Origin of the sequence: Paenibacillus sp. UNC499MF, assembly GCF_900107975.1 — a bacterium.
In the GTDB taxonomy this organism is placed as follows: domain Bacteria; phylum Bacillota; class Bacilli; order Paenibacillales; family NBRC-103111; genus Paenibacillus_F.
Genome location: NZ_FNVF01000001.1, coordinates 525,009 through 582,267 on the forward strand (window position 1 = coordinate 525,009; position 57,259 = coordinate 582,267).

Annotated in this window: 58 protein-coding genes (1 of these 58 running past the window's edge); 47 read left to right on the forward strand and 11 right to left on the reverse strand. The window is 54.9% G+C overall.

The genetic code is table 11. The features are described 5' to 3' along the window. Positions 1-153, forward strand: the final stretch of a protein-coding gene (gene rpe, locus C4S74_RS02345) for a ribulose-phosphate 3-epimerase (protein WP_103993752.1). The gene continues 510 nt to the left of window position 1, outside the view; only the last 153 of its 663 coding nucleotides appear in the window; the start codon falls outside the window, past its left edge; its stop codon occupies positions 151-153. Between the two features lie 257 nt (positions 154-410). Then, positions 411-491, forward strand: a complete 81-nt coding sequence (spoVM, locus tag C4S74_RS02350) for a stage V sporulation protein SpoVM (protein WP_036739476.1) — start codon at positions 411-413, stop codon at positions 489-491. Between the two features lie 81 nt (positions 492-572). On the opposite strand, the gene rpmB is transcribed toward spoVM, so the two are convergent. After that, positions 573-761: a 50S ribosomal protein L28 gene (rpmB, locus tag C4S74_RS02355; RefSeq protein WP_009672666.1), complete on the reverse strand. Its 189-nt coding sequence runs from the start codon at positions 759-761 to the stop codon at positions 573-575. Between the two features lie 283 nt (positions 762-1,044). Between rpmB and C4S74_RS02360 the strand changes: the two genes are divergently transcribed. The 5 genes from C4S74_RS02360 to C4S74_RS02380 all read left to right on the forward strand — a co-directional run bounded on the left by C4S74_RS02360 (position 1,045) and on the right by C4S74_RS02380 (position 6,812). Continuing rightward, a complete protein-coding gene (locus tag C4S74_RS02360) occupies positions 1,045-1,404 on the forward strand; it encodes an Asp23/Gls24 family envelope stress response protein (RefSeq protein WP_009672588.1) in 360 nt (119 codons plus the stop codon). An 18-nt stretch (positions 1,405-1,422) separates the two neighbouring features. Then, positions 1,423-3,192, forward strand: a complete 1,770-nt coding sequence (locus C4S74_RS02365) for a DAK2 domain-containing protein (protein ID WP_103993753.1) — start codon at positions 1,423-1,425, stop codon at positions 3,190-3,192. Positions 3,193-3,207: 15 nt separating this feature from the next. Next, positions 3,208-4,062, forward strand: a complete 855-nt coding sequence (locus C4S74_RS02370) for a DegV family protein (protein ID WP_103993754.1) — start codon at positions 3,208-3,210, stop codon at positions 4,060-4,062. A 1-nt stretch (position 4,063) separates the two neighbouring features. After that, a complete protein-coding gene (recG, locus tag C4S74_RS02375) occupies positions 4,064-6,109 on the forward strand; it encodes an ATP-dependent DNA helicase RecG (protein ID WP_103993755.1) in 2,046 nt (681 codons plus the stop codon). 415 nt (positions 6,110-6,524) lie between these two features. Beyond that, entirely contained in the window at positions 6,525-6,812 is a 288-nt protein-coding gene (locus tag C4S74_RS02380; protein WP_042232734.1) for a stage VI sporulation protein F, read from the forward strand. Positions 6,813-7,026: 214 nt separating this feature from the next. On the opposite strand, the gene C4S74_RS02385 is transcribed toward C4S74_RS02380, so the two are convergent. From C4S74_RS02385 to C4S74_RS02395, 3 genes are all read right to left on the reverse strand, one after another. Beyond that, positions 7,027-7,386 (reverse strand): YolD-like family protein, encoded by a 360-nt coding sequence (locus C4S74_RS02385; protein WP_103993756.1) that lies wholly within the window; start codon positions 7,384-7,386, stop codon positions 7,027-7,029. Beyond that, positions 7,383-8,630: a DNA polymerase IV gene (locus C4S74_RS02390; protein ID WP_103993757.1), complete on the reverse strand. Its 1,248-nt coding sequence runs from the start codon at positions 8,628-8,630 to the stop codon at positions 7,383-7,385. The genes C4S74_RS02385 and C4S74_RS02390 overlap by 4 nt, the downstream gene beginning before the upstream one ends. A 97-nt stretch (positions 8,631-8,727) precedes the next feature. Beyond that, on the reverse strand, positions 8,728-9,132 hold the full coding sequence (locus tag C4S74_RS02395; RefSeq protein ID WP_103993758.1) for a hypothetical protein: 405 nt from the start codon (positions 9,130-9,132) through the stop codon (positions 8,728-8,730). Between the two features lie 211 nt (positions 9,133-9,343). Here C4S74_RS02395 and C4S74_RS02400 point away from each other — a divergent pair, with 211 nt between their 5' ends. Together C4S74_RS02400 and C4S74_RS02405 are read left to right on the forward strand one after the other, a co-directional pair. Further along, a complete protein-coding gene (locus C4S74_RS02400) occupies positions 9,344-10,888 on the forward strand; it encodes an HD domain-containing phosphohydrolase (RefSeq protein ID WP_103993759.1) in 1,545 nt (514 codons plus the stop codon). A gap of 265 nt (positions 10,889-11,153) precedes the next feature. Then, positions 11,154-11,864, forward strand: coding sequence for an SOS response-associated peptidase (locus tag C4S74_RS02405; protein WP_103993760.1), 711 nt, complete (start codon positions 11,154-11,156; stop codon positions 11,862-11,864). A gap of 277 nt (positions 11,865-12,141) precedes the next feature. On the opposite strand, the gene C4S74_RS02410 is transcribed toward C4S74_RS02405, so the two are convergent. Continuing rightward, entirely contained in the window at positions 12,142-13,764 is a 1,623-nt protein-coding gene (locus C4S74_RS02410) for an MDR family MFS transporter (RefSeq protein WP_103993761.1), read from the reverse strand. 20 nt (positions 13,765-13,784) lie between these two features. After that, on the reverse strand, positions 13,785-14,249 hold the full coding sequence (locus C4S74_RS02415) for a MarR family winged helix-turn-helix transcriptional regulator (protein ID WP_103993762.1): 465 nt from the start codon (positions 14,247-14,249) through the stop codon (positions 13,785-13,787). Between the two features lie 195 nt (positions 14,250-14,444). On the opposite strand from C4S74_RS02415, the gene C4S74_RS02420 reads away from it, so the two are divergent. Together C4S74_RS02420 and C4S74_RS02425 are read left to right on the forward strand one after the other, a co-directional pair. Continuing rightward, positions 14,445-15,800 (forward strand): cell wall metabolism sensor histidine kinase WalK, encoded by a 1,356-nt coding sequence (locus C4S74_RS02420; RefSeq protein WP_103993763.1) that lies wholly within the window; start codon positions 14,445-14,447, stop codon positions 15,798-15,800. A gap of 51 nt (positions 15,801-15,851) precedes the next feature. Beyond that, the gene (locus C4S74_RS02425) at positions 15,852-16,163 is read left to right on the forward strand and encodes a hypothetical protein (protein WP_103993764.1); all 312 of its coding nucleotides are present in this window, start codon (positions 15,852-15,854) and stop codon (positions 16,161-16,163) included. 153 nt (positions 16,164-16,316) lie between these two features. Here C4S74_RS02425 and C4S74_RS02430 read toward each other — a convergent pair whose 3' ends face one another. Then, complete coding sequence (locus C4S74_RS02430) at positions 16,317-17,477, reverse strand: cation:proton antiporter (protein ID WP_103993765.1); 1,161 nt, start codon at positions 17,475-17,477, stop codon at positions 16,317-16,319. Positions 17,478-17,761: 284 nt separating this feature from the next. Here C4S74_RS02430 and lepB (C4S74_RS02435) point away from each other — a divergent pair, with 284 nt between their 5' ends. Then, positions 17,762-18,316, forward strand: a complete 555-nt coding sequence (gene lepB / locus C4S74_RS02435) for a signal peptidase I (RefSeq protein ID WP_103993766.1) — start codon at positions 17,762-17,764, stop codon at positions 18,314-18,316. Between the two features lie 177 nt (positions 18,317-18,493). On the opposite strand, the gene C4S74_RS02440 is transcribed toward lepB (C4S74_RS02435), so the two are convergent. After that, entirely contained in the window at positions 18,494-18,961 is a 468-nt protein-coding gene (locus C4S74_RS02440; protein WP_103993767.1) for a GNAT family N-acetyltransferase, read from the reverse strand. A gap of 240 nt (positions 18,962-19,201) precedes the next feature. Continuing rightward, the gene (locus tag C4S74_RS02445; protein WP_103993768.1) at positions 19,202-19,663 is read right to left on the reverse strand and encodes an FxLYD domain-containing protein; all 462 of its coding nucleotides are present in this window, start codon (positions 19,661-19,663) and stop codon (positions 19,202-19,204) included. A gap of 455 nt (positions 19,664-20,118) precedes the next feature. Here C4S74_RS02445 and rsmD point away from each other — a divergent pair, with 455 nt between their 5' ends. After that, on the forward strand, positions 20,119-20,685 hold the full coding sequence (gene rsmD, locus C4S74_RS02450) for a 16S rRNA (guanine(966)-N(2))-methyltransferase RsmD (protein WP_181024281.1): 567 nt from the start codon (positions 20,119-20,121) through the stop codon (positions 20,683-20,685). Between the two features lie 29 nt (positions 20,686-20,714). Continuing rightward, positions 20,715-21,230, forward strand: a complete 516-nt coding sequence (gene coaD / locus C4S74_RS02455; protein ID WP_103993769.1) for a pantetheine-phosphate adenylyltransferase — start codon at positions 20,715-20,717, stop codon at positions 21,228-21,230. A 51-nt stretch (positions 21,231-21,281) separates the two neighbouring features. Here the strand turns inward: coaD and C4S74_RS02460 are convergent, their stop codons facing one another. Then, on the reverse strand, positions 21,282-22,736 hold the full coding sequence (locus C4S74_RS02460; RefSeq protein ID WP_103993770.1) for a sporulation protein: 1,455 nt from the start codon (positions 22,734-22,736) through the stop codon (positions 21,282-21,284). Between the two features lie 130 nt (positions 22,737-22,866). Here C4S74_RS02460 and C4S74_RS02465 point away from each other — a divergent pair, with 130 nt between their 5' ends. The 26 genes from C4S74_RS02465 to C4S74_RS02590 all read left to right on the forward strand — a co-directional run bounded on the left by C4S74_RS02465 (position 22,867) and on the right by C4S74_RS02590 (position 46,984). Then, positions 22,867-24,051 carry a SepM family pheromone-processing serine protease gene (locus C4S74_RS02465; protein WP_103993771.1) on the forward strand — a complete coding sequence of 395 codons (1,185 nt, stop codon included), beginning with the start codon at positions 22,867-22,869 and terminating at the stop codon, positions 24,049-24,051. 58 nt (positions 24,052-24,109) lie between these two features. Next, a complete protein-coding gene (locus tag C4S74_RS02470; RefSeq protein WP_103993772.1) occupies positions 24,110-24,625 on the forward strand; it encodes a DUF177 domain-containing protein in 516 nt (171 codons plus the stop codon). A 33-nt stretch (positions 24,626-24,658) separates the two neighbouring features. Continuing rightward, positions 24,659-24,832: a 50S ribosomal protein L32 gene (gene rpmF / locus C4S74_RS02475; RefSeq protein WP_009673368.1), complete on the forward strand. Its 174-nt coding sequence runs from the start codon at positions 24,659-24,661 to the stop codon at positions 24,830-24,832. 198 nt (positions 24,833-25,030) lie between these two features. Continuing rightward, positions 25,031-25,645 (forward strand): transcription factor FapR, encoded by a 615-nt coding sequence (gene fapR / locus C4S74_RS02480; RefSeq protein WP_036739470.1) that lies wholly within the window; start codon positions 25,031-25,033, stop codon positions 25,643-25,645. Continuing rightward, on the forward strand, positions 25,629-26,618 hold the full coding sequence (gene plsX / locus C4S74_RS02485; protein ID WP_103993773.1) for a phosphate acyltransferase PlsX: 990 nt from the start codon (positions 25,629-25,631) through the stop codon (positions 26,616-26,618). Before fapR ends, plsX begins: the two co-directional genes overlap by 17 nt. A gap of 9 nt (positions 26,619-26,627) precedes the next feature. Beyond that, positions 26,628-27,614 carry a beta-ketoacyl-ACP synthase III gene (locus C4S74_RS02490; protein WP_103993774.1) on the forward strand — a complete coding sequence of 329 codons (987 nt, stop codon included), beginning with the start codon at positions 26,628-26,630 and terminating at the stop codon, positions 27,612-27,614. Positions 27,615-27,641: 27 nt separating this feature from the next. Next, positions 27,642-28,568 carry an ACP S-malonyltransferase gene (gene fabD / locus C4S74_RS02495; RefSeq protein WP_103993775.1) on the forward strand — a complete coding sequence of 309 codons (927 nt, stop codon included), beginning with the start codon at positions 27,642-27,644 and terminating at the stop codon, positions 28,566-28,568. A 40-nt stretch (positions 28,569-28,608) separates the two neighbouring features. Beyond that, a complete protein-coding gene (fabG, locus tag C4S74_RS02500) occupies positions 28,609-29,349 on the forward strand; it encodes a 3-oxoacyl-[acyl-carrier-protein] reductase (protein ID WP_103993776.1) in 741 nt (246 codons plus the stop codon). A 103-nt stretch (positions 29,350-29,452) separates the two neighbouring features. Further along, positions 29,453-29,686 carry an acyl carrier protein gene (gene acpP / locus C4S74_RS02505; RefSeq protein WP_042232799.1) on the forward strand — a complete coding sequence of 78 codons (234 nt, stop codon included), beginning with the start codon at positions 29,453-29,455 and terminating at the stop codon, positions 29,684-29,686. A 116-nt stretch (positions 29,687-29,802) separates the two neighbouring features. Beyond that, complete coding sequence (gene fabF / locus C4S74_RS02510; RefSeq protein ID WP_103993777.1) at positions 29,803-31,038, forward strand: beta-ketoacyl-ACP synthase II; 1,236 nt, start codon at positions 29,803-29,805, stop codon at positions 31,036-31,038. Positions 31,039-31,059: 21 nt separating this feature from the next. Beyond that, positions 31,060-31,761, forward strand: a complete 702-nt coding sequence (gene rnc, locus C4S74_RS02515) for a ribonuclease III (RefSeq protein ID WP_009673364.1) — start codon at positions 31,060-31,062, stop codon at positions 31,759-31,761. 593 nt (positions 31,762-32,354) lie between these two features. Continuing rightward, positions 32,355-35,933, forward strand: a complete 3,579-nt coding sequence (gene smc, locus C4S74_RS02520) for a chromosome segregation protein SMC (protein WP_103993778.1) — start codon at positions 32,355-32,357, stop codon at positions 35,931-35,933. A 142-nt stretch (positions 35,934-36,075) separates the two neighbouring features. Next, positions 36,076-37,065, forward strand: coding sequence for a signal recognition particle-docking protein FtsY (ftsY, locus tag C4S74_RS02525; protein ID WP_103993779.1), 990 nt, complete (start codon positions 36,076-36,078; stop codon positions 37,063-37,065). Positions 37,066-37,271: 206 nt separating this feature from the next. Beyond that, on the forward strand, positions 37,272-37,622 hold the full coding sequence (locus C4S74_RS02530; RefSeq protein WP_103993780.1) for a putative DNA-binding protein: 351 nt from the start codon (positions 37,272-37,274) through the stop codon (positions 37,620-37,622). Positions 37,623-37,713: 91 nt separating this feature from the next. Beyond that, positions 37,714-39,075 (forward strand): signal recognition particle protein, encoded by a 1,362-nt coding sequence (ffh, locus tag C4S74_RS02535; protein WP_103993781.1) that lies wholly within the window; start codon positions 37,714-37,716, stop codon positions 39,073-39,075. Between the two features lie 51 nt (positions 39,076-39,126). After that, the gene (gene rpsP / locus C4S74_RS02540; RefSeq protein ID WP_042232810.1) at positions 39,127-39,399 is read left to right on the forward strand and encodes a 30S ribosomal protein S16; all 273 of its coding nucleotides are present in this window, start codon (positions 39,127-39,129) and stop codon (positions 39,397-39,399) included. Positions 39,400-39,426: 27 nt separating this feature from the next. Beyond that, a complete protein-coding gene (locus tag C4S74_RS02545; RefSeq protein WP_103993782.1) occupies positions 39,427-39,657 on the forward strand; it encodes a KH domain-containing protein in 231 nt (76 codons plus the stop codon). A 185-nt stretch (positions 39,658-39,842) separates the two neighbouring features. Further along, positions 39,843-40,364 carry a ribosome maturation factor RimM gene (gene rimM, locus C4S74_RS02550; protein WP_103994254.1) on the forward strand — a complete coding sequence of 174 codons (522 nt, stop codon included), beginning with the start codon at positions 39,843-39,845 and terminating at the stop codon, positions 40,362-40,364. Next, positions 40,361-41,149 (forward strand): tRNA (guanosine(37)-N1)-methyltransferase TrmD, encoded by a 789-nt coding sequence (gene trmD / locus C4S74_RS02555; protein ID WP_103993783.1) that lies wholly within the window; start codon positions 40,361-40,363, stop codon positions 41,147-41,149. Before rimM ends, trmD begins: the two co-directional genes overlap by 4 nt. Positions 41,150-41,364: 215 nt before the next feature. Next, positions 41,365-41,706, forward strand: coding sequence for a 50S ribosomal protein L19 (gene rplS, locus C4S74_RS02560; RefSeq protein ID WP_042232818.1), 342 nt, complete (start codon positions 41,365-41,367; stop codon positions 41,704-41,706). Between the two features lie 82 nt (positions 41,707-41,788). Then, positions 41,789-42,424 (forward strand): signal peptidase I, encoded by a 636-nt coding sequence (gene lepB, locus C4S74_RS02565; protein WP_103993784.1) that lies wholly within the window; start codon positions 41,789-41,791, stop codon positions 42,422-42,424. A 36-nt stretch (positions 42,425-42,460) separates the two neighbouring features. Continuing rightward, the gene (gene ylqF, locus C4S74_RS02570) at positions 42,461-43,333 is read left to right on the forward strand and encodes a ribosome biogenesis GTPase YlqF (protein ID WP_103993785.1); all 873 of its coding nucleotides are present in this window, start codon (positions 42,461-42,463) and stop codon (positions 43,331-43,333) included. 150 nt (positions 43,334-43,483) lie between these two features. Further along, complete coding sequence (locus C4S74_RS02575; protein WP_103993786.1) at positions 43,484-44,092, forward strand: ribonuclease HII; 609 nt, start codon at positions 43,484-43,486, stop codon at positions 44,090-44,092. A gap of 54 nt (positions 44,093-44,146) precedes the next feature. After that, positions 44,147-46,237, forward strand: a complete 2,091-nt coding sequence (locus C4S74_RS02580; RefSeq protein ID WP_146065472.1) for a flagellar hook-length control protein FliK — start codon at positions 44,147-44,149, stop codon at positions 46,235-46,237. Further along, a complete protein-coding gene (locus tag C4S74_RS02585) occupies positions 46,234-46,608 on the forward strand; it encodes an EscU/YscU/HrcU family type III secretion system export apparatus switch protein (RefSeq protein WP_103993788.1) in 375 nt (124 codons plus the stop codon). The genes C4S74_RS02580 and C4S74_RS02585 overlap by 4 nt, the downstream gene beginning before the upstream one ends. Before the next feature lies 1 nt (position 46,609). Continuing rightward, positions 46,610-46,984, forward strand: a complete 375-nt coding sequence (locus tag C4S74_RS02590; RefSeq protein WP_103993789.1) for a YraN family protein — start codon at positions 46,610-46,612, stop codon at positions 46,982-46,984. Between the two features lie 232 nt (positions 46,985-47,216). On the opposite strand, the gene C4S74_RS02595 is transcribed toward C4S74_RS02590, so the two are convergent. Beyond that, complete coding sequence (locus C4S74_RS02595; protein WP_103993790.1) at positions 47,217-48,812, reverse strand: YifB family Mg chelatase-like AAA ATPase; 1,596 nt, start codon at positions 48,810-48,812, stop codon at positions 47,217-47,219. 165 nt (positions 48,813-48,977) lie between these two features. On the opposite strand from C4S74_RS02595, the gene C4S74_RS02600 reads away from it, so the two are divergent. The 7 genes from C4S74_RS02600 (at position 48,978) to hslV (ending at position 57,187) form a co-directional block, all read left to right on the forward strand. Next, entirely contained in the window at positions 48,978-49,238 is a 261-nt protein-coding gene (locus C4S74_RS02600; RefSeq protein ID WP_103993791.1) for a hypothetical protein, read from the forward strand. 314 nt (positions 49,239-49,552) lie between these two features. After that, positions 49,553-50,713 (forward strand): ADP-forming succinate--CoA ligase subunit beta, encoded by a 1,161-nt coding sequence (gene sucC, locus C4S74_RS02605; protein ID WP_103993792.1) that lies wholly within the window; start codon positions 49,553-49,555, stop codon positions 50,711-50,713. A gap of 63 nt (positions 50,714-50,776) precedes the next feature. Further along, on the forward strand, positions 50,777-51,709 hold the full coding sequence (gene sucD, locus C4S74_RS02610; protein ID WP_103993793.1) for a succinate--CoA ligase subunit alpha: 933 nt from the start codon (positions 50,777-50,779) through the stop codon (positions 51,707-51,709). A 123-nt stretch (positions 51,710-51,832) separates the two neighbouring features. Further along, positions 51,833-52,945: a DNA-processing protein DprA gene (gene dprA / locus C4S74_RS02615; protein WP_103993794.1), complete on the forward strand. Its 1,113-nt coding sequence runs from the start codon at positions 51,833-51,835 to the stop codon at positions 52,943-52,945. A gap of 70 nt (positions 52,946-53,015) precedes the next feature. Next, positions 53,016-55,112 (forward strand): type I DNA topoisomerase, encoded by a 2,097-nt coding sequence (gene topA, locus C4S74_RS02620; RefSeq protein WP_103993795.1) that lies wholly within the window; start codon positions 53,016-53,018, stop codon positions 55,110-55,112. A gap of 35 nt (positions 55,113-55,147) precedes the next feature. Beyond that, positions 55,148-56,476, forward strand: coding sequence for an FADH(2)-oxidizing methylenetetrahydrofolate--tRNA-(uracil(54)-C(5))-methyltransferase TrmFO (gene trmFO / locus C4S74_RS02625; protein ID WP_103993796.1), 1,329 nt, complete (start codon positions 55,148-55,150; stop codon positions 56,474-56,476). Positions 56,477-56,635: 159 nt separating this feature from the next. Further along, positions 56,636-57,187, forward strand: coding sequence for an ATP-dependent protease subunit HslV (hslV, locus tag C4S74_RS02630; protein ID WP_103993797.1), 552 nt, complete (start codon positions 56,636-56,638; stop codon positions 57,185-57,187). Positions 57,188-57,259: the final 72 nt, after the last annotated feature.

Here is a 57,259-nt window from a genome sequence, read left to right on the forward strand (position 1 = left end):
GTTGAGATCGAAGTGGACGGCGGAATCAACGATAAGACCGCGCCTCTAGTCGCCGAGGCAGGCGCCACCATGGCGGTTGCCGGCAACGCGGTGTTCGGCCGGCCCGACCGCGCGGAAGCGATCCGTCTAATCCGCGAATCCGCGGGAAATTAAGCCCGGCGTAATTGTTCGGCGCCCGCCGCAGAGCGGACGTGTCATAAATCCCCCGGCGGGGGCATACACTTGGTTACGAGAATTTAAGACATTCTTGTAACCTTTTTTTATGGGATAAAAGGATGTCAGGGATGCCCACGCAGCAGGGGAATGAAAGCCGCGCATTCGTTTTCGGGGCAAGCACATTTTCGGGCCTGTGCGAATATACTGGAATCGATGAGAGCGGTTTGCCGGCAATCATGAAGGAGGGGTAGAGGATGAAATTCTACACAGTCAAGCTGCCGAAATTTTTGGGCGGTTTCGTCAAGGCCGTACTTAACACGTTCAGCAAAAATTAATAGCTGCAGCCGTTGCGCCTGTTAAAAGGCACGAAAAAAAGCACCCGTTACGGTGCTTTTTGTCTTTTCGTTAAGCGGTGATTATACGCGTTCCACTTTGCCGGATTTCAGGGCACGGGTGCTGACGTAAACGCGCTTCGGTTTGCCGTCCACCAGGATGCGTACTTTTTGTACGTTAACGCCCCATGTACGCTTGTTTTTGTTGTTCGCGTGGGAAACATGGTTTCCGGACTTCGGGGATTTGCCAGTAATATAGCATTTGCGAGACATGAATGACACCTCCTTATAAGTATACGAAACTGCCAGCATGGCAAGCCTAAACCTAGCGCACAGCAAGGCAGCTTTTGTTAGCATGTGGCTCGTCGGCCTGTTTAAGTTCAGGGCATCGGTTTGCTTCGTTCTACCGCATTCAATAAACACACTTAAATATAATAGCACAGCGAAAAAGAGATAGTCAACGAATAGGCGCCATTTTTGTCATTTATTTATTCCATAGGTTATAGTACAATGAGGATTAGTCCTATTGACCCTTTTTGAAGGAGTTGGTATTTTCATGCCAATCGAGGTAAGCAACGAACTAGGAAAAATTCATGTTACCGACGAAGTGATCGCCGTACTTGCGGGTTCCGCCGCATTGGATTGTTACGGGCTGGTCGGTATGGCTTCACGCAAACAATTAAAAGATGGTATTGCAGAATTGCTCGGACGGGATAATCTGGGACGGGGCGTGGAAGTTCGCCGCGAACAGGACCGCGTAGAGATTGATCTATACATTATTGTAAGTTACGGAACCAAAATATCCGTAGTGGCGCACAATGTGCAGACAAAAGTGAAGTATGTATTAAATGAAGTAGTCGGTCTGCATGTCGATGAAGTTCACATATTCGTTCAAGGGGTTAGGGTATCCCGGTAATCAGGAAGGAGAATACCATTGAGTAAGCGCTTTAACACAATAAATGGAAATGATTTTATGCAGATGGTGTTTGCTGGAGCTGACAACCTTCGCAGAAATGTGGACCGGGTGAACGGGTTGAACGTTTTCCCCGTCCCTGACGGAGATACCGGAACGAATATGAACCTGACGCTGACGTCGGGTGTAGAAGAACTGAAACGCAAGCCGTCCGCACACATCGGGAAGGCGGCGGAAGCTTTGTCCAAGGGACTGCTCATGGGCGCCCGGGGTAACTCCGGCGTGATTCTGTCCCAGCTTTTCAGAGGCTTCGCCAAGTATACGCACGATATGGAATCGATCGATGTGCAGCAGTTTGCGGCGGCTTTGCAGCAGGGTGTGGACACCGCTTATAAAGCGGTCGTCAAGCCCGTGGAAGGCACCGTGCTGACTGTGTCCAAGGAGGCGGCGAAGCATGCCGTCGCCTCGGCAAGACGCTGTGCGGACGTCACGGAGCTCGTGGAAGAGGTGCTGAAGCAGGCGACCGAAACCTTGTCCAAAACGCCGGACATGCTTCCCGTCCTCAAGCAGGTAGGCGTAGTCGACGCGGGCGGGCAGGGTCTTGTCTGCATTTACGAAGGATTCGTTTCCGCACTGAACGGTGTGCAGCAGGAGGACACGTCCTCCTTTATCGTTGCGGACGCGCCCGTCCTCGGACAGGCGGCCAGGGACAAGGACATTGCAACGCTCCAGCTCGCTCCCGAGGCCCATCACATGGACCGCACGAGCCCCGCGCAGCTTCACATGTCTACGGACGATATCGAATTCGGCTACTGCACCGAGTTTTTGCTGAAAGTCGTTCCCGGCAAGACGAAAGGGATCGAATTCAACGAAATTAATTTCCGCAGCCAACTGGGCAAGCATGGGGATTCGCTGCTTGTCGTTGCGGACGATGAGCTTGTCAAGGTTCATATTCATGCGGAATATCCCGGACAAGTCATGAACCTTGCGATGGAATACGGAGATCTGACCCGGATCAAAATCGAGAACATGCGCGATCAGCATTCGCATATCCTGGAAGAAGCGGCTGAAGTTTATGAGCGTGCCGCCGAAGAGGAAGCGCAGCGCTCCGTTGTGCCGGCCGCCAAAGAACTCAAGCCGTACGGGTTCGTAGCCGTGGCTCTGGGCCAGGGCATCACGGAAATCTTCACAAGCGTTGGCGTGGATGTCGTTTTGTCCGGCGGACAGACGATGAATCCGAGCACGGAAGACGTGGTGAAGGCAATCCGGCAGATCGATGCGGAAACCGTGTTTATTCTGCCCAATAACTCCAATATCATCATGGCCGCGAAGCAGGCGAAAGACCTCGTGGAAGACAAGCGGATTATCGTTATTCCGACGAAATCGATTCCGCAGGGCCTCGCTTCCATTTTGGCATTCCAGGAAAAAGCGGCTCCCGACGTCAACGAACAAACCATGAACGAGGCGATCCAAGGCGTTCGTTCCGGTCAGGTTACCTTTGCGGTGCGCGATACGTCCATCGACGGCATCGAAATCAAAGAGGGTCATTTTATCGGCATTGAGGACGGAAAAATCGTCGTATCCGAGCCGGAGCTTGTCGAAGCGAGCCAGAAGCTTCTGGATCATATGATCCGCGAAGCCGAAATCGTGACGATCCTGACGGGCGAAGATGCCAGCGACGAGCAGACGGAGCAGCTTACCGCCTATATCGAAGCCCGGTATCCGAATGTGGAGATCGAGCTTCATCCCGGCGGACAGCCGCTGTACGCCTATATATTTTCCGTAGAGTAAGAGAGGGGTTTGCATATGAGCCGTGTTCGTATTGTAACGGACAGCACGTCGGATATTCCGGAAGCTACCCGTGAAAAACTCGGTATTGAAATGGTTCCGCTCAAAATCCACCTCGACGGAGAAACTTATCTGGATGCGGTTACCCTGGATGCGGAGCAGTTTTATCATAAGCTGGTCGCCGCTCACAGTATGCCGACAACCTCTCAGCCTTCGCCCGCGGAATTTCTTGCCCTTTACGAGAAACTGCTGGCCGAGGATCCCGAGGTTCAAATTTTATCGATTCATCTGTCGTCGGCCATGAGCGGGACTTACCAGTCCGCCCTGCTGGCCAAATCGATGCTGGATGAGGAAGACCGGGTACAAGTGATCGATTCCAAAACCGCGTGTTACGGAATCGGCGCCCTTGTCGTAGCCGCGGCGGAAGCGGCCCGGGAAGGCAAAAGCCTGGAAGAATGCGTGGAGATCGTGCGGAAAATCCGCGAATCCTTCGTCATCTACTTCCTTGTCGATACGCTCGAATATTTGCAAAAAGGGGGCAGAATCGGCAAAGCGTCCGCTTTGATCGGTTCCCTGCTCAACATTAAGCCGATTCTGTCCGTAGATCCCGAAGGAGAAATCGCTTCGGTGGATAAAGTACGCGGCCAAAAGAAGGCGATGGCCCGGATTATCGAAATGATGCGGCGGGACATTCCCGGCGGGGAAATTCATATCAGCGTGGCGCACGCGAACAACACGGAAGCGGCGGAAGAGCTGTACCGCCTTATCGAGCAGAACTTTACGATCAAGAGCATGCAGTACATTACCATCGGTCCGGTTATCGGAACCCATGCGGGACCGGGGACCGTAGCCGCATTCGTGAGTCCGGCCTGACATGGATCTTAACGAAATTCCGGTTACGGAAGTCCGCGGAATCGGCGGACAGAAAGCCGAAGAACTGCAGGCGCTTGGCATTACCCGTGTTGCTCATCTGCTCGAGTACTACCCGTTCCGCTACGAAGATTACTCCATCCGCGATCTGACCCAGGTCAAGGACGGAGAGAAAATTACCGTGCAGGGCAAGATTATGTCCGAGCCTGTCCTGCAAAGGTACGGCCGCAAAAACAGACTCAGCTGCAAAGTGGTCATTGACCACTTTTTTGTTACCGCCGTCTGGTTTAACCGGCCGTTCCTGAAAGACCAGCTCGTTCCCGGACGGGAAATTGTCCTGACGGGCAAATGGGACCAGCGCCGTCATCAGATGACGGTTTCGGATTCCGAATTTCCCGATAAGGGAACTTCCAAGACCGGCACTTTGCAGCCGGTCTATTCCGTTGGCGGCTCCCTTACCCAGCATTTTATGCGCAAGGCGACGGCTCAGGCGCTTACCCAGTACGGGGCCATGGTAAGGGAGATCGTCCCGGCGGAGCTGCTGCGCAAATACCGCCTGCTGCCCCGCAGAAGGGCGATGGAGATCATTCACCGTCCCCAGGGTACGGAGGACGGTAACGAGGCCCGCCGCCGGATGGTGTACGAGGAGCTGTTCCTGTTCCAGCTCAAAATGCACGCCTTCCGGGCCATCACGCGCAGCCGCGCCGACGGGCTCGCCCAGCAGGTGGACCTGCCGAAGGTGCGCGCCTTCGTGCGCGGCCTGCCGTTCACGCTGACGCCCTCGCAGAAGAAGGTTATCGCGGAGATCCTGCAGGACATGCAGGAGCCTTACACGATGAACCGGCTGCTTCAGGGCGATGTCGGAGCGGGCAAGACCGTCGTCGCCGCGGCGGCGCTCTACGCGACCGTAACGGCCGGCTGTCAGGGCGCTCTCATGGTGCCGACGGAGATCCTCGCCGAACAGCATAACCGCTCGCTGACGGCGATGTTCGAGCCCTACGGGCTGCAGGTCGCCCTGCTTACCGGCAGCACGACCGCCCGCCAGCGGCGGGAGATTCTCGCGTCCCTGCAAATGGGCATGCTCGATATTCTGGTCGGCACCCATGCCCTTATCCAGGAAGACGTCTTCTTCCGCAAGCTGGGCCTTGTCGTCACCGACGAGCAGCACCGGTTCGGGGTGAACCAGCGCAGCATTCTGCGGCGCAAGGGGATGAACCCCGACGTGCTGACGATGACGGCGACACCGATTCCCCGGACGCTGGCGATTACGGCGTTCGGCGATCTTGACGTCTCGACGCTCCGGGAGCTTCCGAAGGGCCGCAAACCCATCAAAACGTACTGGGTGCGGCACGAAATGTTCGACCGGGTGCTCGGCTTTATCCGCCGGGAAGCGGATGCGGGCCGCCAGGCTTACGTGATCTGCCCGCTGATCGAAGAGTCGGAGAAGCTGGACGTGCAGAATGCGATAGACGTGCACGTCCAGCTTCAGCAGGCGTTCCCCGATTTGAAGGTCGGTCTGCTGCACGGGCGGATGGCTGCGGCCGAGAAAGACGAGATCATGCGCCGGTTCAAGGACGGCGAGATCCACACGCTCGTATCCACAACGGTCATCGAGGTCGGTGTGGACGTGCCGAATGCGACACTCATGGTCGTATATGACGCGGACCGCTTCGGCTTGTCACAGCTGCACCAGCTGCGGGGCCGGGTCGGGCGCGGGGAGCACCAGTCGTTCTGCGTCCTGATCGCCGATCCGAAAACCGAGGTCGGCAAGGAACGGATGCAGGCGATGACGGATACGACGGACGGCTTCGAAATCGCCCGGCGTGATCTGGAGCTTCGCGGACCCGGAGATTTCTTCGGCACGAAGCAGAGCGGCCTGCCCGACTTCCGGATCGCCGACATGATGGTCGATTTCGAAACGATGGAGCTGGCCCGGGACGATGCCGCCGAGCTTGTAGCGCGGCAGGAGTTCTGGACGGCTGCGGAATATATCCCGCTTCGTGACTTTCTCCAGCGGGAGCTTATTTTCGACGGGGATATCATGGACTGAGGAATGGCTTAAACAGACAAAAACCGACCGGCGCTGCCGGCCGGTTTTTTTGTGCCATTGCGCGAAACTTTCAGCGTGGTGCTCGGCGTCACATAACGATGGTCAACCACGCGTGATGTTCCCGGCGCGTCAGGGGCTTGGCGTCACATGGGTTGACGCCATTCCTGGGACTCTACCCGGCCACCGCGCGCTTGGGATTCGTACCCTAGTGGAATCGTTCTTCGCTGCGCGAGGCGGCCCGTGTTTGTGGACCGGGGCCGGGAAACCCGGGCGAATCTTCCACCCGGTTGAAACTTGAACGAGAATACGATCCTGCCGCCGAACGGGCCGTAAGCTTGTCCATCCGTAAAATCTAGGCACATCCGGGCACTTGCCGACATATGTTAGCAGGGATGGATAACGGGGAGGTGTTCAAGTGAGCTATCAGCAATATGGAATCGATCCGGCTCTGGTCGAACGCGTGAAATGGAAAATGAAAAACCCTGAAATTAAAGAACGCATCAAAAGGCTGCTGGAAGGGGTCACGAAGTACGATCTGCAGAACCGGCAGAAGGTCGCCGCTTTCGTCGCCCAGTTTTCCAAAGTGCTGGGCGAACCGCTTACCCAAGCCCAGTCGTCGTCTCTGATTGATTTTGTCATCGCCCAAAAAATCGACCCCAACAACACGTTCCATTTATTAAAGCTGTGGGGAATGTTCCGTTAAAAAAGACTGGTGAATCCCGAAGATGACAGGCACGAAAGGTTCCGTTATTTTTCGTGCTCATCTACAAAAAAACCGTCTATTCTTCGATAAAGAAGAGAGACGGTTTTTTGCTTTTTTGGTTTTTGCGGCAGATTTGTCCGGACAGGACTCTGTTTATTCCCGGATATTCGGAGCGGATAGTTCCTATTTTACCAGAGCCCGCCGAAACGGGATTTTAATCGCTGATTCTGAGAATATCGTCAAAAGCGAGCCGGCGCACATCGCCCGGTACTTCAAGATGGATTTCCTGCTTCAGAGCGTCGATGCGGCGGACAATCCCGGTTATTTCCTCGTCCTCGAAAGGGCCGAATACCGTCACGGTCAGCACCCGCCCCGTTGTTTTCGCCCGGGCCAGCAGGCTGCCGATGCGCTGGCGCTCTTCGTCTTCCAGAGACGGGTGAGCCCGGCGGTTCAGTTCCCGCTGGTGCCGCAGGTAGGCTTCCTTATGCTCGGGCAGCATCATCCGGGACGATTCGTACAAGCCGTTTCCTTGAAGCTTCTTGCCTGTTTTGGAACCGGCGGAAGAAGATTTCACTTGTAATGACCTCCGATCTTATGGGATCTGTCCTTGGCCTGGCCGGCCGGTGTGGCGGAAACCGCGCGCATGATGGCGGTGCTTCCGAACCGCTGCCGGATCGTATCCGTCGTCCGTTCCAGAGCGATTTTGCGCTCCTCGTCTCCGAACATGAGCAGCTGATATTGATCATCGGGCACGAGGTCTCCGAGCGTGACCCCGACCTTGCGGACGGGAAGGCCGTCCCAATGCTTGCGGAACAGCAGTTGCGCCGTCTCGTAGACCGTATCGGTGAGCTGCGTCGGGTCCGGGAGTTTCATTTGGCGGTAAAAACCGCTCGGATGATCGTAATCCGCGCCCTGACAGCCGACGGAGACGACTTGGCCCTTACGGCCCTTGGCGCGGCAGCGCTGGCATACCAGCTCGGAGAGCTCAAGCAGCACGACTTTGATTTCTTCGGCCGTCGCATAGTCGCGGGGTAGCGTCATCTGATGGCCGACGGCCTTCTGCCCCTCGTGAGTCTGAGGAGTTACCGGAGAAGGATCGATGCCGTTGGCTACCCGCCAGATGACTTCTCCGTTGATTCCCCAGCGGGCGCGAAGGCGGGCCAGAGGGGTTTTTGCCAGGTCGCCGACGGTAAGGATGCCCATGCGGTTAAGATGCCGGGTCATCCGGGACCCGATCAGATAGGTTTTGCTGACGGGCAGTTCCCAGAGGCTTGCAATTTCGTTTTTGGGCAGCACGAAGATGCCCTCCCGGTTTTTTTTGGCGAAATTGTCGCAGGCCATTTTGGCGAGTACTTTGTTCTCGCTGATGCCGACACGGGTCCATACGCCGGTTTGCTGCAGCACTTTGTGCTGGATGTCTCTGGCGATTTCGACCGGTGTGCCGAAGAGATGCAGGCTGCCCGTTACATCGAGGTACTGTTCATCAATGCTGAACGGCTCCACGAGATCGGTGTACGTTTGGAGAATGGCCGTAATCTGCATGGAGACTTTAATGTACTCTTCCATCCGGGGGCGGATAACGACGGCCTCGGGGCATTTCCGGAGGGCCTCGCCCAGCCTTTCGGCCGTTGTGACGCCATGCGCTTTAGCGAGGGGGCAGGCGGCCAGGATAATGCCCGAACGGCGGGCGGGATCGCCCGCTACGACAACAGGCTTATCGCGGAATTCGGGATGAGCGGCTTTTTCCACGGATGCGTAAAAAGACTGGCAGTCCGCCAGCATGATGATACGTTTGCCTTGCTCGGGGAAGGCGGTCATCGGTAACACCTGCCATTTTGTCGGAATGATAACATGCATTCGGATAAGGGAACTTGTGTTCGTGTCTGTAATTAACCATACACGAACGTTTATTCGGTTAACAACCGGTAATGTTTGCCTGCCCGGTATTTTCGGTGCCGGACCCGGCGGCGGAATCCAGGTACGTCTCCAGTGCGGTAACGATCTCGGCGCGGATCAGCCGCCACAGCAAAGAAAAGCGGTGGTGGTAGCCGCGGCATATGTAGGCGATGTTCATCCCTTCCGTCGTGCGCCTTTGCTCGTAAATCCGGATGCCCCGCCGGCGGAACTGCTTGCGTAAAAAAGCCATGTCGGCCGTAACGCGATCCTGGATCAGGCGAAGATGGCCGATCAGCGGCTCGGGAAGTTTGCCGGAGCTTTCCAGCAGCGAAATGTTCTTTTCCAGTACGTCCAGCAGAACCGGAAGCAGCACATACCGCTTAACGAGCATGGAATCGTCACGGGTTTGCAAAGGCGGCTGCATGATGTCTCACTCCTCGGGTATGGAAACGTATGTTCTTATGTAGTATATTCAGAATAACGAACATATATTCGATTTTCAAGAAGAGAATTATTTGGCATTTTTGAGTGAAATTCGCCAGTTCTGTACTCCTTTTGCGTGTAGCCGTAAAAAAAGAGATCATGGTACAATAAAAAAAGAGCAACATGCCATTTATTGGGAGAGGGGACGCATCTTGCGAACATATACATACCGGCAGCTTCTGCTGGCTCTGCTCCGCAATTACCTGCTCGGCTCCGCGATTGCGGTGCTGGGAGTAGGCAGTGTTCTGATTTATTCCACACTGCGGGCGACGAATCGCGAAATGTCCGTCATGCTGGTAATCCTGGGCGTTTCGCTCTTTGTGATGATACTGGCCGAGTTAACCGTATTTGCGCGTCAAATGAGGCCGGTCCGTGCGGTTTTTCTTAAACATAGTCCCACTCTAGGAGAAATCAAGGAAGCGTATATACGTATTCACCATCTTCCGGTATTGGCGGTTAAGCGCATTTTCGGTCCGCACCTGTTCGGAATGGTTCTGCCTGCCGTCGTGCTGGCCGTCGCCGCAATCCGTATGGGCATGCTGGAAATCAGTTATTTTGACCTGGCGCTTGCCGTGCTCGGCGCTCTGCTCGTAGCGTGCATGCATGCGATGATCGAATTTTTTCTGACCGCGTATTCCATCCGCCCGGCGATCCGGCATACGCGCGAGCTTGCCCTCCGCCTTCACGGCACGGAAGTGTCTCTGGACGGCAGAGTGCTGTTTTCAATCCGTAAAAAGTTCCAGTGGAGCGCGTTTCTGATCGGCACCTTCCCGCTTTTTCTGTATTATTTGACCGTTCAGCTCCGTCTGGTCCGGGAGGATACCTCACTGCTGATCGATTACTGGAACTGGGACGCGATGATCATTCTGCTCGGCATTCTGTTCGCTTCGCTGGGTGCCTGGCTGCTTTCCCGGGATATCGAGCATCCCATCGGACAGATTCACAAAGTCATGGGAGAAGTCCGCGCGGGGAATCTGGCTACACATGCGCCGGATCTTTATCCCGATGAGTTTTCGCGTCTGGTAGCGGGCTTCAATCACATGGTGGAAGGACTCCGGGAGCGCGACCGGATCAACCATGAGCTGATATCGGGCTATTTTGCCGCTCTGGCCGCCGCGCTGGATGCCAGAGACGCTTACACGGCGGGACACTCCGAAAGGGTGGCGGGTTATTCCGTCCGGATCGGCAGTCTGGCCGGATTCTCCGAACACGATTTGGAGGAGCTTCGCAAAACGGCGCTGCTGCATGATATCGGCAAAATCGGAATCAGCGACACTGTGCTGTTAAAAGAAGGGCGGCTCACGGACGACGAGTTTGCCCAGATTCAGATGCATCCGGCGCTGGGGGAGCGGATTCTGAGGCAGATAGAGCCGCAGAGCCTGATGGCTCCGTTCCTGCCGGGAGTCCGCTCCCATCATGAACGGTTTGACGGCCGGGGCTACCCGGACGGCCTCAAGGGCCAGGATATCCCCCTTTTCGGCCGGGTGATCGCCATTGCCGACGCTTACGACGCGATGACCTCGGACCGCCCGTACCGCCAAGGGATGTCCGCGGAGAAGGCGCTGTCCATTTTGAAAGAAGGAAGAGGTACGCAGTGGGATCCTCACTTCGCCACCTTGTTTATCGGCTGGCTGGAAGAAGAGAGCGGGCCGAATAAATCCGCCGGAACGGAAAGAACGCGCGAACACGCCGGCTGACTTGGCAGACCGGAAGGCGGGGAGGCGCTTCCGTACGGATGCTGGAATGAACGAAAAGACACAGGCACTTTCCGCAGGGCGGACGTGATGTGTCTTTTCGTTACACGAGGAGTCTTGGGAGCCGTGCCGATTGTAACGGTGGAAAGGGGAAGGAAGGAATAGGAATCCATAATTTGGCCCCGCGGCCGCGGCTGTTTTTATTTGAATTCAATCGAACGGTGTATTACGGTGTATCTAAACGTGTGTGAATAAGGAGGAAATGTCCATGTGCGGACGGTATACGATCACGGTAACGGTAGAGGAGCTTATGGCCCGCTTCGGCCTTTTCGATGCGCCGGGCATCCCTTATCACAATCCGAAATATAACGTAGCCCCCGGCCAGATGGTGCCGGCCGTCGTGAACGACGGCCGGAGTAACCGGATCGGCGAACTGAAATGGGGGCTGATCCCCGAGTGGGCCAAGGATGAAAGCGCCGGTGCCAAAATGCTGAATGCCCGCGCGGAAACGGCCGCGGACAAACCCGCTTACCGCATCCCTTTGCGCCGCAAGCGGTGTCTCATTCCGGCCGACGGATTTTACGAGTGGAAGCGGGAAGGGGGACGCAAGCAGCCCATGCGTATCCGGCTGAAGGACGGCGGCCTATTTGCGATGGCCGGTCTCTACGATATTTGGCTTTCGCCCGACGGCCGGCGCGTCAGCACCTGTACCGTGCTGACAACCGCACCGAACCCGCTTGTGGCGGAAATTCATGACCGGATGCCGGTTATTTTGCGGCGGGAGGACGAGGCTTTGTGGCTGGACCGGCGGATTCAGGACCCTGCCGATCTGCTGTCTTTGCTGCAGCCCTATCCGGCCGCGGAGATGGAGGCGTACCCGGTTTCGCAGCTGGTCGGGAACGTGCGTAATGACAGTCCGCAGCTGATCGAACCGGTCATGCCCCCGGAGAGCCCCGTACAGGAAGGATGGCAGCTGTAAAAGCGGCCTGAAACAGGCCCGAAGAGTCCGTGCGGCAAAGCGAAGTTCGCGGACCGCCGATTCTTGATTCGGGCTGTTTCTATGGGCATTCAGGCAGGTCTGAATTAATCGGATCCGTCCTGCAAATTTTTCTGAATGATCTGCTCCGAATTAACCTGGATTGATCCGGCCCGGCCTAACCGACCGCGGGATTAAAAAACGCTCGGCACTGCCGGGCTAAACACCCGAAAAAAAGCGGGGATCCTCGTGTGGAAGGATCCCCGCTTTTTCGATTGATTTACTCCGCGGCAGGTTCGGTTTTGCCTGCCGGATCTTTTTTCCGTTCGGTTAGTTTGATTGTCGGTACGGCCACCGTAAGCACGGCTCCCAGTATAATGAAAATCAGCGCGAACAAGTAGACGGAATGCAGAGAGGAGACGAGCGAATTTTTCAGAATCGGAGCAATGGTTTTCCAAAACTCCGCGGGCATCTCCTTCATAGCTTCGGGGCTGAACAGGAACGAATACAGCCCTTGCGGATTCGTATGAATCATTTCCGTAAATTTGGCCGTCATTTCCTTCGCCTGTTCGGGCAGCTTTTGCAGCACGGGGACAAGCGTGTCCGTCAACTGGCTGGTCGATTTATGATTCATAATCGCCCCGAGGATGGTCATCCCGAACGTTCCGCCGATGGAACGGAAAAACTGGCTCGACGAAGTGACGACCCCGAGCTCCGATTTCGGGAAGGATTCCTGGAGCACAAGCGTCAGGATCGGCATGACAAGCCCCATGCCAAGACCGATTACGAGCATAATCATCGTAGCGGTAAGCTTCGTCGTGTCAATGCTCATCGTGGTCAGGAGCAGGAATCCTGCCGCCATTACGATCATGCCGATGCTGATCTGGACTTTCGGACCGATTTTGTAGACGATCTGACCGCCTATGATACTGGCGATAATCATGGTAATCATCATCGGGGTCATGATAGTACCGGACGCCGAGGCGCTGACACCGACAACTCCCTGCATAAAGAGCGGCACGAAAATAATGGCGCCGAACATGCCGATGCTCATCAGAAAACCGATGCCGTTGAGCACGGTGAACGTACGGTTTTTAAACAAGCGGACCGGAAGGATCGCTTCCTCCGTACGGGATTCGATAATAATGAAAGCGGTGATGGAGATAACGGCGAGAACGAACAGGCCGATAATCTGCCAGGACAGCCACGGATACTCGCTGCCCCCGAAGCTGAGACCGAGCAGGAGACTGACGACCCCGACAATCATGGTAAACATGCCGGCTACGTCGAACTTGACGGGGCCTTGTGTCTTGTGTTTGTTGAGGCCCATGGCGATAAAGATAACGGCGATAATCCCGACAGGCAGATTGATGTAGAACACCCATCTCCAGTTGAGGCCGTCCACGATCCATCCGCCGATCTGCGGGCCGATTACGGATGCGAGACCATAGAGGGCACCGAAAACGCCCTGCCATTTGGCACGCTGCTTGCCCGTAAACAAGTCTCCGATAATAATCATCGCCATCGGCATCATAATGCCACCGCCGATACCTTGAATGCCGCGGTAGACGATAAGCTGAGTTATGCTGTCGGTCGTTCCGCAAAGCGCGGAGCTCACCATAAATATAATAAGCCCCGTCACATAGACGACGCGCCGGCCGAGAAGGTCCGCCAGTTTACCGGCAATCGGCACAACCGCGGTGGACGTCAGCATGTAGGCGGTAGTCAGCCATGTCATATAACCGAGACCGCCAAGCTCTCCGACAATACGCGGCATAGCGGTTCCCACGATCGTTCCTTCGAGTGCTCCGAACAGCATGGCGATAATCAGACCCGCGATCAGCATGCCGCGGTGTTTGGTCATTTCTTGTTGATCCTGCTCCAGTTTAAGTGTTTCTCCCATCGTTCAAACTCCGTTTCTCTCTATGATTTGCAGCATTTTCCGCTGCCGTCATTTTCATCTCCGGCAATGTTTTGCAGTTTTTCGGAAATTTTCATCAGCGATTCAAGCTCGTCCTGGTCGAGCCGCGAATAATACTGCTTGATGACTTCGAACGTTCTCTTCTTCGCTTCTTTAAGCACGCTTTGCCCGTGTTCCGTAAGGGACACCATGACGACACGGCGGTCGTTCTCATCGTGATGCCGGACGACAAGCTTGTTCTGTTCCATCCGGTCGATCATAACCGTAATGGCGCTGGGCTTTACCTCCATCATTTCGGCCAGCTGGGTGATTTTACCGGGTCCGGTCTCCGCGATCCAGTTCAGCACGTGGAATTGCGGACCGGTCAGCCCCATTTCTTTAAAATGAGACATCTGAGGCCCGATTCTGCGGTAAAAGGACATGGTGGCCCGTAAAATTCGGGCTACGTAATCTTCGTTATCGAGCACGGAAGATAGTCTCCTCCTTTCGGATTCAAAAATTATATTCACTGTTTATTATTTAAACTATATAAATATTAAGTGGTGTATATAAAAAAGTCAATCACCCGCTTTACAAAAAGCGAGCGCTCTGCCGGAAAAGAAGCAAAACGCTGTCCCGATGTGCTACAATGAAGAAAGCAGGTATAGTTGCGGAGGGTATAGATGAGAACGACGATAAACCAACACAGAAAACCGGTATGGATCGGTTTCCTGCTGGGGCTGCTGACTGCCTGCATCCTGATCGGACAAGCTTATGCTTTTCTCTGGACGGAGCAGCAGAAGGCGAACAGCCGGAACCATCTGTTCTGGGATTCGTATTTAAACGCCATGTACGGCGTTGATAAAAATTGGTCTTCCGTAATTAAACAGTTAAAAAAAGATTCAGACCCGCAGCGCTTGGCCGCAGATGCCGGTCTTCGCCTGTACAATGCCGATCAGAAGCTGCTCTTCGACGCGGCCGCATCGTCTTCATCCGATAAGGAAGACCATGCAGCCGCCGGCATCGATTTGAAGACCGTTAAGGACGGTAGCCGGACTCTGGGTTATTATAGTTTGCCCGCCGCGCCGTTTCATCATCCGGAGCCGCCGTTTTGGGCCGCCGTACTGGCGGGCTCGCTGCTCGTCGGAGGGGCCGCCGGCCTCTACATGAAGCGGGGAGACAAACGGTTTCAGACGATGCTGGACCGCATCCTCTTCCGCCTTGCCATTCTGGCGAGGGAAGACGGATCCGGCCTATCCTTCAGGCGTGGCAAAGAAAACGGCGGTGCGGACATAAACGCCAGAACGGCGGAAGCGGATGCCCTGCTTACGGGCGTCGAGGACAAGCTGCGGCAGATGGAAACCGTGCGTCCGCGCATGGTCGCCGATCTGACCCAGGAGCTCAGGCGTCCGCTTACGGTGCTCCGCTCCAGCCTGGAGCAGGCGCAGATCGAAGAGAAGAGGCTCACGACCGATAAAGCGGCCGCACTCTTCGAGGAAGTCAGCCTTATGTCGGCGCTCGTGAACGACATGCAGCAGCTCATGCTCGCCGAATCCGGCCATCTGGAGCTGGAGCGGCAGTGGTTCTCGCTCCGGGCGGTCCTCGATCCGCTGATCGTCCGGCTGGAAGCGGAGGCCCGCGCCTCCGGCATCGAGCTGCGCTATTCGCCGTCCAGGGAGGTCAGCCTGTACGGCGACCGCCACAAGCTGGAGCAGGCTTTCGGCCATCTGCTCGGGAACGCCGTGCGGCTGGCTCGTTCGTCGGCCGCCGTGTCGGTCACCGTCAACGATCTGGAAGTGACCGTCACCGTCCGTGACGACGGGACCGGCCTTACGCACGACGAGATTCCGCATCTGTTCGAACGCTTTTACCGGACCGCTTATCCGTCGGCCGCCGCGGCTTCAGAACCGGGGCTGGGCTTCGGGATGGCTTTGGTCAAGCAGTATGTGGAGGCCCATAACGGAAGTGTCCGGGTCACAAGCGAAGCGGGTCAGGGAACGTCTTTTACCGTCCGTCTGCCTATATTTACCGGAACGTAAGCCGGATATAATAAAGGCTGCGGGCATACCTTCAAATGAGGAGGGACGACGATGAGCTACCTTAAATTGCTGCAAATTTACGAAAATGACGGTATGACGCCTAAACGCGCCACCTCGTTCCGATATGATCAAATGCTCGGAACCATCCTGCAGGAAATGAAGCCTACGGAAGTAGGCAGTTCCATGGTGCTCTGCCGGGTGGACGATTTCCGGTCTTTCCAGACAACCCGGGTTCAGGCCATCGACCGGGACGGTGCCGAGTTTCGGGTGCTCACCCGGAACACGATTTACCATTTCGAAGTCGTGGAGAGCCGGAACGCTTCGCCGGCTTCGCGCCGTGCGTTATGCGAAACTTCTTCGTGAAGCCGAGACCGGTCGCAGACATCCGCCACCAGCAGATGCGAGTGCCCGGTTATGCGATACGGCACCGCGTGTGAGACGAGCTTGCGCACGGTGTGCAAAAACGCCTCTCAGTCCGTTTAACGGGCAGAGAGGCGTTTTTTGTGCCGGCGCAAATCATTCGCCGGTATTCCGTGCCGCGGCAGCGGGACTCTTTTCGCTGAAAAAGAGCTTCATCATCGGCGGTGTGACGATAGTGGTCACGAGAACGACGACGACAATGACCGCGAACATGTCTTCGGAAAGCAGCCCGGACTCCTGACCGATGGCGGCAATAATCAAGGCGACTTCGCCGCGGGATACCATGGCTGCGCCGATGGCCAGAGAGCTGCGCCACTTGAACCCGGCGAGTCTGGCGCCGACGGCGGAACCGGCAAGCTTCGTCGCGATGGCAAGAAGACTGAGCATTACGATAAGCCCGATCGAAGAGGAGATTCCCTGGAATTGCACGGTAGCTCCGATGGACGTGAAGAAAACGGGCACGAAGATGGAGTAACCGATCGTCTCCACTTTCTCGAACACTTCGTGCTTGAAATTCGTCAGACTGATGGCGACTCCGGCGATATAAGCACCGATAATAGCCGCGACTCCGGCATATTCCGCCATATAGGCGTAACCGAAGCAGATGATGAGAGCGGCGGAGATTACCGTTTCCGTAACACGCAGGGGAGCGAACTTTTTCAAGATCCAAGGGACCGCTTTCCAGGCGAAAAGAAGAGCAAGTGCGAAGAAAACGACTTTTTTGACGACAATCATGCCGAGGTTAACGTCTCCGCCCGCCATGCTCATCACAAAAGCGAGCGCGATAATGACAAGCACATCGTCGATGACGGCCGCTCCGAGGATCGTCGTCCCTTCCCTGGATTTCAGCTGGCCCATCTCCTTGAGCGCCTGGACCGAGATGCTGACGCTGGTCGCGGACAGGAGGAGGCCGAGAAACGAAGCTTCCAGCGGAGATTGATTCAGCAGGATGCCGGCGAGATAACCGAGGCCGAACGGGACGATAATGCCGGCGACTCCGACATAACCGGAGGCTTTGCCCGTACGTTTAAACTCCTTCGTATCGGTTTCGAGGCCCGCGATGAACATCAGCAGAATGACCCCGATTTGACTGATTTCCTGCAGCACATCCGTATTTGTCACGAGTCCGAGAAGATTAGGTCCCAGCACAATCCCGATAAGAAGCTTTCCCAGAACCGAAGGCTGACCCAGCCTTACACTAATATCCCCGGCCAGTTTCGATGCGAGCAAAATAATAGCGAGTTGAAAAATTAGCACGTACCGCCTCACACTCCTTGTTTTCTTATTGTAGGCCCGGAATCCGTAAAAGCATGCAAAAAGAGCCCGTTACCAAAACCCGCTACGTAGACATAGCAAGGCCTTGGTGACAGGCTCCTCCGGGAACTGCAATTTTAAGTTGCTGTAATTATACACCGGGAGGCGGGTGAAAGCAATGGAAACAGGTGGGATAGACAGACGGCAGACCGGTGAGCCATTTTTCGCAAGATGTTCAAGGCCGTGGTATAATTTAGGGAAAAAGGTTCAGAAAGGAAGATGTCTTGATGAAAATATTCAAGGAAGCAATGGGTTGGGCCGGGTCTATCGGCGTTTCTTTTGTCCTCGTTCTGTTTATCGGTATTTTCGTTTTTCAGCCCTACAAAGTGGACGGGCATTCCATGGACCCCACGCTTCAGGATAACGAGCGGATTTACGTCTCCAAGCTGGTACATACTTTTGGACAGGAACCCGAATACGGGGACATCGTCGTCATCGATAGCCGGGTGGACCGTCCGCGTACGTTTAAGGACAGCGTTATGGAACAGCCGGTCATTCAGATGATTGCGGGAACCGCGAAAAAGAAAACCTTTTACGTCAAAAGAGTGATCGGCAAAGCGGGGGACGTTCTGGAATTCAAAGATCATCAGGTACACCGGAACGGACAAGCGCTCGAGGAACCGTATATAAAAGAAACGATGAAGTTCGTTTCCGATCATAAATGGACAGTGCCGGAAGGCCATGTTTTCGTGATGGGAGATAACCGCAACGACAGCGAGGACAGCCGGGACATCGGATTTATCCCGCTTGGTCATGTAATGGGCGTCAAAAAGCTGCCTTAACCGTTTGCGTACCGTGGAGGAGAAACATGAAAGAAGGGCATACGTTCGAGTAGGACTTTTTCATGCACAGGTGAAAACAAACAAACCGCCCGTTTAGCGAGGCGGTTTTTGTTCGGTGTGCCGCTTGTTCCAGCATACCCGGCATTAAGCAGGAACTGTCCTGTGTCCGGGAAAAACTCAGCGGACCGCTTTTTGAAAGAGGCTGATGTAAAAGTCCGGGGCGACTTCCACGTCCCGTTCATGCTTGTAGCCGTTTTTCAAATACAAATTTTTCGCGGGAACGTTGTCCTTGCCCGTCGCTACGTTAAACAGGGACATGTGGCCCATGTCGGATTCCATCGTGTTTAAAAGCTGCTGGGCGATGCCCTTCTTGAAATGATCCGGGTGGACGACCATCCGGCATATCGTGACTGTTTTTTCTTCGACCGTACAGGAAACGGCTCCGGCGAGCTGATTGCCTAGGAAATAGCCTCTGAATTGTTCGCCGCATGCCTGGAATTCTTCGAAAGTCTCTTTTAACGGCGGAATCTCATAGAAATCGATAAGTTTAGCTTCAATTAAGTAAGAGGCCCGCTGTAATTCATACAGACTGCGTACGAGTTCCGTGTCTTGAAAATCTATGATTGTAATGAAGCCTTCGTTCAAAATAGTCACCTCATGGGATCGTTTGGATTAGTCTCTATCATACGGAGCGGGGATTTTAAATTAAAGAGGAGCGTTTCGTTATAACCAATCTTTCCAATGGAGCTACATGAGATTTTTAAATAATTATGGAAAGCCGCAGATGGCCCGGGAGCGATACTCTGACCATCAGGTTTTTTTGAAAAGATATAGATTCTATGTAAAATGGAGAAACCCCCGCGCAATGGTACGGGGGTCCGTTTTTTAGATTGAAGTGTCAACCTGAAACTCGATTTTTTTATACCCGTCAAGCTTATCGGTAGATATGAACTGAATAGTTTTGCTCTCGCCTTTTTTAATCCCGTCAATGCCGCCTTGTGCAATGCCCAGACGTTTTTCGTCTTTATCATAAAGTACCGCACTCAACATGGCTGCTTGAATATCTTTATCTCCGGCATTTTGTACTTTAGCTGTTACCATCCACATTCCGGCCGATTCTTTTACGGATACGCCCGTGATTTTAAAGTCTCCCGCCGTATATTCGCCGTCTTTAGCTTTAGGAGCTTCGGAAGGCTTAGGTGTGGCTTCTGGAGTTGCTTTAGGAGTTTCGCTGGGAGCGGAACTGGCAGCAGGTGTTGTTTCGGCAGATGTTTTAGCCGGTTGCTCGGAACTGCAGCCAGCGGCTAAGACTAAGGCAGCAACGGATACAAAAAGAATTTTTTTCATTTTTTCCCCCTATGAACGTAAACCATATTTAAAATACAATTGCTAGTTTATCAGATAGAGGAAATTATATCCATACGATTTAAGACTTTTGCTATTCGGGTCCATTCATATAAGTCATCTAAATGACAATTGTGACCTAAACGAATATCTTATAGAAGAAACAGATATAGGAGCAGAACGTGGCAGAGGGGAAAATAAAAATCGGCCCCCGTATCACTACGAGGGCCTTTCATGGGAGAGGAGAAACCGGACGAAGAGCTTATGGGGAAACGTAAGTCTTCTCCGCGGTTGTCTACGACACTTTTGATGTCGATAATTCAATCATATCCGAAAAAAAGACAGGCTATACACGGACAGGAAATTTTTATTTTTTCAAAGCCTTTTTGTGCAACGAACAAAGATTGTGGTACGATAACAGAAAACCGACAAGAACAATACAGTGGGGAATTCAGCGTATGAGAGTGATTTCTGGAAGTGCCCGGGGCCGTTCCTTAAAGGCCGTACCCGGGATGAGCACGCGTCCGACGACCGATAAGGTCAAGGAGGCGATCTTTTCGATGATCGGGCCTTATTTTGACGGAGGCACGGGACTGGATCTGTTTGCCGGAACCGGCGGTCTCGGGATCGAGGCTTTGAGCCGGGGGCTGGACACGTGCATATTTATCGACCTGGAGAAAAAAAGTCTGGACACCGTGCGCCACAATCTGGAGGTTACCGGATTGACGGACCGTGCGGAAATATACCGCAATGATGCGGGACGCGCACTGAAAGCTCTGGAGAAACGGGGAAAGCGGTTCGGGCTTGTTTTCCTGGATCCGCCTTACCGGTTTAAAATTACCGGAGAACTTATGCAAAAAATGAAGGGATCGGGACTGCTCGAGCAGGGGGCGACAATCGTGGTGGAACATGACGCCGCGGACAAGCTTCCTGAGGTTTTCGAGGGTTTTGTCATGCAGCGGCGAGCCGATTACGGGGATACGGCCGTGACCTTGTACACCTTTGAAGACACCGGGCTGACCTGAACCGAACAGAAGAAGGAGCTGACACAGCTGTGCATCAGGAAAAACCACGCTTGAAAATAGCGGTTTATCCGGGAAGCTTCGATCCCGTGACGAACGGCCATTTGGACATTATCCGCCGGGCGGCAAAAGTTTTTGATAAATTAATCGTAGCCGTACTGAACAATACGTCGAAAAATCCTTTGTTTTCTCTCGAAGAACGTATCGAGCTTCTGACGAAAGTAACGAGGGACATTCCGAACGTCGAGGTGGACGGGTTCCGGGATCTTTTGATCAACTATATGGAATCCAAAGATGTACATATTATTGTCCGGGGACTTCGTGCGGTCTCTGATTTTGAATACGAGCTGCAGCTGTCGACGATGAACAACAAACTAAACGAAGATGTCGAAACGTTCTTTATGACCTCTTCGCCCCAGTATTCATTCCTCAGCTCCAGCATTGTAAAAGAAATTGCCCGTTTTCACGGTCCGGTTTCCCATTTCGTGCCGGGGGAAGTGGAGGAAGAGCTGAAACTGAAATTTGCCGCCGGCACGCGGCAACCGTAGAACAAGGAAGGCTGCCGGGCGCGCAGGCTTCCTCTCTCTTTTGTGGGCTTGTCAGGCTTTAGGGCCCGCATGGAGTCCGCGCTGGGAGCATACATGCAGTGCGTAGGACAGGACGCAGGTCGCGGCCAGAACTAGCAAAAGAATGCCAAGCTGCGCGAAGGCAGGCATCCAGACGCCCGAGAAAGAGAGCAAAGGCCACTCCTCCGTCCCTCCCGAGGGGGCTAGAGATCCCGAAACTTCGAGCGTTTGCCGCCCGGAGGGCGCGGATGGAAACAGCCTGCTTGTGAAGCGCCACAACAGAAGAACCAGCACGTACGAAAAGCAGGCGTGAAGCAGGCGCGCCATCAGAAAAGGCAGGTATCGAAGACCGGCGCCGTAGGCGGCGCTCAAGGCCTGTGCGTGGGAGGACAGCCCGCCGAATCCGAGAAAAGCCGCGATTAAGGCGAGCTTGATGCTCTGGGGCAGCGCCTGTTCTCCCGCCGCGGCGTGAGCGCCCAAGTGGAGCTCGAACAAGCCGGAGGCCAGATGATGCAGCAGGTCCGGCCCGACGGGCAGCCCGAGGAGTCCACCGGCGGCTTGCAGCATCTCCGGCATCGTCAGCATGTGAATAATGACGGAGAAAATCATAATATAGCCGCCGACGACCATCAGCGACTGCACCGAAGCCGTCACGGCCTCGCCGAGCAGCTGGCCGAACGCGCGGCCGTCCTCGCTGCGGGCGCGGGCCAGGCTGCCTGCGGCCTGCCGCCACAAGGGGGCGCCGGAAGCCCGGCTGCCCGCCTCGCGGCGCTTCGCGGCCGGAGCCTCGCCGCGGCCGGGCGCTGGCGCGTCCGCCGGCCAGGCGCGCCCCCGCGCGCCGCGCGGGCCCGCGTGCGTGCGGGCAGGCTCCGCGCCGGCCCCGCCGGCGGCTTCGCCCGAACCCCCGGCGTCATCCGCGGATTCGGGCTGCCCGGGCGCCGCCGCGCCCGCCGGCTTCTTCTGCGAAGGCAGCACGAAGCCGAGCAGCAGCGCGCCGCCGTAGTGCACGCCGGCAAGCAGCAGGCCCAGGCGCGGGCTGTGCAGGAACCCGGTGCCGATCACGGTGACGATCAGCACCGGGCTTGCCAGATGCGACAGCGCCAGGAGGCGCTCGCCTTCGCCGTGCGTGAGCAGCTTCCGGCGGCAGAGCTTGGCCGTGAAGTGGGCGCCGCCCGGAAAGCCGCTCAAGGCTCCCGCGGCAAGCGCCAGGCCGCCCGCGCCCGGAAGGCGGAGCAGGAGCCGCGCGAGCGGCTCCAGCAGGGTACCGAGGGCGTGGACGACACCAAAACCGAGCAGCAGCTCGGTAAGAATCATAAACGGCAGCAGCGCCGGGAATACGATGTTCCACCAGATCGTGATGCCCTCCAGGGATGCCTGGAGCGCCTTGTCCGGAAAAGCGATAATCGACGCGACCAGAGCGGCCGCAAGACTGCCGAGCAGCAGCGTGGTACGATACCCGCCGCCGCGGTGCGTCAGGGATTTCGGCATGTAAACACCTCGATTCGTTTGCTACATGTGTACGCCGGACCGAAGATGTTTAGACCAAGCCCGCCCCGCATACACTAACAAACATCCATTCTCCGATTTTCGGAAACGGAACGGGAGGGAACCCTTTAAAATGACTGACAAAGATCATGAAAACCAGCGTTACCGCGACGAGCAGGAACAAGAAGAACGCGAACGGGAAACAGACTACGGGAACGGGGACGAGGTCCGGGAGAGGCCCGTCATCCGCCGGGCGCATCCGCAGAGGCGTTCCAGGCGTTTTTTCACGTCGCTTCTTGTCGGCTTTCTCTGTTTCGTTATCCTGTTTTACGTTCCTCTGCCCTTTTTTATCTATATGCCCGGTACGGCTGAGGCCGTCCATCCGATGGTCAGTGTCCCCAAGAGCGACAACACTGATGAGAAAGGCTCGCTTATGCTCGTTACGGTCCGCGTGGCCAATGCGAACGTAGTGACGTATCTGTGGTCCCTGGCCAACAAATACGACGAACTCCAGCTCAAGAAAGATGTCCTCCGGGGAATGTCGGAGAAGGATTACAGTCAGCAGCAGCAATTCGTCATGCTCACTTCCCAAAGCGACGCCATCCAGACCGCTTACAAGAAAGCGGGCGTTCCTTTCCATATAAAAGGAGAGGGCGTCATGGTCACGGGCCTCTCGCCGGGTCTTCCCGCCGAGAAAGTGATGCAGGCCGGAGACAAGGTCACCAAAGCGGACGAGAAGGCGATCCAAACTTCTCAGGACCTTTTCGCCTTTCTGGAAAACAAGAAAGAAGGGGACACGGTCACGCTGACCTTCATCCGCGGAGCTAAAGAGATGACGGCGCCGCTCACGCTGGCCAAGCTGCCGCCCGATAAAGACACCGGCAAGAGCCGCGTGGGAATCGGGATCACGATGGCCGAAATGCAAAGCGTGCAGGCGGACGATCCTTCCAAGCAGGTTACCATCAAAGCGGGCGAAATCGGCGGCCCTTCGGCCGGTCTGATGTTTTCCCTGGAGATTTACAACCAGCTGCTTCCCGAAGACATCACGAAGGGGCACAAAATCGCGGGAACCGGGACGATCGACACGGAAGGGAATGTCGGCGTTATCGGCGGAATCAAGCATAAAGTCATCGCGGCGGACCGCGAAGGAGCGGAGATCTTCTTTGCTCCTCAGGATCTCAAAACAGACAAAGGCACGATCTACAATTACACCGAAGCTTTGGCCCGGGCCAAGGAAATCGGAACGAAGATGAAGATCGTTCCCGTCGCGACGATGGACGACGCCCTAAAGTATTTGGCGGAGCTTCCTCCGAAATGATTGACAAACCGGAAGATTAATAGCTATAATTATCTTTGTTTGTTTGAGGTGATAAAACATGTGGATTCAACTTAAAGAAATTATGGCCAAAGGACAGCCTGTTGCCATCCGCGAGTCGCTTAACGGCGAAGCGTTGCTGAAGGGCCGCAAGGATATTTTGTCCGCAGGACCGATCGTCACGGATCTGGAGGCGAAACCGGCGTCCGACGTCGTGGAAGTAACCGGCCGTGTTTCCGTCGAGCTTGAGTTTGGCTGTTCCCGTTGTTTGACTCCGTTCAAGCAGACGTTGAACATTCCCTTTCGGGAAATTTTTACTTCGAAACCGGAAGTGGAAGCGCAGGCTTCCGAGGATGAGAACGAGATCATCCATCTGGTGCGCGAAGATAAAGTGGAATTGAACCCTTACATTGAAGAGAATATACAGCTTGAGCTGCCGCTCGCGCCGGTTTGCCGGGAAGACTGCAAAGGGCTTTGTCCCGAATGCGGAACTAACCGCAACGAACGCGAATGCGGCTGCAAGAACGAACGGATCGATCCAAGACTGGCCGGTCTGGCTGATTTTTTCAACTCGTAGGGATATGGGGATTACGTTAAGGAGGTGGAATTCATGGCAGTACCGTTCAGAAAAACATCCAAAACCCGCCGCGACAAGCGCCGTACCCACTTCAAATTGGAAGTTCCGGGCATGGTTAAGTGCGAGCAGTGCGGAGAACTGAAACTTTCTCACCGCGTTTGCAAAAACTGCGGCACATACAAAGGCAGAGAAATCGTACAAGCTTAATTTTTAGGCTGACAAATAGTACTTCATCTTAGGTGAGGTGCTATTTTTTTTGCCCAAAAGCCGGGAGTGCAATAAGGTGAAAGGAGGAGCGGGGCGGATTTGTCCGCAAGGCTTCCCTTTTGCACGCAAATTATATATACTACTTTTAGTACTAGGTAATAAGAGGAGGCCATATTACCGGCCGCCTCCACAAGCAGGGTGGTGCTTGTCATCGAACGTCTTCCGAAACGCACTCGTCAGCAGCAGCTGCTGCAGGCAATTGAAGATAATCCGTTTCTGACGGATGAAGAATTAATGCGCAAGTTTCAGGTTAGCATTCAAACCGTTCGACTGGACCGTCTCGAGCTGGGGATACCCGAGCTGCGCGAACGGATCAAGCATATGGCGGAACGTTCCTACGATCAGGTGCGTTCCCTGCCCATTGATGAAGTGATCGGGGAAATCATCGATTTGCAGCTTGACAAGAGCGGCATTTCCATGTTTGAACTGACCGAAGATCATGTTTTTTCCCGTACCAAAATCGCGCGCGGGCATCATATTTTCGCCCAGGCCAATTCACTCGCCGTTGCGGTAATCAACGATCCTATCGCGCTTACCGCTTCGGCCGACATCCGGTTTATCCGTTCCGCCATGCTTGGCGAGAAATGTATCGCGAAAGCGTACGTGAAGTCCCTGTCGAAGGGGAAAGCCAAGGTGGACGTGCAGACGTTTATCGGAGACGAGGTTGTTTTCGAAGGCAGCTTCGTCATCTTTCACTCCAAGAAAGAACAACTACGAACAGAAGGTGGGCAAGCCAATGCGGATCGCAATTGACGCAATGGGCGGCGACCACGCCCCGGCAATCGTCGTGGAGGGAGCCCTGGCGGCAGCCAAGGAATGGACCGATGTCGAGCTTCTGCTCGTCGGCGATTCGGCGAAGATCGAGGCGCTGCTTACCGAGCGCCCCTCGAATCTTCGCGTTATCCACGCCTCCGAGATTATCGAAGCCGAAGACGAGCCTGTCCGGGCCGTCCGCCGCAAGAAGGACGCCTCGATGGTCGTCGCGGGCCGGCTGGTCAAGGAAGGCGAAGCCGACGCGATGATTTCGGCCGGCAACACCGGCGCCCTTATGACGACGGGGCTTCTCGTCGTCGGCCGGGTACCCGGCATCGAACGCCCGGCTCTTGCGCCGATGATCCCGACGCTGGACGGCAGAGGGGTTCTCGCGCTAGACCTGGGAGCGAACATGGATTCCAGTCCCGAAAACTTGCTTCAATACGCCATCATGGGAAGTATTTACAGAAGCAAGGTTCACGGTATGGACCGTCCGCGCGTAGGTCTGCTGAACATCGGCACGGAAGCGATGAAAGGGAACGAGCTGACGAAGGCGGCGTATCCGCTGCTGGAGCAAGCTCCCGTACATTTCGTGGGCAACGTCGAGTCCCGCGACATTCTCCGAGCCGAATGCGACGTTATCGTGTGCGACGGATTTGCCGGCAACATTATGCTGAAAACGCTGGAGGGAGCTGGCTCGGCCATTTTCTCCGCTTTGAAAACCGAACTTACCCGTACGACGCTGACCAAACTGGCTGCAGCCGTGCTGAAACCGGGCTTGTCCGCTTTCAAGGGAATGTTCGATTACACGGAGCACGGAGCGGCTCCGCTGCTCGGATTAACCGGGCTCGTGCTGAAAAGCCACGGCTCGTCCGACGCGAAGGCGATCAAGAACGCCGTGCGCCAGGCGAGAACGGCGCTGCAGAACGACCTGGTCGGCGCAATCGCTACTGAAATCAAGAACGGGAAGTGAGTGGTCCTAATGAATGGCATTCCTGTAGGCATTCTGGGCACGGGTAAATATGTGCCCGATCGGGTTTTAACGAATCAGGAACTGGAATCTATGGTGGAGACGAACGATGAATGGATCGTGACGCGCACCGGAATCCGGGAACGGAGAATGGCGGCTCCCGAGCAGGCAACCTCCGATTTGGCGCTTGAGGCTTCACGCATTGCGCTTGAAAATGCCGGAATTACGGCGGATCAGCTGGATTTGATCATTGTGGCTACCGTTACGCCGGATATGGCGTTTCCGTCGGCTTCCTGCATTCTTCAGGAGAAGCTGGGCGCCAAGAACGCGGCGGCCTTTGACTTGGCCGCGGCCTGCGCCGGTTTTATCTACGGGTTGGCCAACGCGTCCAATTTTATCGCGAACGGTGTTTACAAGTATGCCCTGGTCATAGGAGCGGATACCTTGTCGCGGATCACGGACTATACGGACCGCAATACGTGCATTCTGTTCGGCGACGGAGCCGGCGCGGTCGTGATCGGCGCGGTTCCGGAAGGACGCGGGTTCAAATCCTTTGAACTGGGAGCAGACGGCTCCGGTGCGGAGCTTCTTAAGATCGCCGGGGGCGGTTCCCGCAATCCGGCATCCCCCGAAAGCCTCGACCAGCGTCTTCACTATATCTATATGGCCGGCAGCGAAGTGTTTAAATTCGCGGTCCGCATCATGGGATCGGCCGCGGAAGAAGCGCTCCGTAAAGCAGGACTTCACAAGAACGATATCGATCTGCTGATTCCGCATCAGGCGAACATCCGGATTATCCAATCCGCGCTCAACCGTCTGGAGCTGACCGAGGACAAATGCATGATCAACCTCGACCGCTACGGCAACATGTCGGCGGCTTCCATTCCGGTAGCGCTGGCGGAGGCTGCCGAGCAGGGCCGTCTTAAAGAAGGCGATACCACGGTGCTGGTCGGTTTCGGCGGCGGTCTGACCTGGGGAGCGTCCGTGCTGGTCTGGTAAAATACTGGAAGGGGAATTCTGACGTATATGGGCAAGATAGCTTTTGTATTTCCGGGACAGGGAGCCCAGTCCGTCGGTATGGGGAAGGATGCTTATGACGCTCATGAAGGAGCGAAACGCGTCTTCGACGAGGCCGACAAGGCACTAGGCTACTCTTTATCCTCTCTCGTATTCGAGGGACCCGAGGACGAACTGAAAATTACGTATCATACACAACCCGCTCTGCTTACCGCGAGTGTGGCTTATCTGGAAGTGTTCCGCCAAAAAGGCATCGTGCCGGACTTTACGGCCGGTCACAGCCTGGGCGAATATTCCGCGCTGGTAGCCTCCGGCGTGCTCGGCTTCGAGGATGCCGTGCGCACCGTGCGTGCACGCGGCGAGTTTATGGAGCAGGCCGTGCCGGACGGGCTCGGCGCGATGGCAGCCGTATTGGGAGCCGAGCGCGGGGCGCTGGACGAGCTTTGCCGCTCCGTCAGCGGAGAGACCGGCGCAGTCGAATTGGCCAACATCAACTGCCCGGGCCAGATCGTCGTTTCCGGCACCCGTGAAGGCGTGCAGGCGGTCGTGGACCGCGCCAAAGAAATCGGCGCGAAACGGGCGATTCCGCTCGAAGTGAGCGGACCGTTCCACTCCTCGCTGATGAAACCGGCGTCGGAGAAGCTGGCGGACGTGCTTGCGGGCCTCAGCCTGCAGGAAGCTGCCGTGCCCGTCGTGGCCAACGTTACGGCGCGCCCGGTTACTTCGCCGGAGGAGATCAAGGACCTTCTGGTCCGTCAAGTGTATTCTCCGGTGCTGTGGGAAGACACTGTCGCGTGGCTGATCGAGCAGGGGGTGGACACCTTCGTCGAGATCGGCTCGGGAACGGTGCTCGCCGGTCTGATCAAGAAGGTCAGCCGGAACGTGAAAATCGTCTCCGTCAACAGCCTGGAAGCGGCGCTGCAGGCCGAGATTTAAGCGTCACACAATCCATTATGTAGTCGGGAGGACACAAGCCATGCTGAGTGGTAAAGCGGCGCTCGTTACCGGAGCTTCCCGCGGAATCGGCCGTGCCATTGCCCTGGAACTTGCCGCAAGCGGCGCCGATGTGGCGGTCAACTATGCAGGCAGCGAGCAAGCTGCGGAAGAAGTCGTTAAAGAGATCGAGGCGATGGGAAGACGCGCGGTCAAGCTGCGCGGCGATGTAAGCAAATCCCAGGAAGCCGAAGATCTTGTGAAGCAGACGATTGAAGCCTTGGGCAGTCTGGACATACTGGTGAATAATGCCGGAATTACCCGGGATAATCTCATTATGAGGATGAAAGAGGAAGACTTTGACATCGTCATCGCGACTAATCTCAAAGGCGTGTTCAACTGCACCAAAGCGGCGACCCGCCCCATGATGAAACAGCGTTCGGGCCGCATTATCAATATCTCGTCCGTCGTGGGCGTGCTCGGCAATCCCGGGCAGGCCAATTACGTGGCGGCGAAAGCGGGCGTTATCGGTCTTACGAAGGCGTCCGCCAAGGAGCTTGCGTCCCGCGGAATTACCGTCAATGCGGTAGCGCCGGGCTTTATCTCCACCGACATGACCGACAAGCTGCCGGAAGAGCAGAAGGCATCCCTTCTGCAGCAGATTCCGCTCGGCAAGCTCGGCAAGCCGGAAGATATCGCGAAAATCGTCCGTTTCCTCGCTTCGGACGAAGGTTCCTACATGACCGGCCAGACGCTTCACGTCGACGGCGGCATGTACATGTAAGACGCCCTACGGGGCCCGTGCCGCAGTCGGCGGTTGTCCCGCTTAGACAAGTATGGCATTTTGATTCGTATTCTCGTATAATACCAAGGAGGAGGTGAGCCGGATGTCCGACGTACTAGATCGCGTAAAGAAAATTATCATCGACCGTTTAGGGGTAGAAGAATCTGAAGTTACCCTTGAAGCGTCTTTCAAAGAAGATTTAGGTGCTGATTCTCTCGATGTTGTAGAATTGGTTATGGAACTTGAAGATGAATTTGATCTGGAGATTTCCGACGAAGATGCTGAGAAGATTACGACTGTGGGAGAAGTAGTGAATTACATAAAATCTCATACGTAAAAATCTTTGGAGTCCCGTTCTAAAAAGAGTCCCGTTCTCATAAAGGCGGGACTTCTCCTCATTTTCTGAACGTAGAAAAAGCGAGAGAAAACACCCTTAATTCAGAGGTGGTACACGTGAATAGAGTCGTTATTACAGGACTTGGAGTTATGAGCTCCCTGGGTCAAGAAGTGGATACTTTCTGGGGCAATCTGCTTGCGGGCAAATCCGGTATCAGCGCTATCGAAAGCTTCGACGTAAGCGAGTATCCGACGCGCATTGCCGCATCCGTTAAAGATTTCAACCCCGAAGATTATATAGATAAACGTGAAGCAAGAAGAATGGACCGTTTCGTGCAGTTCGCGGTTGCGGCCAGCATCAACGCCTTGAAGAGCTCCGGCTTGAACATACAGGAAGATACGGATCCCGAGCGGGTCGGCGTTTACGTCGGTTCCGGAATCGGCGGCCTGTCGACTTGGGAAGAACAGCATAAGATTCTGCTTGAAAAAGGACCGAAGCGGGTCAGCCCGTTCTTCATTCCGATGATGATCGCGAATATGGCTTCAGGCCAAATCTCGATGATTACCGGAGCGAAGGGTCCGAACAGCACGGCGGTTACCGCTTGTGCGACCGGAACGCACTCCATCGGAGATTCGTTCAAACTCATTCAGCGCGGAGATGCCGATGTGATGATTTGCGGCGGAGCCGAGGCGACCATCAGCCCGACGGGCGTTGCCGGCTTCTGCGCGCTGCGTGCGATGTCCACCCGCAACGACGAGCCTGAGAAGGCGAGCCGTCCTTTCGACACGGGCCGTGACGGTTTCGTGATGGGCGAGGGTGCGGGTATCCTCGTGCTTGAGTCGCTCGAACATGCACAGAAGCGCGGTGCCCACATCTATGCCGAAGTCATCGGCTATGGTATGAGCGGAGACGCGCATCACATGACGGAGCCCGATCCGGACGGAGCGGCCCGCTGCATGGTCAAAGCGATCAAGGATGCAGGCATCGCGCCGGAAGACATCGACTACATCAACGCGCACGGTACGAGCACGCCGGTCGGGGACAAGTCCGAAACGACGGCGATCAAGAAAGCGCTGGGTGAGCATGCTTACAAAGTCGCTGTCAGCTCGACGAAATCCATGACCGGCCATCTTCTGGGCGCGGCCGGAGGCGTTGAAGCCGTTATTTGCGGGCTGACGCTCGAAAACGGTATCATTCCGCCGACGGTTAACCTGGATGACCAGGATCCGGAATGTGATCTGGATTACGTGCCGAACGTTCCGCGCAAGAGTGACGTTCAAGTGGCCATGTCCAACTCCTTCGGATTCGGCGGACATAACGCAACGATTATTTTGAAAAAATATCAAGCCTAACAACCGGCCGGTGGTGAGAACATGAACCGAGACGTCAACCAGCTTCTAGCCGACATGGAGATCCGTTTTCAAGACCTCGATTTGCTTAGGCAGGCTTTTACGCACTCTTCCTATGTGAATGAACACCGGATGGCGAATTACCAGGACAATGAACGTCTTGAATTTCTGGGGGATGCCGTTTTGGAACTTACGGTGTCGGAATACTTGTATTTCAAGTATCCGCACCGCACGGAGGGAGAGCTGACGAAGCTGCGGGCGTCCATCGTATGTGAGCCCTCGCTGGTCAATTTTGCGGAAAAGCTCAATTTCGGGAGTTACGTACAGCTCGGCAAAGGCGAAGAAATGACGGGAGGCCGTTCGCGTCCCGCGCTTCTTGCCGATGTTTTCGAATCTTTTATCGGAGCGTTGTACCTGGACCAGGGGCTTGAAGCGGTTAAGCTCTTTTTGCAGCAGCATGTGTTTCCATATGTATCTGCGGAGGGCAAGCTGCTCGTGATCGATTACAAGACGCAGCTGCAGGAGCATACCCAGCACCACAATATGGGGGCGCTCGAATACCGTATCGTGGAAGAGCGGGGTCCGGCTCACGAGAGAGAGTTTGTGGCTGAGGTGTACATGGATGCCAAGCAGCTCGGCAAGGGAGCGGGACGCTCCAAGAAAGAAGCGGAGCAGCAGGCGGCTTCGCAGGCATTGACGAAGCTGAATGTACCCATGGAACGATAGAAGCACAGCAAAAAGGCCCGTGCGGAGGAGAGCCTTCTCCAAGCGCCGCTTTATAAAGCAGAGAGGGAGCAGCCAAGCAGCTGCTCTTTTCTTTTGCGTTCTGTTTTGAACGCGGGATATGATACAATAGAGGCTGGACTAGTGTCGGTCCTTGCTCTTTTACAGGGAATAAATTCCCCGGTTTGATGGAATAAACCGCCGAGAGAGCGGAAATCGGACAGGCTGGCGGAAGGGCTGTTAAAGCCGGGCGGCTTCGGGCGCCTTACTTTACCGTAAGCTTAGCAGCCGGGCGAGCTGCGAACAAAGCCACGCCAAACGCTGCAAAGGTGTTTTTGGCGAACAGGCCGGCTCGTTTGTAGAAGTGACTTTGTTATCGCAAAGTTTAACCGTTCTTAAAAGAACAACTTTTCTTGCGAAAAGTGCCAGCCATGCTTACAAAGCAACTTTTCTTGTGAAAAGTACAGTAGTCCTTACTAAATAACTTTTTTTGCGAAAAGTTAAGCAACGATTACGAAGCAACTTTGCTGTCGCAAAGTTTAGCAGTCCTTACGAAGTAGCTTTTCTTATGAAAAGTTTTGAGGTGAAAAGAATCTATGTTTTTGAAGCGGATTGAATTATCCGGATTTAAGTCGTTCGCGGACCGCACGGAGCTGGAATTCGTCAAAGGAATCACGGCTGTAGTCGGACCGAACGGCAGCGGGAAGAGCAACATTTCAGACGGTATCCGCTGGGTGCTCGGAGAAACAAGCGCGAAGAGCTTGCGCGGCGGCAAGATGGAAGATGTTATTTTTGCCGGCAGCGACGCGCGCAGAGCGGTCAATTACGGCGAAGTGTCGCTCACGCTCGACAATACGTCCCAGTCGCTGCCTCTCGATTACAATGAGGTGACGGTCAGCCGGCGTGTACACCGGAGCGGTGACAGTGAGTATTTTATAAACAAGCAGTCCTGCAGGCTGAAAGACATTACCGAGCTGTTTATGGATACAGGGATCGGTAAAGAGGCCTATTCCATTATCGGCCAAGGCCGGATCGAAGAAATTTTAAGCAATAAATCGGAAGAGCGCCGCAGTATTTTTGAGGAAGCGTCCGGGATCGTCAAATATAAATCGCGCAAGAAGGAATCGGAGAAGAAGCTTCAGGAAACCGAGCAGAACCTTCTGCGTATTCATGACCTCGTCACGGAGCTGGAAGATCAGATCAACCCGCTGCGGGAACAGGCGGAGAAAGCGATCCGCTACAAAGAACTGAAGGAAGAACTCAAGCACAGCGAAATCGCGGTGTACGTTCACCAGATCGATCAGATCTATGTCTCCTGGTCGGAGACAAACGAGAAGCTCACCTCTTTGAAAAAGGAGCAGCTCAGCTTATCCACGTTTGTCAGCCAGCACGATGCCCAATTGGAGAAACACCGCTGGGAAACGAAACGGCTGGAGGAAGAGCTGGAGAAGCTCCAGGAAACCCTGCTGCAAATCTCCGAGGATTTCGAAAAATGCGAAGGCCACGGCGAGGTGCTCAAGGAGCGGAAGAAAAACTTCGCTTCCAATGAACAGCAGCTGGAGCAGACCATCGCTTTTCAGGAAACGAGATTTGCGGAGAAGGAAGCGGAGCTGGCCGGGCATCGCGAGAAAATTGTACATATCGGCGCGCAGCTGTTCGAATATCAAGCCAAGCTGTCCGAAGAGGAGAATCGCCTCCAAGGGGTAAGCGGCGGCCTGAATTCCGGCGTGGAGGATCAGCTGAAATCCGAGCTTCTCGATAAAATGAATGCGATGGCGCAGTGCCGCAACGAAATCCGCTATGCGGAGCAGCAGCTCGAATCTCTGGGACGGCGGCTTCAAAAGCTGGAAGAAGAAGGGCAGAAAAGGACCGCTCTGCAGTCCGATATCGCCGCCCGTAAGAAGCAGCTCGAAACAAAACTGGAGCAGACCCGTAAAGAAGTTGAGAAGATCCGTTCCGGCTATTTGGATTTGAGTGAAAGTCTCAAGAAGAAGCAGACTCTGCTGGAGGAATCGTCCGGTATGCTGCGCAAATGGGAGCAGCGGATCGACGCTCTTACATCCAGACGCGACACGATGAAGGAAATGCAGAATGACTACGACGGCTTTATGCACGGCGTTAAGGAAGTGCTGAAAGCCAAGAACCGTCCCGACGGGCTCAAAGGGATTCACGGGGCCGTGGCGGAGCTTGTCAGCGTGCCGGCGGAAATCGAGCTGGCCGTGGAAACGGCTCTCGGCGGCGCCCTGCAGAACATCGTCGTGGCGACGGAAGCATACGGCCGCGAAGCGATTGCTTTCCTGAAGCGCCGGCAGATGGGACGCGCGACGTTCCTACCCATGGATGTCATCCGGGGACGTTCGATCGGTGAAAGCGAACGCGGTGCGCTGGTATCTTCGAAGGGGTTCGTCGGCATCGGGGTCGACTTGATTAAATTCGATGCGCAGTATCACAATATTTTTTCCAGTTTGCTGGGTACGGTTATTATTGCGGAGACGCTGGAAGACGCGAACCGCATTGCCGCCAAAGCGAACTACCGGTATCGTGTCGTTACGCTTGAAGGTGATATCGTGAACCCGGGCGGTTCCATGACAGGCGGGAGTCTTCAGAAAAAAAGCTCCAACCTGCTCGGCCGCCAGCGGCAGATCGAGGAGCTTGACGGCGAAATTACGGCTGCGGAGACGCAGCTCCAGCAGCTCAAGACAAGGGCTTCCCAAGCCCGCAAAGAGATCGTCGAAGACAACGCGAATCTGGAAGAGCTGCGGGGGCGCGGCGAGCAGAAGCGGATCGAAGAACAGCAGATCCGGGCGGATCTGGCTCCGCTTGAAGCGGAGGCGCGCCGCATGCAGGAGCAGCTGACGCTGGAACGCGACGACCGTTCGACGCTGCTTGAGGAACGGGGCCAGCAGGAGCGCAGCATCGAGGAAAACCGCCGTCAGCTCGAAGAGCTGCAGCAGGAGGAGGAGGCGCTCCAGCAGGCCATCCGGGACGCCGAGTCTTCGCGCAAAGCGAACGAATCGGCGAAGGAGGAGCTGCAGAACCAGCTGACGGATCTCAAGGTTCGTGTCGCTTCCGCTTCGCAGGAGAAGCAGTCGCTGCAGGATCAGCAGCGGAGGCTCCAGCAGGATCTCGCGGAAGCGAAGCAGGAGCTGGAGATGAACCGCCGCCAGCTGTGGCAGCTCCGCGCGGAGATGGAATTCCATGCGGAAGAAAGCGTCAAGCAGGTGGAACTGCTCAATACGCTGAAACTCCGCAAGCAGAAATGCACGGAAGACATCGAGTTCAAGCGTTCCGAACGTGCGGGATGGATGGACAAGCTCCAGCAGGCCGAGAATGAGACACGCGAGCAGCGTACGCAGCTCAAACAGGTGGAGGAACAGTGCCTGCAGCATGAGGTGCGCGTGAACCGGCTGGACGTAGAGCTGGAGAACCTGCTCAAAAAGCTGGGCGAGGAGTACGAAATGAGCTACGAGCTCGCCAAAGAACGCTACCCGGTGCCCGAAGATATCACGGGCGCGCAGAACAAGGTGCGCGATCTGAAGCGCTCCATCTCTTCGCTGGGCGATGTCAATCTGGGCGCGATAGAGGAATACGCCCGCGTGTCGGAACGTTACGAGTTCCTGTCCGTCCAGAAAGACGATCTCGTGGAAGCGAAAACAACGCTTTACACCGTGATCCGGGAAATGGACCAGGAAATGTCGAAACGCTTCAAGACGACTTTCGATGCGATACGTTCCCACTTCGTCGTCGTTTTCGTGAAGCTGTTCGGCGGAGGCCGGGCGGATCTGATTTTGTCCGATCCCGAAAATCTGCTGGAGACGGGCATCGAGATCGTAGCCCAGCCCCCGGGGAAAAAACTGCAGAACCTGCAGCTGCTCTCCGGCGGGGAAAGAGCACTCACGGCGCTTGCGCTGCTGTTCTCGATTCTGCGCGTGAAGCCCGTTCCGTTCTGCGTGCTGGACGAGGTCGAGGCGGCGCTGGACGAAGCGAATGTCACCCGTTTTGCCGAGTATTTGCGTGAATTCTCCGAAACGACCCAGTTTATCGTGGTCACGCACCGCAAGGGAACCATGGAGGAAGCGGACGTGCTGTATGGGGTTACGATGGAAGAAGGCGGCGTTTCCAAGCTCGTGTCCGTCAGGCTTGAGGACGAGGAAGCGATGATTTCCGCTTCTTGATGAGGAAAAGCCGCACCGTGAAGGACATCGTCCGGGAAAGTGATTTCACCGGGCGGTAATCCGGTTATATAAACGTGTATTTTAATCAGCCACCTTTACAGGCTCTTCAAGAGCCATTTCAGAAAGCGAGGAACAGCTTCAGATGAGTTTTTTTAAACGGTTAAAAGAGAGCATTTCGAGCAAAACCGAGGCGGTAACGAATAAATTCAAGGAAGGCCTCACCAAAACGCGCGATGTCTTCGTGGACCGCGTGGACGATCTGTTCAGCCGCCGCAAAAAAATCGACGAGGAATTTTACGAGGAGCTGGAAGAAATCCTGATCGGCGCGGACGTCGGCGTAAGCACGGTCATGGAGCTGATCGAGCAGCTGCGCGGCGAAGTGCGCAAACGCAGAATCGAAGATCCCAACGACCTTCAGCCGGTTCTGTCCGAGAAGCTGACGGAGCTTTTGAAGGGCAGTGAAGACAGCAGCATGAAGCTGGCTCCCGGCGGGCTGAGCATTATTTTGTTCGTCGGCGTCAACGGCGTGGGCAAAACGACCACAATCGGCAAAATGGCGCACATGTACAAATCGCAGGGTAAAAAAGTGATTCTCGCCGCCGGCGATACGTTCCGGGCGGGTGCGATCGAGCAGCTCGAAACGTGGGGCCAGCGTGTCGGCGTGGACGTCATCAAGCAGCAGGCGGGTTCCGATCCGGCGGCTGTCATGTATGACGCCGTGCAGGCCGCGAAGAACCGCGGAGCGGACATTCTGCTTTGCGATACGGCGGGACGGCTGCAGAACAAAGTGAACCTGATGGAGGAACTCAACAAGATTTACCGGGTTATCCGCAGGGAGGTTCCCGACGCTCCGCATGAAGTGCTGCTCGTGCTGGACGCCACGACAGGCCAGAATGCCCTCCAGCAGGCCAAAATGTTCGGCGACAAAACCGGTCTGAGCGGCCTCGTATTAACGAAGCTGGACGGAACGGCAAAAGGCGGCATCGTGGTTGCCATCCGTCAGGAGCTGAACATTCCCGTGAAATTCGTGGGACTGGGTGAGAAAATGGACGATTTGCAGCCGTTTGATTCCGAGCAGTTCGTTCATGCGCTGTTCGGGAAGTGGATCGCCGAGGAGAAAGCGGAAGCGTAACGGGCTATCGGTCGCGCGTAACCGCGCAAGAGCAGCAGTGCCGCTTCGCTTGCGGTTCTTATGGGCGAGCCTTCATGAAGGCCGTATTCCGCAGTGCTGTGAATTTATCGGCTGACAAGGTGAAGGGCTTGACATCCCCTCCGGCATCCTTTAATATAAGGACTGTTGCTGGTGTAAAGTGCATAACCTTGACGGAGGCGGGCCTTATGACGGAAGATCGCATTCTGGAGAAAACGAACCGAATTAATCTTCTGTTTGATTTCTACGAGCCCATGCTGACGGACAAACAGCAGGCTGTGCTTAAACTGTACTTTCACGACGATTACTCCCTCGGGGAAATCGCCGAGCAATTCAAGATCAGCCGTCAGGCTGTTTACGAACATGTGAAACGCGCGGAGCAGATGCTCGAGGATTACGAGAGCAAACTTCTGCTGCTGGCGAAACACGAACGCCGCTTGAAGCTGCTGAGCGAGGCGGAGGAGATGCTTCTCCGGTCGCCGGGCGATCTTGCGGACCGGGCGGCAGACTATATGCGCCGGATCGTTCATACGGAATAGAAAACGAATAACTCTGCCGAGGCAGAAACCCATACATGTACGAAGATGCAAGTTCAGAGCAATTGAATGAGGCAGGAAGGAGGCGGTTTAGATGGCATTCGAAGGATTAACCGGCAGGCTGCAGGGCGTGTTCGACAAACTCCGCGGCAAAGGCAAACTGACGGAAGAAGATGTGGGCGAGGCGCTTCGCGAAGTGCGTCTGGCTCTTCTGGAAGCCGACGTTAACTTTAAAGTCGTCAAAGACTTCATCGCCAAGGTGAAAGAGCGCGCAGTCGGACAAGACGTGATGAAGAGCTTCACTCCTGGCATGGTCGTCATCGACATCGTAAACAAAGAGCTCACCGATCTTATGGGCGGAACGCACACGAAGCTCGCCAAAGCGAACAAACCGCCTACCGTTATTATGATGGTCGGTTTGCAGGGTGCGGGTAAAACGACAACGTCCGGCAAGCTGGCCAAAATGCTGCAGAAGCAGAACCATAAGCCGCTGCTGGTCGCCGGCGATATTTACCGGCCCGCTGCCATCAAGCAGCTTCAGGTGCTGGGCGAGCAGCTGAAGGTTCCCGTATTTTCGATGGGCGATCAGGTAAGTCCCGTCGAAATCGCGAAGAACGGGCTTCAGTTCGCCAAAGACAACAACAACGACTACGTGATCGTCGATACGGCCGGACGGCTGCACATTGACGAAGCGCTCATGGATGAGCTGAAGAACGTGCGCGAAGCGGTAGGCCCGCACGAAACGCTGCTGGTCGTCGACGCGATGACGGGGCAGGATGCCGTCAACGTGGCCGAGAGCTTTCATAAGCAGCTGGAGCTGACGGGGGTCGTTCTGACCAAGCTCGACGGAGATACGCGCGGCGGTGCCGCACTATCGGTTAAAGCCGTTACCGGCTGTCCCATCAAATTCGCCGCAATGGGCGAGAAAATGGACGCGCTGGAGCCTTTCTATCCGGAGCGGATGGCTTCGAGGATTCTCGGCATGGGCGATATGCTCACCCTGATCGAGAAGGCACAGGCGGGCATCGATGCGGATAAAGCGAAGGAAATGGAACGCAAGATGCGCAATGCCGAGTTCACGTTCGATGATTTCCTCGAACAGATGGAGCAGGTGAAGAAGCTCGGTCCGCTGGACCAGCTGCTGGATATGCTGCCCGGAGCCGGCAAAATGAAAGGCATGAAAGACCTGAAAGTCGATGACAAGCAGATGGGCCGTGTCGAGGCCATCGTGAAATCGATGACGAAGGAAGAGAAGCGCAAGCCTGAAATCATTAATGCGAACCGGCGCAAACGCATCGCGCTGGGAAGCGGCAATTCCGTTCAGGATGTCAACCGGCTGCTGAAGCAGTTTGAGGATATGCGCAAAATGATGAAGCAGTTCTCAGGCATGATGAATCCTAAAGCCATGAAGAACATGAAGAAGCTGGGCAAAGGTTTCAAGTTTCCGTTCGGTTAACGGCCGGCGGTTTCGATACAAGGCGTTTATTCTATGTGGGAGGTGATATTCATGGCAGTTCGTATTCGTTTGAAGCGTATGGGTGCTCACAAAGCTCCTTTTTATCGTGTAGTTGTTTCCGATTCCCGCTCTCCGCGTGACGGACGTTTTATCGAGGAGATCGGTTACTATAACCCGGTTGCTCAACCTGCAGTCGTTAAAATCGACGAGGAGAAAGCACTGAAATGGCTCCAAGACGGCGCGCAAGCGTCCGATACGGTTCGTTCCCTGTTCAGCAAAGCAGGTCTTATGACCAAGTTCCACGAGTCTAAGCTGAAGAAGTAATCCTACCCAGGCATTTCGGAGGTCTTTATGAAAGAGGTCATTACCGTTATCGCGAAGGCACTCGTGGATCATCCGGAAGACGTGCGTGTGAATGCGGTGGAAGGCGAGAGCAGTGTCGTTTATGAACTGTCCGTACACCCGGGAGATGTCGGTAAAGTTATCGGCAAACAGGGTCGTATCGCCAAAGCTCTTCGCACAGTCGTCACGTCAGCTGCAGTCAAGGAAAACAAACGGGTTACCGTTGAAATTATGTCATAGAGGAAAAGGTTAGGATCATTCCTAACCTTTTTCTTGCATCTGAACACGAGAAACCGTTTCCTGCCGGAGGACGCATCCGGGGAAACAAAACCGGGCAGGCGAGCGGAAACCGGTTTTGCTCCTTTTTCGGCGTCCGGAGAATCGGAACAAGTATGGAAACGGGACAGAGGTGGAAAAATACGGATATGAGCGATAAATTATATACGGTAGGCACCATCGTCAACACACACGGTCTGCGGGGTGAACTGAAAGTCGTGCCGCATACGGACTTTGCCGAGCAGCGTTTTGCGGTGGGCAGCAAGCTTGTCGTCGAGGATGCCAAAGGTAAACTTACACCGGTGACCATTAAAAGCACACGGCTGCACAAAAACATGTACATCATCCAGTTCAAGGAGTTTTCTCACATCAACGAGGTTGAACTTTTAAAAGGCTCCCTGCTTCGGGTGGAAGAGAAATACCTGGAAAGTCTGGATGAAGACGAATACTATTATCACGAAATTATAGGCTGCAGAGTTCTGACTGAAGAGGGCGAAGAGCTCGGCACGATTCAGGAAATTCTGACCCCGGGAGCGAACCATGTATGGGTGGTGGGAAGGCCGAATAAAAAACAGCTGCTCCTCCCTGTAATTGACGACGTAGTGCTCGATGTGGATGTGGAAGAAAAGGTTGTAACGGTTCATCTTCTGGAGGGGCTGCTCGATTTATGAACATAGACGTACTGACTTTGTTTCCTGCCATGTTTGAAGGCGTGTTTACTTCAAGCATTCTGGGCAAAGCCCGGGAAAAAGGCATCGTGAATCTGTCCACCGTGAATTTCAGGGACTTTGCAGGCAACAAGCATAACACGGTGGATGACTATCCGTACGGCGGCGGCGGGGGAATGGTGCTTAAGCCGGACCCGATCTTCGCGGCGGTGGAATCCCTGCTGGATGTGCCTTCCGAAGGCCCGGAAACGGCCGGAGAACCGGTATCAGCGGGAGCCAGACCGCGTGTCATCCTCATGTGTCCCCAAGGCGAGACGTTTACCCAGCGGAAGGCGGAGGAGCTGTCGCGGGAAGAGCATCTTATTTTTATTTGCGGACACTATGAAGGCTATGACGAGCGGATACGGGAACATCTTGTGACGGACGAGCTGTCTATCGGCGATTATGTACTCACGGGCGGAGAGCTTCCGGCCATGGTGGTAATCGACAGTGTCGTGCGTCTGCTCCCCGGCGTGCTGGGCAACGAACAGTCGGCGGTTACGGATTCATTCAGCACGGGGCTCCTGGAGTATCCGCACTATACCCGTCCCGTTGAATTCAGGGGATGGACGGTGCCGGATGTGCTCATTTCGGGCCATCATGCGAACATCACCGAATGGCGCCGGCTGCAGTCGCTTTACCGCACGTTCAAACGCCGTCCCGAACTGCTTGAGAATGCCGAGCTGACGGACAAGGAAAAACGATGGCTGCGTGAAAGAAAGGCCGAGGAAGAGGGACGGCAGGGCTGAAAATTTCCCGAAATCCGGGATTTTTTGCAGCTGTCTCGAATCTTTTCTACCAAAACGGAAAATACGAACGATTTTGGTTGTTTTTCTGTTGAACGTATGATAGAATATCCAATGTTGTGTTGTTTGAATCGGGTGGTCCTCTACGCATACAAACGTGGTTTTGACAGCTAAGAGATGGCGGAATGAACACCTATTGTGGAAGGAGGGAATCTTAAATGAATCTCATTCAGGAAATTACGAAAGAACAATTGCGTTCTGATATCCCGAGCTTTCGTCCCGGCGATACTTTGAAAGTATTTGTAAAAGTAATCGAGGGAACCCGCGAGCGCGTTCAGCTGTTCGAAGGTGTCGTGATCAAGCGTCGCGGCGGCGGAATCAGCGAAACGTTTACAGTTCGTAAAATTTCTTACGGCGTTGGCGTGGAAAGAACACTTCCGCTTCATTCTCCGAAGATTGAAAAGATTGAAGTAGCTCGTCGTGGTAAAGTTCGTCGTGCGAAACTTTACTACCTGCGCGGTCTTCGCGGTAAAGCGGCTAGAATTAAAGAAATTCGATAATAAAGACCGAGGGGGCTTGTTTTCAAGTCCCCTTTTAGTTTCATAAAAGCTCATGTTCATTTGATCAGGAAATGGGGTTTGGATGATGGAGAGAAGAGAGCAGGAACTTTCGGCCGAAACCGAAAATGTGGCAGCTCCGGCGAAAAATCCCGTAAAGAAGGAAGCATGGGAATGGATTAAAGCCCTGCTTATCGCTGCCGTTCTTGTATTTTTGATTCGTTGGCTTCTGTTTGCCCCCTTCATCGTCGAAGGTCCCTCCATGGAACCGAACTTTCATACGGGTGAACGGTTAATCGTAAATAAGATCAAGTATAAATTCAGTGAGCCTAAACGGGGCGAGGTCATCGTGCTTCATGCGCCGGAAGGCATCGATTATATCAAGCGGGTCGTGGCTCTTCCGGGAGAAACGATCAAGGTGGACGGCGACAAAGTATACGTCAACGATAAGGTCATTGAAGAGCCTTACATAAAAGAAGCCATAGATAATGCGGTAAAAGAAGGGCATGCTTATAACAGGCGCAATTTCCCCGAACCGGGCAGCGAGGGCACGACGGAGATTAAAGTGCCGGACAAGTCCGTATTCGTTATGGGGGATAACCGCTCCAACAGTAAGGACAGCCGTTTCGCAGAAGTCGGGTTTGTTTCATACGAGAAAATAGTCGGCCGTGCGGATCTGGTGTTCTGGCCCCTAAATAAAGCAGGTTTCGTGCACTTCTGATGAAGAAGTGCTCGTTTTGTATGCAGAGGTGATAGGATGACGATTCAATGGTTTCCCGGCCATATGACCCGGGCAAGAAGACAAATCGAAGATAAATTGAAGCTCATTGATGTGGCGATTGAGCTGCTCGACGCGCGGATTCCGATGTCCAGCCGCAATCCCATGGTCGATGATATTCTGAAGGGAAAGCCCCGGCTCGTTCTTCTGAACAAGTCGGATCTGGCGGACCCGGCGATCACGGCGGATTGGGTGAAGTATTTCACGGATCAGGGACTGAAGGCGCTGCCGATCGATGCCAACACGGGAACCGGTGTGAAAGAGATTTTGCCGCTCTGCAAAGAGCTCATGAGCGCCAAAATCGAGACCCAGATTCGCAAAGGGATCAACCCGCGGGCTATACGGGGACTTATTGTGGGCATTCCGAACGTAGGGAAATCCACTCTGATTAACCAGCTGGCAGGGCGGAAAATAGCGAATACCGGGGATAAACCGGGCGTTACGAAAGGCCAGCAGTGGATTAAATTCGGAACGGATATGGACCTTCTCGATACACCGGGAATTTTGTGGCCGAAATTCGATGACCAGAACGTGGGCATGAAGCTGGCGGCTACGGGTGCGATCAAGGAAGAAATCTTGCATCTCGACGACATCGCTTTTCATACGATCCGTTACATGGCCGAATACTACGGTGAACGTCTTCAGGAACGTTATGGGATCAAGGAACTTCCCGCGGATAACGAGAATCCTAACGAGGTCATCGAGGTCATGGAGGCGATCGGCCGCAAGCGTGGAGCGATCGTCAGCGGAGGACGCGTTGATCTTGAAAAAACCTCCCTTCTGTTTCTGCGTGAGCTTCGTTCCGGCAAATTAGGGCGGGTTTCACTGGAAGTTCCGGAAGAGTATCTTTAAGGCGTCTGAGTCTTTTAATAGCCATTAAGCGGTTAAACGTGCACAGCCCTCTTCGAAAACCGGAGAGGAGCGGTTGCACGTTTTTTGTTGTTTTCGCGGGACAATGTGTCGATTTTTCCGGTATAATGGAGAGCGGGAGGAGGTTGCACCATGCTTCATGAAGAGATGGGATTATGGGAAAAAGGCTACTCCCGGATTGCGGGAGTCGATGAAGTCGGGCGGGGCTGTTTATTCGGAGATGTCGTTGCGGCCGCCGTTATTTTGCCACAAGGCTTATTATTGGAAGGCGTGGACGATTCCAAAAAGCTTTCCGAGAAAAAACGCGAAGAATTGTATGATGTGATTATGGAAGAAGCGATTGCCGTGGGCATCGGTACGATAGATGTAAGAACGATTGACGAGATCAATATTAAGCAGGCTTCCAGGCTGGCGATGAAACGGGCAGTGGAGCAGCTCAGCCCCCCGCCCGATTATTTGCTGGTCGATGCGGAGCAAGTGGATGTGAATATGAAGCAGATGGCGATTATTCACGGCGATGCGACGAGCCAGTCGATTGCGGCCGCTTCAATTATAGCCAAAGTGACCAGGGACCGCATGTGCAAGGAATGGGATAAGCTTCACCCGGAATACGGCATTGCCAAGCACAAGGGATACGCGACCCGGCAGCATAGGGAAATGCTGATCGAATTCGGGCCGACGCCCCTGCACCGGAAGCTTTTTATTCGCAACGTGATGGTTATGCAGCAGGAGTTATTTTAAATGAGGTTCCGTCCGATATATACATAAAGAATGCAAAACGAAAGGCGGGTCGGCGTGAACATTAGCGGATTGATTCGTGGTTTGGCCGGCGGCATGCAGGCGGCGGAGCCCAAAACATTGGAGTTGAAGCCCGGACAGGTTGTCAAGGGTGTGGTTTTGCAGGTGTACGATAATCAGGAAGCCCAGATGTCGATCGACGGCGTACAGGTGAGAGCCAAGCTGGAGACTCCCCTTGCGCCCGGACAGACCGCATGGCTGCAGGTTCAGCCGGAAAGTACGGGCGGACAGGTCGTTCTTAAACCGGCAGCGGGACCGGCCGTACCGGCTACACAGGAAGAGATCGGACAGATGCTGAAGCAGACGGGGTTAAAAGATACGGCTGTGAACCGCGAGCTGGTCCAGATGATGAAACAGCAGGGCATTCCGCTGACGAAGGAAGCGGCAGCGCCGCTGCAAGAGATCATGAGCCGCATCCCTGCTTCCGTGAAGCCCGAACAGTGGGTACAGGCTGTCGGCGTGGCTATCGGCAAAGGTCTTCCCTTAACCCCGGATACGGTAGGAGCCGTCCATCAGGCGTTATTCGGCAAGCCGTTCGGAGAAACGCTGCAAAATCTGGCGCAGACATTAAGCGGACTGCTGCAAAACGGCGGTCTGGCCGAAGGAACGAACGGCGGCGGAGAAAAATTGCTCCGGCAGTTAGCCGATGTTTTGCGCACGATGCAGGATACGGCAGCCGGGGTAGGAGGAAAACCTGCCGGGAACGGGGCGGCAGCCGGAGCGGAAAGCGGAACCGGCAAGCCGGGACCGGCGGCGGTAACGTCTCCGGCTAATGGCGGCGCGGGAACTGCCGGAGAGTCGGCTGTACGCCAGCCGGTAGGAACCCGTCCCGATGGCGGCAATACGCAGGCCGCCGGACAAGGCCGCCTTGTGCCGCCGGGGACATCCGGCTTGCCGCAGCCGGCGGCCGGAGCCCCCGCTGATGGCGGCGGCAGACTTACGCCCCCGGCATCGGGTATGCAGGCTGACGCAGCCGCAGAGCTGCCGGGAGCGGGCCGGCCCTCGCCGGGGACCCAGCCGCAGCAGCCGGCCGGCGGCATGCCCGCCGGGCAGATAGCGGCGCCAGCGGGCGGCGGCACTGCAGCCGCGGCTCCGGGCGTGCCTGCGGGCGGGCCCGCAGAGCTGACGCCGGCCGCGGGACGCCCCGCAGCGGGCGCTCCGGCGCCTCCGCCCGGCACTGCTGCCGCCAGCGGAGCTGCCGCTGGCGGCGCGCGGCCTGACGCGGCGGGGGCCCAGCCGCAGTCCGCGCAGCCGGCAAGCGCGCCGCGGGCGGCGGATACGCACGCGGCGCAGGCCGCCGCCGCGAGCCGCGGAGGCGCCGCCGAGGCGGACGGCGCACGCGTCGCCGCAGCAGGCGAACAGCGCCCGGCAGCCGGTGGCGGCTGGGTGCGCGAGCTGCTGCGGGCAGTCGGCGTCGACCACGAAAGCCGCCTCCTGAGGCAGCCGGGCAGCGCTCCGCACGCAGGCGGGGCCCATATGGCCGCCGCCGGGGAAGGGCAGGCCGCGGCGCTCAAGGCGGACGGCGCCGAGACGCTCAAGAGCCTGCTGCTTCAGCTGACTGCGGCTGACGATCTCCCGGCTCCGATCCGCGAGACGGCCCAGCAGGCACTCCAGCAGATTACAGGGCAGCAGCTGCTGCTTTCGCCGGACCGCAGCGGGGTGTTTACGCACGTGACGCTGTTTGTCCCGCTTCTCGGCGCGGACGGACAGCCTACGGCAGCCGTTCACATCCAATCCCGCAAAGGCAGACGCGGAGAGCTGGATGCGGAGAACTGCCGGCTGTTGTTTGATCTCCAAATGAAATCGATGGGCCACACACTTGTGGACGTCGGTGTGATGAATAAAATGGTCAGTCTTCAAGTTTTTAATGACGATCCTATAATCGGCGAGCTGCTAAGTGGTTCCAAGGAAGAAATTGCAGCGGCCCTGGATAACCTGGGCTATCAGTTTCTCTCTATGAAAACGGGGGAATACCCGAAGTCGCTTGGAAGTCTCTCCGGCGGGGACTCCGGCTCTCCGCTAAGTGCGGTTATGATGGATACTATCGTGCCGGGAGAAGCCTATCGGGGAGTGGATCTGCGCGTATGAATTTTTCTGCCGAGCAAGGCCGGACTCCGTCAAACTCCGGTCCTGACAAGGATGCGGCTGACGGAAAAGGTACGGGAGCGCAAGCGATCCGCAAAGCGGTTGCCCTGAAATACGCGCCCGGAGAGCAGAAAGCGCCTACGGTCATCGCGAAAGGGAAAGGCAAAGTCGCCGAAGCGATTGTCGAGAAGGCAAGGGAGAGCGGCGTTCCCGTACAGGAAGACGCTTCGCTTGTGGAGGTGCTCTCGAAGCTGGAGCTCGATCAGGAGATACCCGGGGAGCTTTATCAGCTTGTCGCCGAGGTGCTGAGCTATATTTACCGGTCCGACAACCGGATGAAAGAAATGAGAGACAAGCAGCGGGAGGGGCTGTGACATGGCGTTTTCGCCTTTATCCCGTAAAGATCTGGGGCGGTACGGCGAGCAGAGGGCGGAAGAGTACTTAGCCGCTCAAGGTTACGGAATTGCAGCCCGCAATTGGCGCTGCCGCTCGGGCGAGATCGATCTTATAGCCGAAGCGGACGATCAGCTTGTTTTTATCGAAGTGCGTACGCGCAGGCTTACGGGGCGGTTCGGCACGGCGAAGGAATCCGTGGACGCCCGCAAGCAGCTGAAAGTGCGCCAGATCGCGCAGATGTACCTGTATGCGGTTAAACAAAGCGATCGCAAGGTGCGGTTTGATGTGATCGCGGTCGAGCTGACTCCCCAGGGGGAGTTTATCGGTCTGGAACACCTGGCGGGAGCATTTTGAATGAATGTTTTCAAGTTTACAGGTTTTTCCGGAACCCCGGATCAGATAGATGAAAGTCAGAAAAGGCGCCCGTCGCGTGGACGGATGCCTTTTTTTGTTTTTATATGCTAGGAAGATATGGAGTAGTGGAGGAATGACAGCATGACAGCGTACCGTCACAAGCTGCTTTGATTTAGCGGCAGGACAAGAAATAGGCCATTAAAATTATCCTCATGCTTTAGAAGCCTCTCGGTTAAAGGGGATACGATTTATCCAGATTTCTATACTGGATCGCTTCGGCTATATGCCCGTAAGCGATGACGTCGCTCTCTTCCAGATCGGCGATCGTCCGCGCGATTTTCAGAATACGGTCATGTGCCCGTGCGCTTAGGTGGAGCCGGTCGAATGTATGCCGGAGAAGGTCTTCGGCTTCGGGCGGCAGCGTGCAGTATTTACGGAGCCATTTGCCGCCGAGCTCCGCGTTGCAGCGTATGGAGCTGCCATCATAACGCCGCGTCTGTCTGCGGTGAGCGGCAAACACCTGCCGGCGCATATCATCCGAGGAAAGCGAAGGGCGCTTGTCGGTCATCGCGGTGTAATCCAGCCGGGGAACCTCCACATGAAGATCGATGCGATCCAGAAGCGGCCCCGAAATGCGTGCCCTGTACTGTCTGACTTTAAGCGGGGAGCAGATGCAGCTTTGTTCGGCGGTTTCCGTGCCGTAAAAACCGCACGGGCAGGGATTCATCGATGCGGCAAGCAGAAAGCCGGACGGAAACGTGAAGGAGGCGCGTGCCCGCCCTATGGTTACCTTCCGGTCTTCCAAGGGCTGACGCAGTACTTCCAGCACGCTCCGCGAAAACTCCGGAAGCTCATCGAGAAAAAGGACACCTTGATGAGCCAGGCTTATCTCTCCGGGCTTCGGTACGGAGCCTCCCCCGATAAGACCGGCCGCCGATACGGTATGATGAGGCGAACGGTAGGGCCTTTGCCGCATAAACCGGTTGATGGCGCCCAGTTTTCCCGAGACGCTGTATATTTTGGTCACCTCCAGCGCTTCCTCGTCGGACAGCGGCGGAAGTATGCCGGGGATCCGGCGGGCCAGCATCGTTTTGCCCGTGCCGGGGGGACCGATAAATAACAGATTGTGCATGCCGGCCGCAGCGATCATGACAGCCCGCTTGGCATGATGCTGCCCGATCACATCGGCATAGTCGTCGGCTGCCGCCGCGGTGTCGTGTATCCCGTCCGGGATACCGGGAGGAGGGTGTGATCCTTCACAGGAGAAGGAGACTGAAGCGGATCCGCTGCCCGGCCGGGAAGCGCAGTCTGCTGTCATACCGCGCTTGCCGGTGCTCCCCAGTTCGCTCAGACTGCTTATCCCCAGTACTTCCGTGCCGGAAATCAGGCGGGCTTCGTCCACATTGGACAAAGGGAGCACGACCCGCCGGATTCCTCTCCGCCGGGCGGCATCGACCAGGGACAATACTCCCGGAACGGGGCGGAGTCCGCCGTCCAGCGCCAGCTCTCCGACCAGCAGGCAATCGCCTATGCCGGGAAGCCCGATCTGTCCGCTGGTCAGCAGGATGCCGGCGGCAATGGCCAGATCGAAGGAGGCGCCTTCTTTTCTCAGATCGGCCGGGGCCAGGTTGACCGTAATGCGTTCCAGCGGAAACTGGAACCCGCAGTTTTTGATGGCGGAGCGTACACGGTCGATCGATTCCCTGACGGCGGTGTCGGGAAGCCCGACGACGTTGATTTGGGGAAGCCCGTTCGCGATATCTGTCTCTACCTCGATGCAGATTCCGTCGATTCCGTGCAGACAGGCTCCGGTTACTTTGCCATACATGTAAAAACACCTTCTCCCTTCACAGTGGACAGGGTCAAAGGTGCTTCCTTATGATCCGTATCATTTTAATTCTTGTTTATTTGGATAGTATACCAAAAATACCCAAACATGAAAATGATCTTTTAGCCGCGGATAATTGGTCATACTAATCCCGAGGTGATTGATATGCAGGATAAACCGTATTTTTGCCCCAACTGCCGCTCCAACCGGATCAAATTCAGTCTGATGACCAGCTATTCGCAGCCATTTGTGAAAGACGCTCTGACGGGAGTCGTCACGGTGTCCAGCGAACCCAGCGAGATTGCCGAGAACGAACCGACGATTCAATGCCAAGTATGCAGCTTTGTCGGCAACGAGATGCGATTTGTCAAGCAGGCGGAGCGCGAGCCCCGCACCATGACCCCGACCAGCCCGACTTACGTATAGGCAAGGCATCTGTATTCAAGCGCTTCCGTAACCGGTCGGGGATGGAAGTGCTTTTTTCATGAAGAGGGTGGAAGAAGAGTTAACGATTTCCTGAGCAATTAGAAAAAACGATTTCTTTTTTAAAAAGTGAGGAAACTGTCGACAAAAAGTGATACAATTATCGATGGCAAATGTTTGTCCGGACCCAAAAAGAGCCGGGCAGGATTTCCCCTGTCAAACGGCGAATACCCTACGTTGATTATGCGGATAGATTCGAAGCTTGAATGAGGTTTCGTGCATACAGGGAGAAACAATACGTTTAGGAGGATTTGCAAATGAATATCCATGAGTATCAAGGCAAAGAAGTCCTGAAGCAGTACGGCGTTGTCGTACCTCAGGGCAAAGTGGCGTTTTCCGTGGATGAAGCGGTCGAAGCAGCTAAAGAGCTGGGCACTCAGGTCGTAGTTGTCAAAGCGCAAATTCACGCAGGCGGCCGCGGTAAAGCGGGCGGCGTGAAAGTAGCTAAAAATCTGGACGAAGTCCGGACTTATGCGGAGCAAATCCTGGGCAAGGTGCTGGTTACTCACCAAACCGGTCCTGAAGGCAAGGAAGTTAAACGCCTGCTCATCGAGCAAGGCTGCGATATCAAGAAAGAGTACTACATAGGCGTAGTTGTCGACCGCGGAACGGGCCGCGTTACGATGATGGCTTCCGAAGAAGGCGGAATGGACATCGAGGAAGTGGCCGCTAACACTCCGGAAAAGATTTTCAAAGAAATCATCGATCCGGCCATCGGCCTGCAGGCTTTCCAAGCGCGCAAACTGGCATATGCCATTAAAATTCCTCAAGAACTCGTAAATAAAGCGGTTAAGTTCATGCTTGCCCTTTACACCGCGTTCGTGGAAAAAGATTGCTCCATTGCCGAAATCAATCCGCTCGTCGTAACCGGCGACGGCAACGTAATGGCTCTTGACGCGAAACTTAACTTCGATTCCAACGCACTGTTCCGTCATAAGGACATTCTGGAGCTGCGCGACCTTGAAGAAGAAGACGAAAAGGAAATCGAAGCTTCCAAATACGACCTCAGCTACATCGCCCTTGACGGCAATATCGGCTGTATGGTTAACGGTGCGGGACTTGCCATGGCTACGATGGATATCATCAAGCACTACGGCGGAGACCCGGCTAACTTCCTTGACGTAGGGGGCGGTGCTACGAAAGAGAAAGTTACCGAAGCGTTCAAAATCATTCTTTCCGACTCGAAAGTAAAAGGCATTTTCGTCAATATTTTCGGCGGAATCATGAGATGTGACATTATTGCCGAAGGCGTTGTGGCCGCAGCCAAGGAATTGGGTCTGGACCGTCCGCTCGTCGTACGTCTGGAAGGCACCAACGTGGATCTGGGCAAGAAAATCCTGAATGAATCCGGACTGAACATCGTTTCCGCGGATTCGATGGCTGACGGCGCACAGAAAATCGTCGCGCTTGTTAAGTAATTCCGGTCTATTGAGTACAAGCTTTCTTTTCTTCAAAAAATTCAGGGGATGTGAATAATTACCATGTCTATTTTGATTGATAAAAACACAAAAGTCATTACCCAAAACATGACGGGTAAGACCGGTATGTTCCATACACTAGGCGGTCTTGAATATGGTACGCAAATGGTAGCCGGCGCTGTTCCGGGAAAAGGCGGCACACAAGTCGATTTCACGCTTGAAAACGGCTCTACCGTTACTCTTCCGGTATACAACACGGTACAAGAAGCGAAGGACGCGACAGGTGCTACGGCATCGGTTATTTACGTTCCGCCCGCTTTCGCGGCCGATTCTATCATGGAAGCCGTTGACGCGGATCTTGATCTCGTCATCTGTATCACCGAAGGTATTCCGGTTCTTGACATGGTGAAAGTTGCCCGTTATATGGAAGGCAAACGCACCCGTCTGATCGGACCGAACTGTCCGGGCGTCATTACTCCGGGCGAGTGCAAAATCGGCATTATGCCGGGTTACATTCATACTCCGGGCCACGTGGGTGTTGTATCCCGCTCCGGTACCCTGACGTATGAAGCGGTTCACCAGCTTACAACCCGCGGCATCGGCCAGTCTTCCGCAGTAGGTATCGGCGGCGACCCGGTTAAAGGCTCCGAGTTTATCGACATTCTTAAACTGTTCAACGAAGATCCGGAAACATACGCGGTCATCATGATCGGTGAAATCGGCGGATCCGCGGAAGAAGAAGCGGCCGAGTGGATTAAAGCGAACATGACGAAGCCGGTTGTCGGCTTCATCGGCGGTAAAACAGCGCCTCCGGGAAAACGCATGGGCCACGCGGGCGCCATCATTTCCGGCGGTAAAGGTACAGCGGCTGAGAAAGTGGCAACACTTGAAGCTTGCGGTATCCGCGTAGCGGCTACTCCTTCCGAAATGGGCTCCACTCTCGTGAGCGTCCTGGAAGAAAAAGGCCTGCTGGAAAAATGCATCACTAAAAAATAATAAAGCTGCCGATTTAGGCTGCTTTTATGGACGGTAAGCAACCTTCCAGTTCCCTTTGGGAATTGGAAGGTTTTTTTGTTTAGGGCTGTAAAATTTGTGAATGACAAGGGAGTGTTTTATACTATGGAGAATCGCTCTGTACTTATCGGCCTTCACGGCATATCCGGAGTGGGATGGAAGACCATCGATCTGCTGGTCCGTTCATGTTCCGATTTGAAGGATTTGCTGCATTGGCCCGCAGGCGAATATGGCCGGCTCGGCATTCCGGCAGCCAGAATCCAGCGGTTAATAGATGAATTGACTCCATTTAAAATTGAAGCTTCATTAGAAATGTACGAACGGCTTGGCATCCGCATTCTGACCCGCTTCGATCCCGGCTATCCGCGGCTGCTTGAAGAAACGGCACAGCCTCCGTGGGTTCTCTACTGCAGGGGGCGGCAGGAAGTGCTGCAAAGACCGGCACTCGCGGTCGTCGGTACGCGGACACCGACCGCTTACGGCCGGAAAGCCGCACGGGAGCTGAGCCACGCTTTGTCCGCCGCGGGCTTTGTTATCGTAAGCGGTTTGGCGCGCGGTATCGATGCGGAGGCGCACCGCGGGGCCAAAGACGGAGCGGGCGGAACGGCAGCCGTGCTCGGTGTGCCGCCCGACCGGATTTACCCGCCGGAGCATGCGAGGCTGCATGAGGAGATTATTGCCGGCGGAGGTCTCGTCATGTCCGAGTACCCGCTCGGCACGGTTCCGCACCCGGGATTATTCCCGATGCGCAACCGGGTAATCGCCGGCATCAGTCTAGGCGTGATCGTGGTGGAGGCGGCGGAAAGAAGCGGCTCCCTGATCACGGCGGATATGGCCCTGGAGGAATCAAGGGACGTGTTCGCCGTGCCGGGGCCCATCCATTCTCCCAAGAGCAGAGGAGCGCTCTCGCTTATTAAGCAGGGGGCCAAGATGGTGACGGATCCCGGGGACATTTACGAAGAATATTCCCATTTAATGTCCTCCCTAGGTGGACAAACAGGAGTTTCGGCTCAGTCGGCTTTCATGCCGTCACCCGTGCAGCAGTTGACAGAAGACGAGGCTATTCTATATCGATTGCTGTCGAGCGTGCCTGTCCCTATTGACGTCCTCCTGGAGCAGACTCAATTTACGTTTGGACATTTGCATTCAGTTCTGATATCCTTACTTTTGAAAAAGGTGATAGCGGAGCTTCCAGGCTCTTCTTACGTTTCCATATGAAATTTCTATTAAAAACGATGATGATATACATGCAGCAGCAGATGACACTGAGGGGAGGAGCATTCGACCGATGGCAGACTCATTAGTGATTGTAGAATCACCGGCTAAGGCCAAAACGATCGGTAAATATTTGGGAAGCAAATATATTGTAAAAGCGTCGATGGGTCATATCCGGGACCTTCCGAAAAGCCAGATCGGCGTTGAGGTTGAACGCGACTTCGAGCCGAAATACATTACGATCCGCGGAAAAGGCTCCGTTTTGAAGGAATTGAAGGATGCCAGCAAAAAAGTGAAAAAAGTTTATCTCGCAGCTGACCCGGATCGCGAAGGGGAAGCTATCGCCTGGCATCTGGCGCATTATCTGGAGTTAAACGATACCGACAACTGCCGCGTCGTATTCAATGAGATTACGAAGCAGGCGGTTAAAGACGCGTTCAAAACACCGCGGCCGATTAACATCGACCTGGTGAACGCGCAGCAGGCCCGTCGAATTCTCGACAGGCTGGTGGGCTATAAAATCAGCCCTCTTCTATGGAAGAAAGTCAAAAAGGGCTTATCCGCCGGCCGCGTCCAATCCGTAGCCGTCAAGCTCATTATGGACAGGGAGAACGAAATCAAAGCTTTCGTTCCCGAAGAGTACTGGACCATCACCGCGATGCTTGTGGCAGGCAAAGCCCATTTCGAAGCGAAATTTTACGGGATGGACGGTGCCAAGAGAGAGCTCGGTTCCGAGGAAGAAGTTCAAGCGGTCCTGAAAGCGATTGAAGGAGCTCCTTTTATCGTGAAGGAAGTGAAAGAAAAAGAGCGGCTTCGCAATCCTTCGCCGCCATTCATCACAAGCTCGCTTCAACAGGAAGCGGCCCGCAAGCTTAATTTCCGCGCAGCCAAAACCATGTCCGTAGCGCAGCAGTTATATGAAGGGATCGACTTGGGCAAGGAAGGTACGGTCGGTTTAATCACTTATATGCGTACCGATTCCACCCGGATTTCTCCGGTGGCCCAGGAAGAAGCCAAGGAATATATTTTGGGTAAATACGGGGAGAGCTTTTACCCGGAAACCCCGCGCGTCTATACGAAGAAGGGTTCCAACACTCAGGATGCGCACGAAGGGATACGTCCTTCATCCGTAACGCGGGATCCCGACTCCGTTAAAGAATTTTTGTCTCGGGATCAGTTCCGTTTATACAAGCTGGTTTGGGAACGTTTCGTTGCGAGCCAGATGTCGTCGGCCGTGCTGGACACGATGACGATCGACTTGAACGTCGGAAATACGGTTTTCCGGGCGGTCGGCTCCAAACTCAAGTTTCCGGGATTCATGAAAGTCTACGTGGAAGGCAATGATGACGGAACGACGGAAGAAGACAAACTGCTTCCTCCGCTTAAATCCGGGGATCAGGTCTCTTCCAATGAAATTCAACCGAAACAACACTTCACCCAACCGCCTCCGCGGTACACGGAAGCCCGTCTCGTACGCGCTCTCGAAGAACTGGGCATCGGCAGGCCGAGTACATACGCCCCGACGCTTGAGACGATCCAGAAGCGCGGTTATGTCGCCATTGAGGAAAAGAAGTTCGTGCCCACCGAGCTGGGAGAACTGGTTATCCAGCTGATGAGCGAGTTTTTCCCCGAGATTCTGGATGTGGAATTTACCGCGCAGATGGAAGAGGAGCTTGACCACGTAGGCGAAGGCAAAGAAAACTGGATCAAAGTTCTTGACGAATTTTATACTTCCTTCGAAAAACGGCTGGAATTTGCCGAGGAAGAAATGAAGGAAATCGAGATCCAGGACGAAGTTTCGGATGAAATTTGTGAGAAGTGCGGCAAACATCTTGTGTATAAAATGGGACGGTTCGGCAAGTTTCTTGCCTGCTCCGGTTTCCCGGATTGCCGCAACACAAAGCCGATCGTCAAGGATATCGGCGTCACTTGCCCGAAATGCAAGGAAGGCAAAATCGTCGAGCGCCGCAGCAAAAAGGGCCGTATTTTTTACGGCTGCGACCATTATCCCGAGTGTGACTTCGTGTCATGGGACAAACCGGTCGCCCAGCCTTGCCCGAACTGCGGTTCCATGATGATCGAGAAGCGGACGAAAACAGCCGTGAATCATCAGTGCGTGGAATGCGGATTTAAAGAAGAAGTAAAAGATGAGGCAAACGACGAAGGCTGATCGGATTGCTAACGATTGAACTAGAGGTGTGAACATTGACAGCAGGACAAAAAGTAACCGTAATCGGTGCCGGTCTGGCAGGAAGCGAAGCGGCTTTTCAAATCGCCAGCCAGGGCGTGCCCGTTGTATTGTACGAAATGCGCCCGGTGCGCAAAACACCGGCGCACATTACCGATAAATTCGCCGAGCTTGTATGCAGCAACTCGCTTCGCGCGAACGGGCTGACGAACGCGGTAGGCGTTCTGAAGCAGGAGATGAGGGAACTGAACTCTCTCATACTCTCCAGTGCCGACAAGCATGCAGTACCCGCCGGAGGCGCTCTGGCGGTGGATCGTGACGGCTTCTCCGGGGAGATCACGGATACCCTCCGCAATCATCCTCTCATTGAAGTGCGCACAGAGGAACTTAAGGAAATTCCGGACGGGATTACCGTTGTGGCTTCCGGGCCTCTCACATCCCCGGATTTGTCTTCAAGCCTGCAGGCGCTCATGGGCGAAGAGTATTTGTATTTCTACGATGCGGCCGCGCCGATCGTCGAGAAAGACTCTATCGATATGAGCAAAGTGTATCTGGCTTCCCGGTACGACAAAGGAGAAGCGGCTTATCTGAATTGCCCGATGACGGAGGCGGAGTTCGATGCTTTCTACGAAGCTCTGATCACGGCCGAAACCGCACCCGTGAAAGAATTCGAGAAAGAAATCTATTTCGAAGGCTGCATGCCGATCGAAGTAATGGCCAAACGCGGCAAACAAACCGCTCTTTACGGCCCGATGAAGCCGGTAGGTCTTATTAACCCGCATACGGGTGAGCTTCCTTACGCGGTCGTTCAGCTCCGTCAGGATAACGCGGCGGGAACGCTGTACAATCTGGTCGGGTTTCAAACGCATCTGAAATGGGGCGAGCAGAAGCGGGTCCTGCAAATGATTCCGGGTCTGGAAAACGCCGAGTTCGTGCGCTACGGGGTTATGCACCGCAACACCTTTATCAATTCTCCCCGTCTGCTGAAACCGACCTACCAGTTCAAAAACCGGGATAATCTTTTCTTTGCCGGACAAATGACCGGGGTGGAAGGTTACGTCGAATCGGCCGCATCCGGTCTGATCGCAGGTATTAACGCGGGAAGATTGGCACAGGGAATGGATTGTCTGGAGTTTCCGCTGGAAACCGCCCTTGGCAGTATGGCACAGTATATTACGACTGCGGACACGAAACATTTTCAGCCGATGAATGCTAACTTCGGTCTTTTCCCGCCGCTGGGCGAAAAAATCCGCAATAAAAAAATGAAGTACGAAAAACTTGCGGAACGGGCAATTGAGACTATTCAGAATTTTTCGCAAAATACAGTCCAGTCGGCTTGTAAGTGAAAGTGCGGCTGTGTTACGATTAAGTTGTTTTGAACGACGCTGTACACAACCACTTTAAATCAAACTCCGGAAGCAGCATCAAAACAACCTTTTGCTGCTGCTTCTTATTTTCCGTTCTCTCGCAGCAGGCAGCTTCGGAAAAGAATCGAGAGGTGAACTATGGATCCGACAAATGCGACTTTTCACGCCACCACTATATTTGCCATCCGTAAAGACGGTCGCGGGGCGATAGCCGGAGACGGCCAAGTGACTTTCGGCAACAGCATGATTATGAAGAACACGGCGAAGAAAGTGCGGCGGCTGTACCGCGGGAAAGTGATTTCCGGTTTTGCGGGGTCTGTCGCGGATGCGATTACACTGTTTGAGAAGTTCGAAGGCAAGCTGGAGGAACACCACGGTAATCTTCAGCGGGCGGCCGTAGAGCTGGCCAAGGAATGGAGATCCGACCGCGTACTGCGCAAACTGGAAGCCATGATGATCGTGATGGACGAACAGGGGCTTCTGCTTATTTCGGGTAACGGCGAAATTATCGAGCCGGACGACGGCATCGTTGCGATCGGTTCCGGGGGCAGTTTTGCCTTGGCGGCCGGGCGCGCCTTATCGCGTTATGCCACGGATATGAGCGCAGCCGACATTGCAAAAGCTTCTCTGGAAATGGCCGCAGATATTTGCGTTTTTACGAATCATAATATTATTGTGGAAGAAATATAACGCCGAGCGACGAATAATGAACAGGTAAGGCTTGGAATCAGGCTTTACCGGGCACTATATGAAGGAGGGGTT

Excerpts from the sequence above, each read along its gene's own strand:
- ftsY (WP_103993779.1), top strand. The coding sequence starts at position 36,076 with ATGAGTTTTTTTAAACGGTTAAAAGAGAGCATTTCGAGCAAAACCGAG.
- C4S74_RS02590 (WP_103993789.1), top strand. The coding sequence starts at position 46,610 with ATGGCGTTTTCGCCTTTATCCCGTAAAGATCTGGGGCGGTACGGCGAG.
- C4S74_RS02575 (WP_103993786.1), top strand. The coding sequence starts at position 43,484 with ATGCTTCATGAAGAGATGGGATTATGGGAAAAAGGCTACTCCCGGATT.
- sucC (WP_103993792.1), top strand. The coding sequence starts at position 49,553 with ATGAATATCCATGAGTATCAAGGCAAAGAAGTCCTGAAGCAGTACGGC.
- plsX (WP_103993773.1), top strand. The coding sequence starts at position 25,629 with ATGCGGATCGCAATTGACGCAATGGGCGGCGACCACGCCCCGGCAATC.
- ffh (WP_103993781.1), top strand. The coding sequence starts at position 37,714 with ATGGCATTCGAAGGATTAACCGGCAGGCTGCAGGGCGTGTTCGACAAA.
- lepB (WP_103993766.1), top strand. The coding sequence starts at position 17,762 with ATGAAAATATTCAAGGAAGCAATGGGTTGGGCCGGGTCTATCGGCGTT.
- acpP (WP_042232799.1), top strand. The coding sequence starts at position 29,453 with ATGTCCGACGTACTAGATCGCGTAAAGAAAATTATCATCGACCGTTTA.
- C4S74_RS02405 (WP_103993760.1), top strand. The coding sequence starts at position 11,154 with ATGTGCGGACGGTATACGATCACGGTAACGGTAGAGGAGCTTATGGCC.
- C4S74_RS02545 (WP_103993782.1), top strand. The coding sequence starts at position 39,427 with ATGAAAGAGGTCATTACCGTTATCGCGAAGGCACTCGTGGATCATCCG.
- fabD (WP_103993775.1), top strand. The coding sequence starts at position 27,642 with ATGGGCAAGATAGCTTTTGTATTTCCGGGACAGGGAGCCCAGTCCGTC.
- C4S74_RS02490 (WP_103993774.1), top strand. The coding sequence starts at position 26,628 with ATGAATGGCATTCCTGTAGGCATTCTGGGCACGGGTAAATATGTGCCC.
- rpmF (WP_009673368.1), top strand. The coding sequence starts at position 24,659 with ATGGCAGTACCGTTCAGAAAAACATCCAAAACCCGCCGCGACAAGCGC.
- smc (WP_103993778.1), top strand. The coding sequence starts at position 32,355 with ATGTTTTTGAAGCGGATTGAATTATCCGGATTTAAGTCGTTCGCGGAC.
- rpsP (WP_042232810.1), top strand. The coding sequence starts at position 39,127 with ATGGCAGTTCGTATTCGTTTGAAGCGTATGGGTGCTCACAAAGCTCCT.
- topA (WP_103993795.1), top strand. The coding sequence starts at position 53,016 with ATGGCAGACTCATTAGTGATTGTAGAATCACCGGCTAAGGCCAAAACG.
- C4S74_RS02595 (WP_103993790.1), bottom strand. The coding sequence starts at position 48,812 with ATGTATGGCAAAGTAACCGGAGCCTGTCTGCACGGAATCGACGGAATC.
- C4S74_RS02390 (WP_103993757.1), bottom strand. The coding sequence starts at position 8,630 with ATGACCGCCTTCCCCGAGCAAGGCAAACGTATCATCATGCTGGCGGAC.
- C4S74_RS02395 (WP_103993758.1), bottom strand. The coding sequence starts at position 9,132 with ATGCAGCCGCCTTTGCAAACCCGTGACGATTCCATGCTCGTTAAGCGG.
- C4S74_RS02530 (WP_103993780.1), top strand. The coding sequence starts at position 37,272 with ATGACGGAAGATCGCATTCTGGAGAAAACGAACCGAATTAATCTTCTG.
- ylqF (WP_103993785.1), top strand. The coding sequence starts at position 42,461 with ATGACGATTCAATGGTTTCCCGGCCATATGACCCGGGCAAGAAGACAA.
- C4S74_RS02460 (WP_103993770.1), bottom strand. The coding sequence starts at position 22,736 with ATGCCGAAATCCCTGACGCACCGCGGCGGCGGGTATCGTACCACGCTG.
- rsmD (WP_181024281.1), top strand. The coding sequence starts at position 20,119 with ATGAGAGTGATTTCTGGAAGTGCCCGGGGCCGTTCCTTAAAGGCCGTA.
- sucD (WP_103993793.1), top strand. The coding sequence starts at position 50,777 with ATGTCTATTTTGATTGATAAAAACACAAAAGTCATTACCCAAAACATG.
- C4S74_RS02585 (WP_103993788.1), top strand. The coding sequence starts at position 46,234 with ATGAATTTTTCTGCCGAGCAAGGCCGGACTCCGTCAAACTCCGGTCCT.
- C4S74_RS02360 (WP_009672588.1), top strand. The coding sequence starts at position 1,045 with ATGCCAATCGAGGTAAGCAACGAACTAGGAAAAATTCATGTTACCGAC.
- C4S74_RS02470 (WP_103993772.1), top strand. The coding sequence starts at position 24,110 with ATGTGGATTCAACTTAAAGAAATTATGGCCAAAGGACAGCCTGTTGCC.
- rplS (WP_042232818.1), top strand. The coding sequence starts at position 41,365 with ATGAATCTCATTCAGGAAATTACGAAAGAACAATTGCGTTCTGATATC.
- rimM (WP_103994254.1), top strand. The coding sequence starts at position 39,843 with ATGAGCGATAAATTATATACGGTAGGCACCATCGTCAACACACACGGT.
- lepB (WP_103993784.1), top strand. The coding sequence starts at position 41,789 with ATGATGGAGAGAAGAGAGCAGGAACTTTCGGCCGAAACCGAAAATGTG.
- recG (WP_103993755.1), top strand. The coding sequence starts at position 4,064 with ATGGATCTTAACGAAATTCCGGTTACGGAAGTCCGCGGAATCGGCGGA.
- C4S74_RS02445 (WP_103993768.1), bottom strand. The coding sequence starts at position 19,663 with ATGAAAAAAATTCTTTTTGTATCCGTTGCTGCCTTAGTCTTAGCCGCT.
- C4S74_RS02425 (WP_103993764.1), top strand. The coding sequence starts at position 15,852 with ATGAGCTACCTTAAATTGCTGCAAATTTACGAAAATGACGGTATGACG.
- C4S74_RS02465 (WP_103993771.1), top strand. The coding sequence starts at position 22,867 with ATGACTGACAAAGATCATGAAAACCAGCGTTACCGCGACGAGCAGGAA.
- C4S74_RS02600 (WP_103993791.1), top strand. The coding sequence starts at position 48,978 with ATGCAGGATAAACCGTATTTTTGCCCCAACTGCCGCTCCAACCGGATC.
- dprA (WP_103993794.1), top strand. The coding sequence starts at position 51,833 with ATGGAGAATCGCTCTGTACTTATCGGCCTTCACGGCATATCCGGAGTG.
- rnc (WP_009673364.1), top strand. The coding sequence starts at position 31,060 with ATGAACCGAGACGTCAACCAGCTTCTAGCCGACATGGAGATCCGTTTT.
- trmD (WP_103993783.1), top strand. The coding sequence starts at position 40,361 with ATGAACATAGACGTACTGACTTTGTTTCCTGCCATGTTTGAAGGCGTG.
- C4S74_RS02410 (WP_103993761.1), bottom strand. The coding sequence starts at position 13,764 with ATGGGAGAAACACTTAAACTGGAGCAGGATCAACAAGAAATGACCAAA.
- spoVM (WP_036739476.1), top strand. The coding sequence starts at position 411 with ATGAAATTCTACACAGTCAAGCTGCCGAAATTTTTGGGCGGTTTCGTC.
- C4S74_RS02420 (WP_103993763.1), top strand. The coding sequence starts at position 14,445 with ATGAGAACGACGATAAACCAACACAGAAAACCGGTATGGATCGGTTTC.
- C4S74_RS02370 (WP_103993754.1), top strand. The coding sequence starts at position 3,208 with ATGAGCCGTGTTCGTATTGTAACGGACAGCACGTCGGATATTCCGGAA.
- hslV (WP_103993797.1), top strand. The coding sequence starts at position 56,636 with ATGGATCCGACAAATGCGACTTTTCACGCCACCACTATATTTGCCATC.
- fabG (WP_103993776.1), top strand. The coding sequence starts at position 28,609 with ATGCTGAGTGGTAAAGCGGCGCTCGTTACCGGAGCTTCCCGCGGAATC.
- rpmB (WP_009672666.1), bottom strand. The coding sequence starts at position 761 with ATGTCTCGCAAATGCTATATTACTGGCAAATCCCCGAAGTCCGGAAAC.